The sequence below is a fragment of the Pseudomonas sp. YJ42 genome (assembly GCF_047225135.1).
Classification (GTDB): Bacteria; Pseudomonadota; Gammaproteobacteria; order Pseudomonadales; family Pseudomonadaceae; genus Stutzerimonas; species Stutzerimonas stutzeri_E.
On record NZ_CP178378.1, the window covers coordinates 4,571,984 to 4,628,161 of the forward strand.

The window sequence follows — 56,178 nt, forward strand, 5'->3', positions numbered from 1 at the left end:
CCCGTGACGCTGGCTCGGATGGGGCGGGACCCTGCGCTGGGGGCCAGTGTCATGATCACCGCAGTGACCGACAGTGGCGGTTTCTTTATTTTCCTCGGTTTGGCGACTGTTTTTCTGCTCTGATCCCTTCCAATTGCGGCGACTTGGCGTTTGCCTTGCGCCTGTTATTCGGGCTAATGTTCGCGGGTTTCGCTCCGGCGAAGCCCTGAACCCGATGCGAATAACAGGCGGCCCGAGCTGCTGATTGAAAGGGAAACCCGATGACCCCCAGCGAACTCCTGCTCGAAGGTGTCGAACTTATGCTGTTCGGCTTAGGTTCCGTCTTCATCTTCCTCGTTTTGTTGATTGTCTGCATTCGCCTGATGTCTTTGTTGATCAGCCGCTTTGATAGCGCGCCGACAACTCAGCCTGCCTCCATTAAGTCTGCCGCTGTCACGGCTGAAATGGACGCCGACCTTCTTGCAGCCATTCAGGCCGCCATTCATCAGCACCGCGCGCGTCGCGGTTGACTCAGAACAGGGAGTTCCGCTCATGACTTCTGCAAAACAGCCGCTCGGTATAACCGACGTGGTGCTACGTGATGCCCACCAATCCATTCTTGCCACCCGCGTGCGCCTCGAAGACATGTTGCCGATTGCCGGCAAACTCGATCAGGTTGGCTTTTGGTCGGTTGAATCCTGGGGCGGCGCGACCTTCGATGCCTGCATCCGCTATCTTGGTGAGGACCCGTGGGAGCGTATTCGCGAACTGAAGAAAGCGATGCCCAATACCCGCCAGCAGATGCTGTTGCGTGGTCAGAACCTGCTGGGCTATCGGCATTACGCCGATGACGTAGTGGAAAAATTCGTCGAGAGGGCGGCGATCAACGGGGTCGACGTGTTCCGTGTGTTCGACGCGATGAACGATCCGCGCAACCTGGAAACAGCACTACGCGCCGTCAAGCGACAGGGCAAGCATGCCCAGGGCACCATTTCCTATACCACCAGTCCTGTGCATACCCTGGAGATGTGGGTTGATCTGGCCAAGCAGATCGAAGATATGGGCGCGGATTCGGTGGCGATCAAGGATATGGCCGGCATTCTTACGCCGTATACGGCCTATGAGTTGGTCACGCGGCTGAAGGCGAGCCTATCCATTCCGATCCATATGCAATGCCATGCGACGGCGGGCCTGTCGACCGCGGCAATCCTCAAGGCCGTTGAGGCTGGAATCGATAACGTCGATACCGCCATCTCTTCGCTCTCGATGACCTATGGACACTCGCCGACCGAATCAGTGGTAGCGATTTTTCAGGGCACCGAGCGGGACACGGGACTCGATCTGCAGCTTTTGGAAGAGATCGCTGCGTATTTCCGCGAGGTGCGCAAGAAGTACGCCAAATTCGAAGGCACACTGAAGGGGGTCGATTCACGAATTCTTGTGGCGCAGGTGCCAGGTGGCATGCTGACCAACATGGAAGGCCAGTTGAAGGAGCAGGGCGCCCTCGATAAGTTCGATCAGGTCCTGGCGGAAATCCCTCGTGTTCGCGAAGACCTCGGTTTCATCCCGCTGGTAACGCCGACGTCGCAGATCGTCGGCACTCAGGCGGTGATCAACGTGCTGACCGGTGAGCGTTACAAGTCCATTACAAAGGAAACTGCAGGCATCCTAAAGGGCGAGTATGGCGCTGCTCCGGCCCCTTTCAATACCGAACTGCAGCAGCGCGTGCTAGATGGTTCCGAAGTCATCACATGCCGTCCTGCCGATCTACTGCAACCGGAAATGGACAAGCTGACTGCAGAGCTGAAAGGGTTGGCGAAGGACAAAGGCCTTACGCTGGCTAAGGATGAAATTGACGACGTTCTGACATATGCGCTGTTTCCTCAGATTGGTCTCAAGTTTCTCGAGAACCGGGGCAATGCTGCCGCTTTCGAGCCAATGCCAACTGGTAACGAGCAGGCGCCACGCGAGCCTGGCGCCCCCGAGGTCTATACCGTCGAGGTCAATGGCCGGTCGTTCGTCGTGCAGGTCAACGAAGGCGGCGACATCGAAGGGCTCAAGCCGCTCGGTGATATGCCGGGCGCGACGTCCGCATCCGTTTCCGCGCCTGCCCCTGGCGCTGGCGAGCCTCAACCCGCACCGCTGGCTGGCAATATCTTCAAGGTGCTCGTACAGCCCGGTCAGTTGGTGCAGGAGGGCGATCTCGTGATCATCCTCGAAGCCATGAAAATGGAAACTGAAATCCGTGCATTCAAGGCCGGCACCATCTCCGGTGTGAACGTCAAGGTCGGCGATGCGGTGTCCGTAGGCGACAGCCTGCTGACCATCGCTTAAGGAGTGCTGCATGGATAAGTTGCTCAAGCTATGGCACAGCACCGGCTTGTATCACCTGGAGCCCGGTCAGCTGCTGATGATCGTGGTGTGCCTGGCATTGATCTATCTGGCGATTCGCAAAGGGTTCGAGCCTTTGCTGCTGATCCCGATCGGGTTTGGTGGCGTGCTTGCCAACATTCCGGTCGCCAACATGGCCGAGGGTGCCGGCATTCTTCATCTGTTCTACGAAGTCGGTCTGCCGACCAGCGTGTTTCCGTTGTTGATTTTCATGGGTGTGGGAGCAATGACCGACTTCGGTCCGATGCTCGCCAATCCCAAGACCTTGTTGCTCGGTGCGGCGGCGCAGTTCGGTATCTTCGCCACCTTGCTCGGTGCCTTGGCGCTGGCGGCGATGGGGGTTCCGGGCATGGAGTTCACCCTGCGCGAGGCGGCTTCAATCGCTATCATCGGGGGGGCTGACGGCCCGACATCGATCTTCGTCACTGCGAAGCTCGCGCCGCATCTGTTGGGCCCAATCGCCGTGGCTGCCTACTCCTACATGGCGCTGGTCCCGTTGATTCAGCCGCCCATCATGCGTGCGCTGACAACTAAGGAGGAGCGCGCCATCGTCATGACGCAGCTGCGTCATGTCGGGCAGGCGGAAAAAATAGTCTTCCCGCTCATGCTTGCTTTGATGGTTGGCTTTTTGCTGCCCGATGCAGCTCCGCTAGTGGGCATGTTTGCCTTTGGTAACCTGTTGCGTGAGTGCGGCGTGGTCGATCGCCTGGCTGATACTTCGCGCAATGCCTTGATCAACATCGTTACCATCGCGCTGGGGCTGACGGTTGGGTCCAAGTTGTCGGCCGAAGCCTTTCTACAGCTAAAGACGCTTGGGATTCTATTGCTCGGAATGCTCGCCTTTTGCGGCGGCACTGCAGCAGGCGTGCTGATGGCCAAGATGATGAACATGTTCAGTACGAACAAGATCAATCCTCTGATTGGGTCGGCAGGCGTATCGGCCGTGCCGATGGCTGCACGGGTGTCGAATAAGGTAGGACTCGAGGCAAATCCTCAGAACTTCCTGCTCATGCATGCCATGGGGCCTAACGTGGCGGGCGTGATTGGCTCGGCAGTTGCGGCAGGAATATTGCTGAGTTTTGTAGGCTAGACAGCGGCCAGCTTCGCTGGTCGCGCTAAAGAATAAGGCCCTGTATCGATGAGATGCAGGGCATTTTTTTTGCGGATGCGTAGATGTCGCTCGGTCAGTATCGGATGGAACGAAGTAGCCAGAAAGTTGGATAGGATGATCACCGGCAAGAATGGCAAACGACAACGCCCCGGCTGAACCGAGGCGTTTGGACCCTTCCGCAGGCTACCGGTATTGTCAGCCTTCGTCTTTTGCGGCTTCGGTATCTTGTGCAATCAGGGAAATCAGGGCGTTCTGCTGTCGGTGGGCGAGTTGGCGGAAGCGCTGAAGTAGTTCACGCTCGTGAAGCGTCAGTTCCGGGCTATCTAGGCGCATAGCCGAATCATCGTCAAGTGCGCCTTCCTGGAGAAGGCTTTGCTCCAGACGGGCGATGATCTCAGAGTTCATGCTGCGATGATGATTGCGCGCAACCTCGGCGATACGCTCGCGCATCCCGTCTGGTAGCCGAACCACGAATTTGTCAGCCGTGCGGCTGGAATAAACTGCCTGCTTCATAGGGCGCATAGTAAACCGGTTAGTCAGGTGGGCGATGGTGGCTTATTGCCGTTCTAGTCACCGGTCTGACACCAAACAGCGGTTGCTGTTCCACGACCTAGGAAAAAGATGCTAGACGACTTAATGACGTCAATTATACGACGACAAAATGAACAGTAAAGGTTTTGGGTGGTGGCCAATAGCCTTTACTGTGATCTACCGCTGATCTGGCCCTTTAAAACCGTTCATCCTAGCGTAGGACGGGGTCGAACTTGATCCGCCGACCGAGGGCTAGGGATATGACGAAAAGCGTCCCGAAAAGGACGGTACCGCAGTCGACAAGCGTATCCCAAAGTCCCGGGAGGCTAGCCCCTATGCTCAAAACACCGCAAGCAACGCCGAGTAAAAGGAACAAGCAACCATAGACAGACATTTTTTATCTCCGTGTGGAACCTGTGGCGATTAAAACTTATCTCTTAAAAGACCCAGCGTTGCGGCTGCACAGGCTTGCTTACTTCCTGGCTGATGGTCTGCGCCGGGGCTGACAGCCTTGGTGTGGTTAGTGCGCTGGGTTGTGGTAGTGCGGCTGGAAAGCGATCCGGGCCTGGCATTTCTTGCATCGAAGTGATAGTAGCCAGAACCGCGGTGCTGAACAGAAAGGCTGGGCGTAGCATCGGCGTCTCCTTCGCATAAATGGTCTGGATGACTTAAGCATTCGCCGTGCCAGGATTTGCTCACAAAAAACTGTGTTATTTCAATGGCTTACGGTTCATCAATAAGCCGATCTCATGCGCTTTGCATGATGCGGTCAAATACTGTCGTGCAGATTGCAATGACCGAGTGGGGGTGAATTTGTATTCGGTATTTTGATGTCTGGTTGATGCCATGGGTGCCGCAGCAAGCATGACAAACGAGCCAAGGCCCGCTAACATGCTGCCGCCATGCGTCCCAGTAGCTCAATTGGATAGAGCATCCCCCTCCTAAGGGGAAGGTTGTGAGTTCGAACCTCGCCTGGGACGCCAGTTTTTTCGCATGCGTGAAACGACTGTCAGTGCCGTATGGCAGCCGCTAGGGCTGGAGAGGACAAGGTGCAAGGCGCCGAGGCTGTACGCCGGCTCGGCTTGTCGGGATAGCGAGGCGCTTGTTGCGGTTGTTTCGTTGTGCTGCATGTTCAGCGATAGCGCGCGTAAATCTACTTCAGCTAAAACGGTCGCTTGCCTGGTCTCGTCGTGCTTCGCGTTGGAGCTGGTAGACGAATCGCTCGATCTGTCGCTGCGTCAGGCCACTGATGCGATAGAAGCGCATCCCACAGAAGGTCAAGTCCAGCTTCTCATCAAAAATAACGTGGCGTAGCTCGGCTGCGGTTGTGATGGTGCCGAAGGGCAATTTGGCGGAAAGTTGCTCATATACCCGACCCGCTTGGAGACCGTGCTGTACGTCGCCCTGGAAGCTCAGCTTGCAGCCGGTGGCCGACATGTCCAGCACTTTGCCTTCCAGGGGTTTTTTGATTGATTTACCGCTTAGTTCGACGGCGATAGGCTGCCCGCTCAATTGGGCTCGGTAAGCGTTACGCCGCTGATGATAAATGATCTGGCCGGGCAGCGGAGTCCAGTAGCAGCGTGCGTCGTCCAGTTCGCCAAGGTGCACGGCGTGCTCGTTATTCCAGGCGACGCGTACACCCTCGTAGTAGCCCTCGATCTGGAACGGCTCTCCGGCGGTCATCATTCTCTCACCGTCGTTCGGAATGAGTTCGTCTAAGGCAATCCAACCCTTTTCGCGGTTTATCTCGATCAGATAGGTCTGATAGCGCTGATTGCGTTCGGTGAAGCGAACCAATAACGGGATGCGGTTTTCCAGCAGCAATCGCAGGTTCGCATGGACCTCAACTGCGGTCTTAAGTATTTGAGGAGGCTGGGGACCTTCATCCTCAGCGAAGGGATTAGACACTTAGCTCTGCTCTCCGGCATGTAACGACGTCGGCTGCATGATAGCACTTTGCCTTTATTGGGCTGCGTGTGTTTCAAGCCTGGCTGAGCGGACGATGATTGGCGCTCCTGGCAGCAGCGCCGCGACGGTCGTAAAGGTCGGGTGCCTGGTTGGTGCCCTGCAGCACCTTCAGCATGCTTCCCACTGCATTCTGATTGGCGCGGATCAGCTTACCGTTGCGCTCGTTGGCGTTTCGGCAGGCTTCAAGGATTCCGTCGAGTTGCTCTGCCTGATCGACAATGTCCTTGCCGAGTGCCGAACTTGCGGCAAATGCCAACAGACCGCTCCTGTCGGCGCTTAGCTGTGCCGTGGCTAGCGTCTGGCTGCGAAGGGCACCATGTTGATTCAGTAGCGCAAGCAGCGCTTGTTTCTGTGTGAGCAGCTGTTCGAGCCTTGAGAGGTCGCGTTCAGCGAGCGCCTGGTATTCTGCATCGGTGAGCTCAAGAAGCTTCCGGGCGGTGCCGATATCTTCGACGAGCTGCTGAAGCAATTCAGTGTCTTGCATAGTGGCCTCTAACGCGTTGACGCTTGGCTACCTTAACTGCCAAAACTCAACGCTGGCTTTCGAACGCCAGTAGCTTCGATGCTACTCGCTGACTATCTACCTGATAACTGCCATCGGCGATGGCCTGCTTGATCTGAGCTACACGTTCTTGGTCAACGACGGGCTGCTGATTCAGTTTCTCCGACGTCTGCTGAAGGCGCTGTGCTTCGGGACTCAGCTGGACGCTTTCGCCGGATACCGATGCGCTGCCAGTACTCTTCGCTGCATCGGTAGGCGTTTGCTGAACTCCGGGGCGTTCGGTGTTTTGGACGTTGGGGCTGCGTCCGCTAGTGGGTGAATTGACGGCGCTGTTGGGCCGGTTGAAATCGATAGCCATGATCGAAACCTCGAATAAGTCAGGACGCTTGCCTGCTTTTCGGCAATGCCTCAGAAAACTTTAGCTTTTTTTGCAGATGGCGGCGGCGTCGATCTCATCTCCGCTACATATCAACTTCCACCTGGCCGGGACCGACGACGCGGGCCTTGATCGTTCGCCCGGATCGCTGGTTTTTGACCCGAATCTGGGTACCGAGTGCGCCATCGGACAATGCTTCTCCAGGCATTCTCACATTTATCGTTGAATTTTTCGCGCTGATTACTACCTGATCGCCTTTACGAACGACCTCGGCAGCAGAAATGTACGTAGGGGCAAGCACCTGGTCCGGGAGGGCACTACGGGTGATCTTGTTGCCCAGCACCTGATCGAATGCTGTCAAGTAGCCTTGAGTCAGTACGCTGACGTCACGCTCGGCAAGTGCAACATCGGCCTGTTCCACAACGCTCTCACGGGCCAGCGGGCGCCGGGCGACAATAACCTCGCGGAACAAATGGACCTGTGCCGGGACGAAAACGGACCAGGGGGCAGCACCTTCGCAACTGACTCGCAATGTGGTGCGGCCGATCGGCTGCGCGGGGCTTTCGAGCTTGACCGTCAGAGGACGATCACAGGCCGCCAGGCGCAGGCGTGGATCGAGCCTGTTGATCTCGATTTCGTGGCGCGCTCGAATTTGGCTACGCTGCAAATAGTCGGTTACTTCCCGCTCAAGAAATTCGCGGGTCGCGTCGATAAGCTGTTCAGGTCGTGTCACGCTCGCTGAGACAGCAAACTGGCTCAGCCCGCATAAAACCGATAGCAGGATCGCTCGGAAAAGCGTATTGCATGGACGCCGGAAAAAAGTCATCTGTTTGCTCATGACATGAGAGAAGCAAGGGACGTGCCGTTAGTCCAAGCTTTCATGGCATCTGAACGTCCATTTTGCGCGCAAGAGGAAACTGGCATGGCCGGTGTATTGGATTCGGTTAACCAGCGTACCCAGCTGGTCGGGCAAAATCGCCTGGAGCTGCTGCTATTCCGTCTGGATGACAAGCAGCTCTATGGCATCAACGTATTCAAGGTCAAAGAGGTCCTGCAGTGCCCTCGGTTGACCGTCATGCCTCGGTCGAGTCCAGTCGTTCGCGGAGTCGCAAACATACGGGGCAATACGCTATCGATCCTCGATCTGTCCCTGGCCACCGGAAAACCGGCGCTACAGGATCTATCCAATAGCTTCGCCATCATTGTCGAGTACAACACCAAAGTGCTTGGCTTTCTGGTGCGTTCCGTCGAACGGATCGTCAACATGAACTGGGAGGCTATCCTGCCGCCTCCGAAGGGTGTTGGGCATGATCATTATTTGACAGCCGTGACCCACGTGGACGGTCAGATGGTCGAGATCATCGATGTCGAAAAGGTCCTGGCCGAGGTAGCGCCTGTATCCGAGCAACTGTCGGTAGGCATTGCGGATGAGGAAACCAGTAGCAAGGCGTCCGTTAGCCGGGTTCTGGTCGTCGATGACTCTTCTGTTGCGCGAAAACAGGTTATTCGTTGTCTACAGAATCTGGGAATCGAGGTAGTGGCGCAGAACGATGGTCGTCAGGCGTTGAACTATCTGAGAAAGCTCGTTGAGGGCGGTAAGAAGCCATCCAAGGAATTCGTGATGATGATTTCCGACATCGAGATGCCGGAGATGGATGGCTACACGCTGACGACCGAGGTGCGGCAGGATCCGTCTATGCGTGATATGCATATTCTGCTGCATACTTCGCTTTCCGGCGTGTTCAACCAGAGCATGGTCAAGCGAGTCGGTGCAGATGATTTTCTTGCCAAATTTCAGGCGGACGATCTGGCCAATCGAGTGATAGAACGGATCCGGACTACGGATAACAATTGAGGCATCGTCCTCTCAATACGACTGGTGGGCATTATTAGTGTCAGGTGATCCGGATTTTGATCAGTTCCGAGTATTCCTAGAGAAGACTTGCGGCATCCTGCTCGGCGGAAATAAGCAGTATCTAGTATCCAGCAGGCTGAATAAGTTGATGGAGCAGCAAGGGCTCAAGAGTCTGGGAGAGCTGGTCAGGAAGATTCAGGCCCAGCCACGTAGCGGTTTGCGCGAGCAGGTCGTGGATGCGATGACGACCAACGAAACGCTATGGTTTCGCGACACCTATCCGTTCGAGGTGCTCAAAAACCGTATTCTGTCGGAGTTGCTGAAAGGCGCTCCAGGTCAGCGCTTGCGGATATGGTCAGCGGCCTGTTCATCGGGGCAGGAGCCTTACTCGTTGTCGATGTCCATCGATGAATATGAGCGCAGCAGTCCTAGCCAACCGAAGCCTGCGGTACAAATAGTGGCCACCGAATTGTCGGGGGCCATGCTTGCCGCATCCAAAGCGGCAGAATATGACAGCCTTGCTATTGCTCGAGGCTTATCAAGCGAGCGGCTGCAGCGCTATTTTGATGTCAAGACGCCTGGGCGCTGGGTGGTCAAGCCTGCTATTCGCAGCCGCGTCGAGTTTCGTGTACAGAACCTGCTCGACAGTTACGCAGTTCTGGGAAAATTCGACGTGGTGTTCTGTCGCAACGTCCTCATTTATTTTTCCGCCGATGTGAAGAAGGACATTCTCAAGCGTATCCACGCGACTTTGAAACCAGGCGGCTACCTGTTCCTGGGGGCATCCGAGGCGCTGAACGGCTTGCCCGAGCTGTACCAGATGATTCAGTGCAGCCCAGGCATCATCTATAAAGCGAAGTAGTGCTCCAGTCGCCTAGCGACTGCGCGACGACGCGGCAGAAATCTGTCGGTTACGAGTGACTAAGCGGCAAAAGCCTGGAAAGGGCTTGCCGCTTTTGACGCATTGCTTGTAACGGTCTCAAGTAAACTTCTTATAAATCAATAGATTGAGTATGTGGCACGGCCTTTGCTGGTGGTTTGCTAGGCAGACTTGTATCCGGCAGAGGGCCAGATCATGAGCATCAGTTTCGATAAAGCACTGGGAATCCACGAAAAGGCGCTCGGCTTTCGCGCGCAGCGTGCCGAGGTGTTGGCCAACAATATCGCCAACGCCGATACGCCGAATTACAAAGCACGCGACCTAGACTTCAGCGCCGTCCTCGCCGCACAGAACAGTAAAAATCAGGGTGGGTTTGGGGTCGCCGTTACCAGCAGCAAGCATATCGCTGCCGAAGGTATGGAGATCGCTGATCCGGGGCTGCGATTCCGCACACCTGCTCACGCATCGCTGGACCAGAACACCGTCGATGCTCAGGTCGAGCAGGCCGCCTACGCCGAGAACGCCATCGACTTTCAAGCCAGCTTCACCTTGCTCAACGGTAAGTTCAGGGGGCTTATGAGCGCCCTGCGCGGCGAATAAAAGGAGCGAAACCTATGTCCCTTAGCAGCGTATTCAATATTGCCGGCAGCGGCATGAGCGCCCAGAGCACTCGCCTTAACACTATTTCCAGCAATATCGCCAACGCCGAGACGGTGTCGTCCAGTGTCGACCAGACCTATCGTGCGCGTCATCCGGTATTCGCCACCCTGTTGCAGCAGGCCAACGGCTCGCCAAGTGAGTCGTTGTTCTCCGAGCAGGACCAGGCAGGTGCCGGTGTTCAGGTGCTCGGTGTGGTGGAAGACCAGAGTGAGCTGCAGGCGCGCTACGAACCCAACCATCCGGCGGCGAACGAGGAAGGCTATGTCTACTACCCGAACGTCAACGTGGTGGAAGAAATGGCCGACATGATTTCGGCCAGTCGCTCGTTCCAGACCAATGCCGAGCTGATGAACACGGCCAAGACCATGCTGCAGAAAGTACTGACCCTGGGCCAGTAACCCTTACGAGAGATTGCCATGAGCACAACAGGCGGCGTTGGCGGTACCGGTTCGGTACTCGACCAATATCAGATCAAGGATCGCGAAGTAAAAAGCAACGATCTCGGCAAGAACGAGTTTCTCGAATTGCTGGTGACTCAGTTGAACAACCAGAACCCGCTGGAGCCGCAGGAAAATGGCGAGTTCATTGCTCAGTTGGCGCAATTCAGCACGGTAGAAGGGGTTGAGAAGCTGAACTCGAGCATGGAAACCATGTTGTCGGGATATCAGTCATCCCAGGCGCTACAGGCCTCCTCACTGGTTGGTCGCAAGGTGATCGTTCCGACAGACAAGGCGGTGGTCGACACCAGCGAAACCTTCAAGGCCAGCCTGGTATTGCCCACGACCAGCAGCAACGTATCGGTCAACGTTTATGACAGCTCCGGGACGGTAGTGAACCGGATCAACATGGGCCAGCAGGAAGCGGGCAACGTTTCGTTCATGTGGGACGGCAAGGATTCGAGCGGCAAAACCTTGCCGCCGGGAACCTACCGATTCGAAGCACAAGCCACCTATCAAGGCGAAACCAAGGGGCTGTACACCTTGCTTCCCGCCAACGTAGACAGCGTCACGCTCGGACAGAACGGAGGTGAGCTGATGCTCAACCTCGCCGGTATCGGCAGTATCGGCCTGTCTAAAGTTCAGGTTATCGGTCAGTAACTACCGGCGCGTCCGGTAACAGGAGCAATTCATGTCGTTCAATATCGGCCTCAGCGGCATGCGTGCCGCCAGCAAAGATCTTAATGTCACGGGTAACAACATCGCCAACGCCGGTACGGCGGGCTTCAAGCAATCGCGCGCCGAGTTCGCCGATGTCTATGCCTCGTCTGTGCTCGGCACAGGTAAAAATCCTCAGGGTAGCGGTGTTCTGCTGGCGAACGTTTCGCAGCAGTTCAATCAGGGCAATATCAACTACACGCAAAACGCGCTGGATCTGGCCATCAATGGCAACGGCTTCTTCCAGGTCAGCAACAACGGTGCATTGAGCTATACCCGCGCCGGCTATTTTGGTACCGACAAGGAAGGCAATCTGGTCGATAACTTCGGCTACAACTTGCAGGGCTATTCGGTTGATGGCAACGGTAATATCCAGACGGGTCAAGTGAGCGACTTGAAAATCCAGACCGCCAGTCAGGAGCCGAAGGCGACGACGAAGATCACCCAGGGGTTCAACCTCAATTCGACCAATACCGAGCCGGTTAACACCCCGTTCGATCCAGCCGACCCGCTGAGCTACAACTCATCGACGTCGACAAACATCTATGACGAGCAGGGTAATGCGCACGTCATGACGCAGTATTTTGTCAAAACCGGTACTGCCAACACCTGGCAGATGAACGTGCTAATAGATGGGCGGAATCCCGCTGATCCGGTGAACAGCACTGCACCTAGCACAACAACGCTTGCCTTCAGCCCTTCGGGAAGTCTTGTCAACCCGGCCAGCGGTAGCACCGCGATAGCTGGGTGGCAGCCTGCTGTCCAGAACACTGACGGGACATGGTCCTTGAATAACGCGGCGCCAGCTGCTGGGTTGGACATGGCGCTCGACATGCGGGGTTCGACCCAATACGCCAGCGCATTCGCAGTCAACAGCGTAAGCCAGGATGGTTACACCACCGGTGAGCTGGCCGGCCTAGAAATCAGCGAGAGTGGGGAGATTTTTGCTCGCTATACCAATGGTCAGTCCAAAGTGCAGGGGCAGATCATTCTGGCTAACTTCGCCAACGTTCAGGGTTTGACCCCGGTCGGCAAGACGCAATGGGTGCAGTCATTCGAATCTGGCGAGCCGGTACGCAATCCGCCTGGCAGCGGTACGCTGGGTTCGTTGCAGGCCGGTGCGCTGGAAGATTCCAACGTCGAACTGTCGGACCAGCTGGTCAACTTGATCGTTGCGCAGCGCAACTATCAGGCGAACGCCAAAACCATTGAAACCGAGAGTGCGATCACTCAGACGATCATCAATCTACGCTAACGGTTTTGCTATATGGGTCGAGGTGGCGGGAAACTGCCGCCTCGCTTTTCCAAGGTCCTTCGGGGCCTTTTTTTATATAGAAAATTTATTGTTTTTCAATTACTTACTTATCGTTCGTGCGGTTGGCATGTGTCTTGCTGAGTCTCTATGTGCAGATTCAATTAGCGTCAATTCGTGTGTTACGGAGGTTCCATGGACAAGATGCTTTATGTAGCAATGACGGGGGCGAGCCAGAACGCTCGCGCCCAACAGGCACATGCCAACAACCTGGCAAACATCTCGACTACGGGCTTCCGACGCGACTTCGAACAGGCGCGCTCGATGCAGGTTTTTGGTGACAGTTTTCCAGCGCGTGTTTATGCGATGTCGGAGCGTCCGGGAACGGACTTTAGTGCCGGCACGCTGCAAGAAACCGGTCGAGACCTTGATGTGGCGGTCGAAGGCGACGGCTGGATCGCGGTGCAGGCACCGGATGGTAGTGAGGCCTATGCCCGCACTGGCAGTCTGAATATCGACACCCTCGGCATGCTCAGGACCGGCGACGGTTTGCCGGTGCTCGGCAATGCTGGGCCGATTGCCGTGCCGCCGGAAGAGAAAGTGGAAATCGGCGCCGATGGGTCCATCAGTATCCGAGCGCTTGGCGAGGATCCGAACGTGGTGGTGACGGTCGACCGCCTCAAGCTGGTCAACCCCGATCCGAAGCAGTTGCAGAAGGGTACCGACGGGCTTATCCGGATGAAGGATGGCCAGCCCGTCGAGGCCGACGCTGCGGTCCGTGTGACTTCGGGCTTTCTCGAGGCCAGTAACGTCAATGCGGTGGCAGAGATGACGTCCATGCTGGCGTTGTCCCGGCAGTTCGAGCTTCACGTGAAAATGATGCGCACCGCCGAAGAAGATGGCGCCGCTGCGGCCCGAGTCTTGCAAATCAGCTAGTAACTAACGCGTCGCGCCCGAAAACCGGCGTACGAGGAGAAGAACATGCTTCCAGCACTGTGGGTGAGTAAGACGGGTTTGTCCGCCCAGGACATGAACCTGACCACCATTTCCAACAACCTGGCCAACGTATCCACCACGGGCTTCAAGAAAGACCGCGCCGAATTCCAGGACCTGCTGTACCAGATCCGCCGCCAGCCCGGCGGGCAATCCTCGCAGGACAGCGAGCTGCCTTCTGGTCTTCAGCTGGGTACCGGTGTGCGAATCGTCGGTACGCAGAAGCAGTTCACCGCTGGCAGCCTGCAGACCACCGAGCAGCCGCTCGACATGGCAATCAACGGCCGTGGCTTCTTTCAGGTGCTGCTGCCCGACGGCACCGTTTCTTATTCCCGTGACGGCAGTTTCCATCTGAACGCCGAAGGCCAGATCGTAACCTCCAACGGTTATGCCCTGGAGCCGGCCATCGTCGTGCCGCCGGAAACCCAGACATTCACCGTAGGCGAGGATGGCACCGTGTCGGTGACCACGCTCGGCAACCCGGCGCCGCAGATTATCGGCAATCTGCAGACCGCTGACTTCGTCAACCCGGCCGGCCTGCAGGCCATGGGCAGCAACCTGTTCCTGGAAACGGCTGCCAGTGGCGCGCCGCAGGTCAGCACGCCCGGTCTCAATGGATTGGGCACGGTCCTGCAAAACACATTGGAAAACTCCAACGTCAGCGTCGTCGAGGAGTTGGTGAACATGATCACCACTCAGCGCGCCTACGAGATGAATTCGAAAGTCATCTCCACGGCCGATCAGATGCTGTCTTTCGTTACCCAGCAGCTGTAACAGCTGTCAGCCGCTGGATTGAGGTGAATATGCGCCGCTTGTTGTCCGTCCTTCCCCTAGTGCCCGCCGTGATCCTGTCCGGCTGCATGGCGCCTGCGCCCAAGCCCAATGATCCTTACTACGCGCCGGTGCTGCCGCGCACGCCGCTGCCGGCCGCGCAGAACAATGGTGCGATCTATCAGGCGGGTTTCGAGACCAATCTCTACGACGATCGGAAGGCCTATCGGGTTGGCGACATCATCACCATCACGCTCAATGAAAGGACGCAGGCGAGCAAGAACTCCAACTCGAAGATATCCAAGGACAGCAGCGCCAATATCGGACTCGGATCGCTGTTCGGCGGCGCCGTTTCGATGGCCAATCCGTTGACAGGAAACAGCATGAGCCTCGGTGCCGAGTACGAAGCGGCGCGTGACACCTCCGGTTCCGGCCAGGCGGGGCAGAGCAATAGCCTGTCCGGCTCGATCACCGTGACTGTCTCGGACGTGCTGCCCAACGGCATCCTGGCGATCCGCGGCGAGAAATGGATGACGCTCAATACCGGCGATGAGCTGGTGCGCATTGCCGGCCTGGTGCGTTCGGACGATATCGCCACCGACAACACCGTACCTTCGACCCGTATAGCCGATGCGCGCATCACCTATTCCGGCACTGGCGCCTTCGCCGATGCCAGCCAGCCAGGTTGGTTGGATCGTTTCTTCATCAGCCCGTTGTGGCCGTTCTAAGCAGGTGCCGGCAATGAAACTGTTCAGCTCGATCGTAGTTGCCTTGCTGTGCCTGGTCGCCATTCCGGCGCAAGCCGAGCGGCTCAAGGACATCGCTACCATTCAGGGCGTGCGTAGCAACCAGTTGATCGGCTACGGCCTGGTGGTCGGCCTCAATGGCAGCGGCGACCAGACCACCCAGACGCCGTTCACGGTGCAGACCTTCAATAACATGATGGCGCAGTTCGGCATCAAGGTACCGGCGGGTGGCAACGTGCAGCTGAAGAACGTGGCGGCCGTGTCGATCCATGCCGATCTGCCACCCTTCGCCAAGCCTGGACAGACCATCGATATCACCGTTTCGTCGATCGGTAATGCCAAGAGCCTGCGTGGCGGTAGCCTGCTGATGGCGCCGCTGAAAGGTATCGACGGCAACGTTTACGCCATCGCCCAGGGCAACCTCGTGGTGGGCGGCTTCGATGCGGGCGGTGCGGACGGTTCGCGGATTACCGTCAATATTCCGTCTGCCGGCCGTATTCCCGGTGGCGCGACGGTCGAGCGGCCGGTGCCGAGCGCATTCAATCAGGGCACGACCCTGACAATGAACCTCAACCGCCCGGACTTCACCACGGCCAAGAACATCGTCGACCACATCAATGAGCTGCTTGGCCCGGGTGTGGCCCAGGCGCTGGATGGCGGCTCGATCAGCATTACCGCACCTCTGGACCCGAGCCAGCGCGTCGATTACCTGTCGATCCTGGAAAACCTCGAAGTCGACGTTGGTCAGGCGGTGGCCAAAGTGATCATCAACTCGCGTACCGGCACCATCGTGATCGGCCAGAACGTCCGTGTGCAGCCAGCCGCCGTAACCCATGGCAGCCTGACGGTAACCATTTCCGAAGATCCGCAAGTCAGCCAACCGAACCCGCTGTCGGACGGGCAGACGGTGGTCGTGCCCAACTCCAAGGTGAAGGCGGAGCAGGAAGCCAAGCCGATGTTCAAGTTCGGCCCGGGCACCACGCTGGATGAAATCGTTCGAGCGGTGAATCAGGTGGGCGCTGCGCCCAGTGACCTGATGGCTATCCTCGAAGCCCTCAAGCAAGCCGGCGCGTTGCAAGCCGACCTGATCGTGATCTGAGGACGAACCGATGGAAAATCGACTGGGACTCGGGCGGCGTACGCCTGACAGTGGCAGCTACTCCGACCTGAACCGCCTGAACCAGCTCAAGGTAGGTAAGGATCGTGACGGCGCAGAGAACGTGCGCAAGGTCGCGCAGGAGTTCGAGTCCCTGTTCATGAACGAGATGCTCAAGTCGATGCGTTCGGCCACCGAGGTCATGGCGCAAGACAATCCGCTCAACAGTCAGGCCAGCAAGCAGTACCAGGACATGCACGACCAACAGCTATCGGTCACGCTGTCCAAAGAGGGCGGTGGCATCGGGCTCGCCGACGTGCTGGTCCGCCAGTTGGCCAAGCAGCAGGCGCCGAGCGAGAAGCCGAATCCTTTCGCTCAGGTGGCACAGACCGAGGGTGCGAAGTGGTCGAGCAACCCCAACTCGAAGATTGCTGCGGTGGATCCGACGCGCAACGATTCCCAGCTGCTCAACCAGCGTCGTCTGGCGCTGCCGGGCCGTCTGGCCGAGCGTGCAGCGGTTGAAGTTGCAGCCACGAACTCCCAGGCCGAACAGCCCAACCAGAGCGGCGGCGTCCAGCCGCTGGTCAACCTCGACTGGAAGCCGGCCACTGCATTCGCCGCCCCCAAAGACGCGCCGTTGACCATCAACGGCGTTGAGACGACAGCCCCGAGCGCACCGAGCAAGACGCGTTTCAGCTCACCTGCCGAGTTCATCGCAACCATGCTGCCGATGGCGGAAAAGGCGGCCAAGCGTCTCGGTGTCGAGCCACGTTTTCTTGTTGCGCAAGCTGCGCTGGAAACCGGCTGGGGTAAGTCGATGATCAAGCAGACGGACGGCACCAACAGTCACAACCTGTTCGGTATCAAGGCTACGGGTTGGAAAGGTGAGTCCGCGACTGTAACTACGACCGAGTATGTCAACGGCAAGGCAACCAAGCAGGTAGCAGGCTTCCGTGCATATGACTCGTTCGAGCACAGCTTCAATGATTACGTCCGGCTGCTGGAAAGCAACGATCGTTACAAGCCAGCCATTCAGGTGGCTAGCGTGTCAGGTGATTCGGAGCGTTTCGTTAAAGAGTTACAGCGAGCCGGTTACGCGACCGACCCGCAATATGCGCGCAAGATCAACCAGATCGCCCGCAAAGTACAGACATACCAGACAATAGCCGACGCGAGTTCGGCCCCTGCGGTACGGACTAGAGGCTAACCATGGCTGACCTACTGAATATTGGCTTGTCGGGCCTGAGCGCGAGCAAGAGCCAGCTGTCGATTACCGGCCACAACATCAGCAACGTCAACACGCCCGGCTACAGCCGCCAGGATGCGTCCCAGGCAACCCGCACACCGCAATTCAGCGGTGCCGGGTACGTGGGCTCGGGTACGACACTGGTGGAAATTCGCCGGACATACAGCGAGTTTCTGACCAGCCAGCTGCGCAGCAGCACCTCCTTGAGCAGCGACGTCGAATCCTACAAGAGCCAGATCGATCAGCTCGACTCCTTGCTGGCGGGAAGCACCACCGGGATTACGCCTTCGCTACAGAAGTTTTTCTCCGCATTGCAAACGGCGGCGGAGGACCCTTCCAACATTCCCGCGCGCCAGTTGGTGCTGGCTGAAGCGGAAGGGTTGGCGCGCCGATTCAATACCGTTTCCGACCGTCTGACCGAGCAGAACAGCTTCACCAACAAGCAGATGTCGGCCGTCACCGATCAGATCAACCGGCTCGCGGGGAGCATCGGCAGCCTCAATCAGGCCATCGCGACCGCGTCCGCCAACGGCAAGCAACCCAACGACCTGCTCGATGCGCGGGACGAAGCCGTGCGCCAGCTCTCGACCTATATTGGCGTCACCGTAACGCCGCAGGACGACAACAGCTTCAATATCTCCGTTGGTACAGGCCAACCATTGGTCGTGGGAAACACGGTGAGCCGTTTGGAAGTGGTGCCGGGGCAAAGCGATCCCAACCGCTACGAAATCCAGTTTGTCAGCGGCAACTCGCGGCAGGGTATTACTTCGCAGATCTCCGGCGGTGAGCTCGGCGGGTTGATCCGTTATCGCGAGGAAGTGCTGGACTCGACGATGAACTCGCTCGGCAGGCTGGCGCTTGCGATAAGCGACCAGATCAATTCGCAGCAAACCCAAGGGCTCGATCTGAAAGGGCAGGTTGGAGCGGCCCTGTTCGGTGACTACAACGCACCCTCGCTGATGGGGTTGCGTGCTACAGCTTTCAGCAACAATACGTCGGCCGCCGACGCGTCATTGAGGATTACCGATACTGGTAACCTGGCGGTCAGTGATTATCGCCTGGAGTTCGACGGAACGAATTACTCGGCCAGGCGGCTGAGTGATAACGCGAGCATCAGCGTTACCCAGAATGCGGGCCCGCCTGCCTACCTGAGCTTTGCAGACAGCGCAGGTAAGGATCAGGGCTTTCAGGTCGCCATCAGCGGCACTCCCAATGCAGGCGACAAGTTCTCGCTACAACCGACCAGACGCGGCGCTACGGACATCAAAACGGTACTGGACCAGGCGGATCAGTTGGCATTCGCGGCGCCAGTGCGGGCGCAAAGCAATCTCCAGAACGCCGGTACAGGGCAAATCAGTCAGCCGGAGACTACCGAGACGGTAGACATGGCCGCGCTGAAAGCTGCGCTTCCGGGGGATATCACTTTGACCTATGCCGCCGGCAGTCCGCCGACCATCACCGGCACCGGCGTGACTCAGGTGAGCCCGGCCGTTTTCACTCCTGGGCAGACCAACGAGCTGGCGATTACCATCGACGGCCACAGTTTTACGTTCACGGTTAGCGGCCGCCCTCAGGACGGCGACACCTTTACGATCGGGTTCAACCAGAACGGCGTGTCGGATAACCGAAACGCCCTGAAAATGGTGGATCTTCAGACGAAGCAGACGATCGGGGTCGACCCGAGCGTGCCGGGTTCAGGGAAAAGTTTTACCGATGGCTATGGCGAACTCGTCGAGCGTGTCGGGACGCTGACGGCTCAGGCGCGAATGGACAGCGATGCGACCAGTGCGATTCTCAAGCAAGCCACCGATAATCGGGACTCGCTGTCGGCAGTCAATCTGGATGAAGAGGCGGCCAATCTGATCAAGTTCGAGCAGTACTACAACGCCTCTGCTCAGATCATTCAAGTTGCGCGCACCATGTTCGATACACTGATTAGCACCTTCAGGTAATAGGCCCGCCCATGCGCATCTCGACCTTGCAAGCCTTCAATAATGGCGTATCCGGCATCCAGCGAAACTATGCCAATGCGACGCGTACCCAGGAGCAGATCAGTACCGGGAACCGCATTCTTACTCCTGCGGACGATCCGGTTGCGTCAGTGCGCCTGCTTCAGCTCGAACAGCAGCAGAGTGTGCTGAGCCAGTACAACAGCAACCTGACGGCGGCGAAGAACAGCCTGACCCAGGAAGAAGTGACGCTGAACTCGGTCAACACCGTATTGCAGCGTGTTCGCGAGCTGGCCGTACAGGCGGGCAACGGCTCGCTCGATCCTCAGGATCGTAAGGCCATTGCGGCCGAGTTGGGTCAGCGCGAGGACGAGCTGCTGTCCTTGATGAATACGCGCAATGCGCGCGGTGAGTATCTATTCTCGGGCTTCCAAGGCAAAACCCAACCTTTCGTGCGGGCTGCCGACGGGTCCTATAGCTACGCGGGTGACGAAGGGCAGCGAAAGCTGCAGGTCGCCAGCTCGTTGAATATACCGATCAGTGATAACGGCAAGTCGATATTCGAGAACGTAACCAATGCGGGGCGTTTGCAGACAACATTCGATAGCACCCTCACACCAGGCTCGACACTGGGTGTCTCGGCTCCTTTGATTCAGGATGAAGTCGCTTTCGCCGGAAGCCCGTCGTTTCCTGCCGCAGGGGTGGGCATTCGATTCACCTCCGATACCGAATACGTCGTCTATGATCTCGCTGCTCCGCCGGCAGACCCGACCAATTTGTCCGATCCGCTGATTCTGGCGTCAGGCAGGATGGATAGTGATGCGGATCAGAGCGACAGCCTGGTGTTTCGTGGCGTCGCCTTGCAGCTAGATGGCGCTGCCGTTGGTGGTGAGAGCATCGAAGTCACCTTGACGCCCGACGCTAACAAGCAGGGCTTGCTTAACACCATTGCCAGTTTCAGAAAGGCGTTGGAAGATCCTGGAACAACCGGCGGCCAAGTGCGTGATGCTGTCGCCGTCACCTTGACCAATCTCGATCACGGCATGGTCAGCGTTGATGAGGCGCGCGGCAATATTGGGGCTCGTCTGAACGTCATCGAAACCACGCAAACCGACAACGAAGATGTGGCGCTGGTCAACAAGGGCGTTCAGGCCGAACTGCGTGAGCTGGACTACGCCGAGGCGCTGTCCCGACTGTCCATGCAGACGGTGGTGCTCGAAGCCGCGCAGCAGAGCTATGTGAAAATTGCCGGCCTGAGCTTGTTCAACGTTATGCGCTGAGCCGTCCAGCGGGGAATGGTTCACAGAACAGTGGTCCCGATTTGACTTGCCCTCGTTGCGGCTTAGAGTGTCCTGGCGGCGCATGGAGTACCGCGCTGTTGCTAATCCAACACTCATAGGGAAGTGAACAATGATTAAGTCTTTTGTCTCCGCAACAATCTTCGCATTGCTCGCCAGCGTTTCCGTTGGCAGCTATGCCGCTAAAGCCGAGCCTGTCGACTCAACACAGGTTGCAGTAGCTCAGGTTGAGGCAATCAACCTCAATTCAGCCGATGCTGAAACTCTGACTCGAGAACTCAAAGGAATCGGCGCCACGAAGGCCAAGGCTATCGTCGCGTACCGAGAAGCCCATGGCCCGTTCGCCTCGGTTGAAGATCTGCTGGAGATCAAAGGAATCGGTGCTGCAACCTTGGAAAAGAACCGAGCCAAATTGAGCTTGCATTGATCGGAGGATTGCGTTCAGGGAAGCCGGTCTTATGACCGGCTTTTTCGTTCCTACGATGGGCATTGTCTCGATAGCGAACTCACCATAGGGAGCCAATTTCCCCGCCTCGAGACTTTCAATCGGACCTAGCCTGACCTGAACGCCAAGGGGCCGGCTGTTGTCCTTGTTAGAACGATCAGTCGGCTTTGTCCATCCCTTTTGAAGTCGAAATTGCCTTAAAAAAGCGTTGACATGTTACGGTTATGCACATTCTTGGTGCCGGAACCTGAGTGTTTCTCTGTTAGCGCTAAGCAATTTGCTGGACATTCTTAAGTTACTGATTTCAAAAGGTTTATGTTTGCTGAGCAAAAACCCATCGATCTGTTTGTAGGCCGCGCCAGACGGGGGTTTGAGCCAGTCATCCAGAATCTGTTCACAAGGTTATCCACAGGATCTGTGGATAATTGCGCAGCTCTTCTACGGCGCGGCTTTGAGAGGAGATATTCGGTGAAAGCACCTTGGAAATTCTTCAAATACTTCCCAATGGCGCAACGAGTGCTCGCTCGGGGAAGGTTACCGATGGTGCTTCTCGCCGTCGCCCGCAAGCGTTCGGCACGAGGCGGGCTCGTCAAGGGGCTTCGAGAGGATCTCGGCCTGCTGCAGGCCTTGTGCGTGGCCTGGTGGCGGGGAGAGTACAGGGCCATCAGCAGGCCTGCCTTAGTCGCTGTCGTGGCTGGATTGCTGTACTTCCTGACACCGATGGACGCTATCCCCGACTGGATTCCTGGCCTTGGTTTCGTCGACGATCTGGCGGTGCTGGCCTGGGTAATGCGTAAGTGGTCAGGCGAGTTGCAGGCATTTCGCGCCTGGAAGGACAGCCAGTCGGCGGATGTGCAAGCCGATATTGATCGCCTACCCTCGGCGGAAGAGCCCATGGCGGAAGGCGTCAGCCGAGCCCGCAGCGGTCGAGTATGACAGGCGGGGGTGTTCGGGATTAATCCTTTGGTGTGTAAGTTCGCCTCAGCTTTCACTCTTTAGTGCGGCTTGTTACGGCAAAAAATCGCTGCCGTGCTGTTAAGATCCGGTTTTATTCACGGGACAAAGGGCGGGGTAGCGGATGAGTGTCCAGGTCATCATGCGCGATGGTGTGCCAGAGTATGCCGTGCTGCCGTGGGACGAATATCAGGCTCTGCTGCTGAGTACGCGTAACCAGAACATGACGGTCGCGGCGGAAGCCGGGGCTGCGGTTGCATTGCCCAGGTTCAGCGAGCTGTCCTCATTGCGGGAAGCCAAGGGAGTGAACCAGGAAGCGCTGGCGCGCTCTGCGGGCATCAGTCCGGCTTATCTGGCGCTCATCGAAAGCGGCGACCGTGATCCCGGAGAGGCTATACGCCGCGCGCTGGCCCGCGCAATGGAGATCGAAGGATGGCAGCCGGAAGCTTGAGAGACACCGCGGCGTCGATTCGCATCAGCCGTCCTCATTGGCAGGCGCTGCTGGATGAGTTGAGCGAAGCCCGACGCCAGCGGCATCTGGTGACCTACCGTGCCTTGGTCGAGCGACTTCAGCTCCCGGTGCCGGCCATGCAGACGTTGACGGCGGCGCTAGAGCATCTGGCAGCGCTGGATGCACGTGCTGATCGGCCGTTGCGTAGTGCATTGGTGATCAGTCAGGGCGCCAGTCGCTTGCCCAAAACGGGTTTTTTCGAATGCGCTACGCGTCTCGGGCGGTTTTCCGGTCCGGCAGACGGAGCTGCAGCCGCGTCCTGGCACGCTGGTGAGGTTGCGCGCGTATTCGAGTTCGATTACCCGGAGGCGCCGTGATGCTGCATAAGGTCCGAGCGCGAGGCGGTTATTGGATCGCCCGTAGACTGATGGGTACACGCTGGGCTGTACGGCAGCCGAAATTGTGGCGTTGGATGGAAGGCCAATTTTCTCGCATGGCCGCGATTGGGGACCCGAAGGCGCAGAGCTTTTACGGCCACATCCTACTGTTTCGAGGTCAGGGATTTGGCGCAAGGCAGGAAGGCATACGCTTGCTTCGCCTGGCTGCCCAGGGTGGCGACGCCAAGGCTGCATACCAGATGGGTATCGTCTGCCTTGGCGAGGACGCCACTCATGGTCCCGACGGCGCTCAGGCTGCTCATTGGTGGACGCTTGCAGTCGAGAGAGGGCATCCGCTCGCTGCGGCCCGTCTGGCCCAGCTGTATGCCGCTGGCGGCCATGGGCTGGCACCTGATAAGCAACAGGCTGAACGTTACAAGGCTCGCGCCGCCAAGCTCGGGCTCTGATTTCTCAGCCGCTGCCGTTGCGTGTCAATCGTGTACAGGCTGAACCCTGCTTCTTGCTTAGCTTGCCGCTTGGCTTCCGAGGCCAATGCGGCAAGACATGCCGCATCGAGTTCGGCGCCGCAACCTGGCTTCAGCTGGACGGCACCAACCGAGAGCGAAAGCAGGGGATAGCGTTGCTGACCACCTTGCCTTCCTTCAGCGATGAAGCATCCTTCAACAAGATGTTCATTGCGGTAGAACGATCGGCAACGCTGTTCGAATGCTTCGAACAATTGGCTAATTCTCGACGCCCACTCGTCTGATTTCATTACCAGCATGAAGTCGTCGCCGCCTATATGGCCGACGAAATCACAGCTCGAATCGATCTGCTCATCGAGGCAGTGGGCCAGACATAGCAGAACCTCATCTCCCTTGGCGTAACCGTAAAGATCATTGAAGGGCTTGAAATGATCGATATCCACGTAGCAGATCACAGCTTCCCGGCCCTGTCGTAACAGGCGTGTCAGGCATTGTTGAATCGGCACGTTGCCAGGCAGCAACGTCAGTGGGTTGGCATGGCGCGCTTGCTGGATCTTCATTTCAGTAATCAGTTTGAGCACGTCGATTACCCGGCCCAGCCCGTGATAGCGGCCATTGACGGTAATTACGAAGTCTTCGTCGATGCGCTGCCGGGCTCGACTGGTCAACAGTCGGCTGACTTGCTGCAAAGATTGGCCAAGCTCTACCGCGAGAAAGTCATCGCTCATCAACCTACTGATGGGTTTGCGCGCCAGCAGGTCGGTCGCAAACGGCTTGAGCAGGGCGTCGGACAGCAGGCTTCGATGAACGATGCCGACGGGTATATCCATCGCATCGAGCACCGCGACGGAGTTCAGATTCGCCTGCAGGCGGAACAGTTCCAGCACATGCCCAACCGGATGAGAGGCAATGACCGCGGATTGCTTCAGCACCAGCGGGGTCAGGTCGGGATGCTCCTCGTTGGGTGTTTCGTCGCGATTGCCGTTGCTTGGCAGAAGCACGGTTGCGTCGATGTTGGGTTCTTCTTCCGGGCGTCCCAGCAAATAGCCCTGAACAAGGTCGATGCCCATGTCCGAGAGGATTCGGAGTTCTTCGCTCAGCTCGATGCCTTCTGCGATGACCTGCGCTCGCGAGGCTCGTGCGATTTTCATGATCGACTCGACGAACTCACGTTTGATCGCGTCCCGGTGAATGCCGTCGATGAAGTAGCGGTCGATTTTCACATAGTCGGGGCGTAGCTCAGACCACATGCGCAGGCCGGAGTAGCCGGCGCCAAGGTCATCCAGCGCGATTGAAAAGCCCATGTCGCGATAGTGGTGCAAGGCGGCATCGAGTAGCTCGAAGTCATCCGTCGGGGTCTGTTCCGTCAGTTCGATCACGACCCGGTCGGCTGAGATTCGGTACTTGTGCAACAGCTCCAGCGTACGGCCCGGCTTGTGGGTTACGTCCAGCAAGGTTTCCGGCGAGACATTGAGAAAAAGTTTGCCTTGCAGCTGCTGCTGACTGTAGCGGCGGCAAGCACTTTCACGACAGGTCATCTCGAGCTCGTTGAGCCGCCCCGCGTGTCGGGCGGCGGCGAGCAGGTTGATAGGGGAGTGCAGCGGGGTATTGGAGGGGCCGCGTGTCAGTGCTTCGTAGCCAAGTATGCGCCGTTCGGAAAGCGAAAGGATGGGCTGAAAGAGGCTGGTGATGTCGCCGTGAGCGAGGATGTTATCCAGCGTGCTCAACTGCTCGGTGACGGTCATGGTGATCCCGTGATGGCCAAAAATGCGAAGGGCCGCACAAGTGGCGGCCCTTCGCATTTCACGACTCTATGATGTCATTTTGATGACATTCGGACGGCTAGCGCTCGACGGAGTTATTCTTGGCCATCACGTCCTGCAGGCCCAGGTAGTCCAGCAGGATTCTGCCGCTTTCAGACAGGTAGGCATCATCCTCGGGTTTGATCTTCTTGTCTTCGATATGCGGCGTCGTTTCGTCTTCCCTTTCGAGCTTAGTCAGCGGTTCCTCGCCCTTGGCCTTTCGCAGCGTATTCTCCAGCGCTAGCTGGCGGTTCTCGATACGTTCCTGCTGCGCCCGGCGCTTCTCCTCGTTGAGGCTGATGGTCGTCTCGTGAGTAAGCTCCTGGGCCAGGGCGAGGCGATCTCGGGTGAAAACGAAATCGGGATTTTCGCTGGTTCGCCCTTCGTGACGGGCTTTGAGTTCGGCGAGGAATGGCTTGAATGGGTTCATGTCAGGGTTGATCGCAGCACGAATGCTGTCCCAGGGCATGGCTTCAGGCAGCGCGCTCTCGCCGATTTCCTTGGTGTCGACTTCGGCTGGATAGGAGATATCCGGAATCACACCCTGGTGCTGAGTACTCTGGCCGGACACCCGGTAGAACTTCGCCAGTGTGAGTTTGAGCTCGCCATGATTGAGCGGCTGGACGGTCTGCACGGTGCCCTTGCCGAAGGTTTGGCCGCCGACGATGAGCGCTCGGTGGTAATCCTGCATCGCGCCGGCGAAGATCTCCGACGCCGATGCCGATAGACGATTGACCAGCACGGCCAGCGGTCCTTTATAGAACGCCCCCACCTGTTCGTCGGCAAGCACGTCGACGCGCCCGTCGCTGTTGCGAACCAGTACCGTCGGGCCCTGATCGATGAACAGGCCAGTCAGCTCCGTAGCTTCCTGAAGCGAACCACCACCGTTGTTGCGCAGGTCGATGACGACGCCATCGACCTTCTCCTGCTGCAGCTCCGTCAGCAGCTTCTTCACGTCCCGGGTGGTGCTCTTGTAGTTCTTGTCGCCGGCGCGAAGGGCCTTGAAGTCCAGGTAGAAGGCAGGCACCTCGATGACCCCGAGCTTGTAGTCGCGACCGTTCTGATTGAGGTGGAGCACGGATTTCTTGGCTGCCTGCTCCTCAAGCTTGACCGCTTCACGAGTAATGGCGACGACCTTGCTGCTCTGGTCGTTGGGCGCGTTGCTTGCTGGTACGACCTCGAGGCGAACGACTGAACCTTTCGGACCGCGGATCAGTTTGACGACCTCGTCGAGGCGCCAGCCGATCACGTCGACCATTTCCTCGTCGCCTTGGCCTACGCCGACGATTTTGTCCGCGGGGGCGATCTGCTTGCTCTTCTCGGCGGGGCCGGCGGGAACCAGTCGTACCACCTTGACGTACTCATTGTCGCTTTGCAGCACGGCACCAATGCCTTCCAGGGAAAGGCTCATGTTGATGTCGAAGTTTTCCGCATTGTCGGGCGACAGGTATTGGGTGTGCGGATCGTAGGATTGCGCGAAGGCATTGATATAGGCCTGGAAGACGTCTTCGCCACGGGTCTGCTCAAGACGCGACAGCTGGTTCTTGTAGCGCTTGGTCAGCAGCTCCGTGATCGCCTTTGGCTCCTTACCGGCTATCTTCAGTCGCAACACCTCATCCTTGACGCGTTTACGCCAGAGATCATCCAGCTCTTTCTCGTCCTTGGGCCAGGCGGCGTTCTCGCGATCGACCAGCAATTCTTCGTCGAGTGTGAAGTCGAAGCTGTCCACCCCTTTTTCCAGCAGGCTCAGCGCGTATTGAAGCCGGCTCTGCAGGCGCTCAAGGTGAACCTTGTAGATCGCGAAGCCGGGCTCGAGGTTGCCGTTTTTAAGGAAGTTGTCGAATTCGTTGCGCCAGGGTTCGAACTCGGCCAGATCGCCTGCGGTGAAATAGCTGCGCGACGGATCGAGCATCTTGATGTAGCTGTCGAAAATCTTCGACGAGCGGGCGTCATTGAGGGGTGGCTTATTGTAATGATGGCGCTTGAGCAACTCGACGATGTTGAGGCTGGCAATTACCTGATCGCGGTCGGGCTGCAGGTAGTCCCAGTCGTGTCCGGCTGCCGGTTTGGCCTGGGCGATGCTGGCCTGAAGGCCGAGCAACAGGGCTAGAAAGCCCGTAGTCAATGATCGTTTCATTTCGAAGGAGCGACACGAGGCTGGGTAATAACGCATATTAGGCCATCAAATCAGGCGCCGGGGGCGGGATCCGCCCGGCGGAAAATAACAACAGCCCGGTGGAATCTGACGGGCTAGTACGCCGTGACAAAGAATCACATCAGGATGCCAGGGCGAGTCCCGCACAACACCACCATACCGATTTGGTTATCGATGGTTGGGGCGGGTGTATCGCTATGTGACCTGAACAGAGAATTATCAGCGGCCTGCATTGCCAGAATAGCGGCCGAGCGGGCACAGGTCTGACCCACTATGGAGGCAGCAAGAAGGCATTGCAAGGCGTTGAGGGCCTGGGGGTGGATGAAGCGCACCGCTCCAAGCCGTGGCGATGGCAGGTAAGGGTCCGGGTCACGGCTGCAGTCCCTTGCGCCTGGGTTCCAGGCGCACACCACGACTGCTTCATGCAATCAAGGCAGCTCGGCGCTTGAATAGAACGCAGTGAGTACCTTGACCAGATGCGCCAGGTCCTGGCTGCCCGCTAACTCGCGAATCGAGTGCATACCAAAGGTCGGCAGGCCAATATCCACTGTGCGCACGCCAAGCTGACTGGCGGTGATAGGCCCGATGGTCGAACCGCACCCCATGTCGCTTCGGGTAACAAAGCTCTGAACCGACACCTCATTTTCCAAACAGAGATGACGGAAGAAACCAGCGGTTTCGCTGCTAGTGGCATAACGCTGATTGCTGTTGACCTTGATGACCGGCCCGGCATTGAGTTTCGGGCCGTGATTGCCGTCGTGTTTGTCGGCATAGTTGGGATGCACGGCGTGTGCATTGTCGGCAGAAATCAGCAATGAGCGGTTGATGCTGCGCTGGAAGGCCTCGCTTTCAGGCAGCACCCGACGCAATACCTGCTCGAGGAATGGCCCATCAGCACCGCACATCGACGCGGAGCCGACTTCTTCATGATCGGTACAGACCAGGATGCAAGTTTCTTCCGGGGCGGCCCGTAGCAGGGCCTGCAGCCCGGCGAAGCACGACAGCAGGTTGTCCAAACGGGCACCTGCGATGAAGTCGCCGTTCAGGCCGATGACGGCCGCGCTCTGGGTGTCGTAAAAACTCAGCTCGAAATCCAGTACCACGTCCGCTACCAGCCCATGCTCGCGGCTTAGCTGGTCGGCCAGCAAAGCACGAAAGTCCGGGCGGTCTTCGCTGGCGATCTGCGCCAGAATCGGTGGCAGCTCGTTCTGGGGGTTGATTGCCCAGCCTTGATTGGCGTCCCGGTTGAGGTGGATGGCGAGGCTGGGGATGATCGCGATCGGCAGTTTGAAATCGATCAGCTGGCTTTCGATTCGGCCGTCACGGCTATAGGTCACGCGTCCGGCCAGCGACAGGTCCCGATCGAACCAGGGCGCCAGCAGCGCACCCCCATACACTTCCACACCCAGCTGCCAGAAGCCCTGGCGCTGCAGCTCCGGCTGGGGTTTGACCCGCAGGCAGGGGCTGTCGGTGTGGGCACCGACCATGCGCATGCCGTGCTCGATGACCGATTTGCTGCCGAGTTGAAAGGCGATGATCGCGGAGTCGTTACGGGTCACGTAGTAGCGGCCACCTGGCTCGGTATGCCACGTCTCGCTTTCGTCCAACGACTTGTAACCGGCAGCCTGAAGGCCCCGCGCTAGGCTGCGGGTGGCATGAAACGGCGTTGGAGAAGCCTTGAGGTAATCGATCAGACCCTGGTTGAGTTCTTCGCGCATGACGAGCTCCTGACTGCAAGGCCAAGGAGTTTACCGTATTGACGGGGACTGACTCGATGGTCACTCACAACCGGGCGCGCGAGTGCAGCATTTAAAAGGGAGCCGGGCAGTCGAAGCGCATGCGCTTACCCGTCTGGGGGTGGGTCAGGGCGAGCATGCTGGCGTGCAGGCAAAGCCGGTCATGGGCCGCCAACGCCTGCTCATGGGCGTACAGTCGATCGCCGAGCAGCGGATGGCCAATCGAAAGCATATGTACACGCAGCTGATGCGAGCGCCCAGTGATCGGTGTCAGTTCGACTCGGCTGTAGTGGCCGCAACGCTCGAGCACGCGCCAGTAAGTCAGGGCATGCTTACCCAGCTCATGGTCGACCACATGCCGCGGTTTGGTCGGCGGGTCGTAGCGCAGCGGCAGGTCGACGCTGCCGCTCTGCTGTTCGGGCTCGCCCCAGCACAGCGCGGTGTAGGTCTTTTCGGTTTCGCGGTCGTGAAATTGCCGCGACAGCTCGCGGTGACTATCGGCATCGCGCGCGAGCACGATCAGGCCGGAGGTTTCCCAGTCCAGGCGATGGACGATACGTGCCTCGGGGTAGCCGTTTTCCTGCAGGCGCGTCACCAGGCAGTCCTTGTTGTCATCGGCGCGACCGGGCACGGACAACAACAGGGTGGGTTTATTGATCACCAGCAGGGCGGCGTCCTGGTGGATCATCTGGATGTTGCTTAGGGGCATCTTGGGATTCCGCAAACGCAATCGGCGACCGAAGTCGCCGATGATTCTGCCGTGGCAAGCGAGCGGGCCGCTGCCCGCTCGATCAACGATCCGGCAGGGTGATGTTCAGCTCGAGGATCGAGCAGCTGCCCTGGTCTTCCAAGGCGACCTGGACCTGGTCGCTGTCGATGTTGACGTACTTGCGGATCACCTCGACCAACTCTTTCTGCAGGGCGGGAAGGTAGTCCGGCTGAGTCCTCTGGCCGCGCTCGTGGGCGACGATGATCTGCAGACGTTCCTTGGCGATGTTGGCGGGCGTTTCCTTCTTCTTGCGCTCACGAAAGAAGTCGAGAAGGTTCATTCGCGGCCTCCGAACAGTCGTTGCAGGAAGCCCTGCTTCTTCACGTCGAGGAAGCGATGATTCACTTCCTTGCCCAGCAGGCGATCTACCGCATCGCTGTAGGCCTGGCCAGCATCGCTTTGGTCGTCGAGGATCACCGGTACGCCCTGGTTGGATGCCTTCAGCACCGCCTGGGATTCCGGAATGACGCCGAGCAGACGGATCGACAGGATTTCCTCGACGTCTTCAACGCCGAGCATCTCGCCCTTGACTACGCGTTCGGGGTTGTAGCGGGTCAGCAGCAGGTGTTCCTTGATCGACTCTTCGCCGTTCTCGGCACGGCGGGACTTGCTGGCCAGTAGGCCCAGCATGCGGTCCGAGTCGCGAACCGAGGAAACTTCCGGGTTGGTCACGACAATGGCTTCGTCGGCGAAGTACATCGCCAGGTGTGCGCCTTTCTCGATGCCGGCCGGAGAGTCGCAGATGACGAATTCAAAGGTTTTGGCCAGCTCGTCGATCACTTTGCCAACGCCTTCGAGCGTCAGGGCGTCCTTGTCACGGGTCTGGCTGGCGGCCAGCACGTAGAGGTTTTCGAGGCGCTTGTCCTTGATCAGCGCCTGGGTCAGGGTGGCGTCGCCCTGAATGACGTTAACGAAGTCATACACCACACGGCGCTCGCAGCCCATGATCAGGTCCAGATTACGCAGGCCAACGTCGAAGTCGACGATGACGGTCTTGTGGCCGCGCAGAGCGAGGCCGGTACCGATGGCGGCGCTGGTAGTGGTTTTACCGACGCCACCCTTGCCGGAAGTGACTACGAGGATCTTGGCCAAGGTGATTCACCCTAAATATGGAAGTCGGGACCTTCAGCCGAGTCGGCGTCAGGAGGCCCGTTTTGGTGCTTGAAAATTCGCGGCAGTATCCGTTAAAGGCGGGTGATGTTCAACACGTCGCCGGATAGCTTCATCTGTACGGCTTCGGTCCACAGCGGATCGCGACGCAAGTCTTCGGCAACCTTGTAATGACCAGCAATGGAGACCATTTCAGCGGCGAGCTGCTGACAGAATATTCGCGCATTGGTGTCGCCCTTGATGCCGGCCAGGGCACGCCCGCGTAGCGGACCGTACACATGGATGTTTCCATCGGCGAGAAGTTCCGCGCCCGGGCTGACGGCGGCCAGCACAATGAGATCGCCACCCTGGGCATAGACTTGCTGACCGCCGCGAATCGGTGTGGTCACCACGCGAGTGGGTCGATAAGTCGGTTCAGCCGGCTTGGATGGTTCGGCCGGGCTCTTGTTGGAGAGGTCGAGCTTACGTTCCTTGGCTCCGGACGGCGGCAGTATCGGCAGATCCAGCGCCGAAGCCGCCTCGACCACCTGCGGGTCGGCAGCTCGCAGCGCCAGCGTGCGCAGGCCGTGCTTGCGGCACAGTGCAATAAGCGCCGGAAGGTCGAGACCACACTCGGCGGGCAGCTTGTCCAGTGCGAGCACTAGAGGCGTGTTGTTAAAAAAATCCGGGGCCTGCGCGACCTTCACGGCCAATTGCCGATCGAGACGCTCCAGGTCGTTCTGCGTCAGCTCCAGGACGGTAATGGCAAGCATGCTGCCCTTGAGCTGGAATACGGGGGGCTGGTCAGGAGAATCGGCTTGGCTCATGGTCTGCCTGCTGCGGTAAATGGCGAGGACTTATAGCGGGGCAAACCGCTGCCTGCAAGTCTCGCCGGGCCGATCGGGTGGGCGCCATGCATCGAGACGCCGCCGCATACAGAGGCGATTTATCGCTAGAATGCGCGCTTTTACCGGTTCGAGCTTGCCAATGGATCGATCTCTTTTCCACGCATCCTTTCTCCATCCACGGTTTTGGTTGTTATGGCTAGGCCTGGGTCTGCTGTGGCTGGTGGTGCAGCTGCCGTATCGGGTTTTGCTGCTCCTGGGGCGTGGGCTCGGTGTCGTTATGTACCGAACTGCGCGCTCGAGACGGCATATCGCTCGGCGCAACCTGCAGCTGTGTTTTCCCGAGTTGAGCGACAAGGACCGGGAGCGGCTGCTACGCGAAAACTTCGCCTCGATGGGCATCGCCTTCTTCGAAATGGCCATGAGCTGGTGGTGGTCCAAGAATCGCTTGCAGAAGCTGGCGCAGGTAAAGGGTCTCGAACACTTGCAGCAGGCCCAGGCCGAGGGTCAGGGGGTGATTCTCATGGCGCTTCACTTCACTACGCTGGAGATCGGTGCGGCCTTGCTGAGCCAGCTGCACACGATCGATGGCATGTACCGTGAGCACAAGAATCCGGTATTCGATTTCGTGCAGCGGCGCGGGCGAGAGCGGCATAACCTGGACGCCAGCGCGATCGAGCGTGAGGACGTACGGGCGATGCTCAAGGTGTTACGGGCCGGCCGGGCGATCTGGTACGCGCCGGATCAGGATTACGGCCGCAAACAGAGCCTTTTCGTGCCCTGGTTCGGCATCAGCGCGGCAACCGTGACAGCGACGACCAAGTTCGCCCGCTTGGGTAAAGCGAGGGTCATTCCCTACACGCAGGAACGTCTTGCCGATGGCTCAGGCTACCGGCTGGTGATCCATCCGCCGCTGGTGGATTTTCCTGGTGAAAGCGAGGAAGCCGATTGCCTTCGCATCAACGAGTGGGTGGAAGACGCGGTACGGCACCATCCTGAGCAGTATCTCTGGGCGCATCGGCGCTTCAAGACCCGTCCCGCTGGCGAGCCGAGCCTTTACCGCAAACTGCCCAAAAAGCCGATTAGTCCGTAAGAACGCCGTCGCGAAAGTCACGCAGGGCCTGCTCGATCTCCTCGCGGCTGTTCATCACGAACGGGCCGTACTGAACGATCGGCTCGCCAAGGGGGCGTCCCGCCAGCAAGAGAACCCGGGCGCCAGCGCTGGACGCCAATTGCAGCTCGCCTTGATCGGATAGACGGGCCAGCTGGTTTTTGCCGAGCCGCTTCCCGGCCACCGAAATCTCACCGTCGAATACGTACAGCATCAACCGGTGGCCGTCGGGCAGCTGCGGCTCGATGCTGCTGCCGGCGGGGAGCCGCAAATCGAACAGCTGCGGTTCGGTATCGGGTCGTTGCACGGCGCCTGCCTGGTCGATGCCTTCGGCTCGAGCCTGCCCGGCGATGATCACCGCTTCGATGCCGCTAGGCAGTGTTATGCGCGGAATTTCCGCAGGTGCGAAGTCGCGGTAATCCGGATCGCCCAGCTTGCTTTTCGACGGTAGGTTCAGCCACAGCTGGAAACCACGCATTGCGCCGCGCTCCTGCTGCGGCATCTCACTGTGGATTACGCCGCGTGCGGCCGTCATCCATTGCACGCCACCGCTTTCCAGCAGGCCGACATTGCCAAGGTGATCCTCGTGGCGCATGCGGCCTTCGATCATGTAGGTGATGGTTTCGAAACCTCGATGCGGATGCGGTGGGAATCCGGCGATGTATTCGTCGGGATTGTCCGAGCCGAATTCGTCGAGCATCAGAAAAGGATCGAATCGCTCTGGAGCGGCGCCGCCGAACAGACGGGTCAGACGGACACCGGCTCCGTCGGACGTCGCGCGGCCGCTGCTGATGGCAAGAATTTCACGTGTGGACATGGCAGGTCGCCCTCGTTGCGTATCGAGAGAAGCGTACTGCTGGCTGTTCGATCAAAGGGTGAGAATTTCCTGTGTTTGCTATCGAATAATCGGATCATTCCGTGATCTGCAGTTCCCGCGCGCGGGTATAGACGTAACGGACCTTTTCATACTCGAACGGAGAATTGAGCTGGCCGTAGCGAAGACTGGTGCTGTCGCGGAGATCGATCAGCCGCAGCGCGGTGAGGCCGAACTCGCCACCGCTGGCTTCGGCGTAGCTGAAATAGTCGACCTGCCGTTCGACGCCGAAGTCCATCGCCTGCCCGGCGGTATCGCGAAGATTGGACGGACCCAGCGCCGGTAGGATGAGGTAGGGCCCATGCGGAACGCCATAGAAGCCCAGTGTCTGGCCGAAATCCTCTTTGTAGCGGGGCAGTCCCATGCGGGTGGCCGGGTCCCAGATCCCCCCAACGCCAATGATCGTGTTGAACAGCAAGCGAGCGGTGGTGTTCATAGCACGCTTGCCCTTGAACTGCGCGACGCTGTTGAACAGCGTCGGTATCTCGCCGAGATTCCTGAAAAAGTTGTTGACTCCGGTGCGGACGACCCGCGGTGTGACATAGCGGTAGCCGCGCACCACCGGCAGCATCACCCACTGATCCAGGCGGTAGTTGAAGTAGTACATGCGTCGGTTCAGTGACTCCCAGGGGTCGTAGATGTCCAGGGCGTCGAAAGTGGCGCGCTCGAACTCGCGCTGATCCAGGCCGGGATTGAACTTCAGATTGCGCAGCGGATAGGTGAAACCGTCTGCGTCGGGAATCGGCGTCTGGGCGCAGGCGATACCGCTGAACAGCAACAACAGCGTGAGCAGATAACGTCTAGCCACGGAAAAACTCCAGCATATCTTGAGCATTGACCCGGTAATTGAGATTGCCGCAATGGCCTCCACGCGGATAAAGCGTCATCCGCTCACCGAAGGTCCTGCGCAGGAAGCCCAGATCGCCCGCGCCGAGAATGATGTCGTCCGCGTTGTGCATGACCGCGATTTTCGGGCTGTTATGCAGGTATTCCTCCAGTGCGTAGAGACTGACCTGCTGCACCAGCTGCGTCAGGCTGCCGCCATCCTGCTGAGCACGCCACATGGGGATCAGTTGCTCGGTGATGTAACAGTCGAAATCGCACAGCAGGGCGCGCCGGAAGAAGGGCTCCAGGCTGGTGCCTTCGTCTATTGGATAGCCGGGTGGCACGATCAGGCCGCGGCGGTTGATCAGGTCGGAAGTGAACACGATGTCAGCGGCGGAGAAGCGGAATACCGAACCGACCAGCATCGCCATCTGTTCGTCGGTCAGCCGCAACGCCGACTGCTGAAAATCGAACAGCATGGCCTCGTCGAGATTGATTGCGCCTTTCTGACGGTAGTAGCGGGTGAGCTTGTCCAGGATGACCTGATAGAAGGTCGTGGTGCTGTCGATCGCCTCGACTTGGGTCTGTACCAACTTGTCCAGGTTGTTGATCGAGGTGTACAGATTCACAGGCGGATTGATCATCAGCACGCGTTTGAAGTTGAAGCTCTGGCGTGTCTCGTCCAGCTTGCTGACGAAGGCGGCGTTGAGCGCGCCGAGGCTGTAGCCGATGAGATGAAATTCGGTCACGGGCAGGTTGTGCTGCTGGGCTCGGACCGCTTGCATTACCCGATACAGGTCCTTGGCATCGTCAGGGCTGTAGCCGGGGGTGGCGTAGCGCGAGGCGGCGGCAATGAAGTCGAAACTGGTGGGTGAGGACAGTTGCACCACATGGTACCCGGCCCCGTAGAACAGCCGCTTCAGCGATTCGGTCTTCTCCGCCGAATAGCTCGCGCCGGTGCCGGAAATGATGAACATCAGCGGGGCAGGGCCGGGCTGCCGCGCCAGGCGATAGGTCAGGCGTTTCACGGCCCAGAAGTTATCGGGCAAGGTGAATTCGCGCTCGGGCCGCAGCCGCAATTGATAGTCGGCCTGATCGATATCGTCGTCACTAGGCACGACGGCGCGCAACGCGGCCGGAGTCGTGGCGATCGTTGCCTCGAACGGGTTGTTCAAGGGATAGCCATATTGTTCGACACTGACATTCGCGGCCTGGGCAGGCGCTACGACCAGAGTGAACAGTGCGCTCAGGCACAGCAGCAATCGCATGTAAGGGGCACTCCTGGGACTGGCTTGGACGATCAGCGAACTCATGATAACTGCAGCTCGCTGCTGATCGATGCTGGCATGGAATACGGCTGTCGCGCCCGGTGCTGTCTTCGTGCCGAAGCTGCGGATGTGGTCATGACCGGGAAGGTGGAGCTGGCGCTGCGATGAAGGCTCGATTCCGTGGCGATGGCATTGTTATGAGGGAACATCCTTATCAGGCCTCTGCGACCGGTGGCTGGGTGTTGAAACGTGCGATTGCCGATCTGGCGCTCAGCTTTGTCGTTGCGTGTCCTGCATCTCCTAGCGGACGCTGATGACAAGATGCCACCGAAGCGCAGCGCGTCAAACATTGACCACAAAGGGACCAGCTGGTTGCGTCGTGCCCGTTCGGCGACAACCTGCAGGCTCGGGATGGTGAGCCCTGAGGATATGCACCGGCACCCGGCGGGCTTTTGCTAGCCGCTGCATCGCTATGGGCGAGGCGGGACACTGCCGGCGAGTCTGCCTGTGAGCGGCCAACTTCAGGCCTGATGATGTAGCCAGGCGTGAGCGGGAATCTTTTCATGCACGGTTTGGCGCTTTTCCAGCCGCTGCCAGACCTTCTCGTGGAAGTAGAAACCAACCGAATTGCAAAGCGGTTCGATTGCAGCCACCAGACCGCCGGCAGCCACACTTCCCGTCAGGGCGTAGGTCACCGTAAAGGCGATGCAGAAGTGCATCAGGGTGAATGTGATTGTCTTGGTCATGAAGCCCCCTTCAGAACAGAGTTGAGAATTGTTCTCTGCTGGTTGGGAGTCTCGCTTCGTCATGCCTCTATTGGAAATCGTCGCGCTTGATGGTCGGGATAAATCCGCTCTATCTCTGTTGAACTGATTGGAAAGGCTCTAGCCCGGCGGTTCTACAAAATAAAAACCAGACTATGGTCGAGTGGTGTTCGGTCTGGCGGGCCCTAAAGTAGCCGCCTGCCCTCATCAGTGGGCGGAGATACGGTGGAGACAGAAATGCAAAATGAAGATGTTTACCGGCAGATCTATGCCAACCCGCGCTTCCAGGAACTGGTTGCAAAACGTGGTCGCTTCGCCTGGCTGCTGTCGGCCGTCATGCTCGGCGCTTATCTCGCCTTTATTCTGTTGATTGCATTCGAGCCAGCAGTCCTGGGTATCCCGCTTGCCGCCGATACCGTGACCACCTGGGGCATTCCGGTGGGTGTCGGCGTGATCTTCATGGCGTTCATTTTGACTGGCGTCTACGTCCAGCGTGCCAACGGCGAATTCGATCGTATCAACCAGGAAATCCTCAACGAGGCTCAGCAATAATGATTGTGCGTTTATTGATGGCAGTGGCGCTAATGGTTGCCTCGCCTTTGCTACTGGCCGACGCCCTCACTGGCGACGTGCAGAAACAGGCGGTCAACTACACGGCCATTGCCATGTTCGTTGCCTTCATCGCGTTCACGATGGGCATCACCAAATGGGCGGCCAAGCGCAACACGTCGACATCCGACTATTACACCGCCGGCGGTAGCATCACCGGTTTTCAGAACGGCCTGGCAATCGCCGGCGATTTCATGTCCGCAGCATCATTCCTGGGTATTTCAGCACTGGTCTATACCAGCGGCTACGACGGCTTGATCTATTCCATCGGTTTCCTGGTCGGTTGGCCGGTCATCCTGTTTCTGATGGCTGAGCGCCTGCGCAACCTGGGCAAATTCACCTTCTCCGACGTGGCGTCTTATCGTCTCGGTCAGACGCAGATCCGCATCCTCTCGGCCTTCGGCTCGCTGATCGTGGTGGCTTTCTACCTGATCGCCCAAATGGTCGGTGCCGGCAAGCTGATCCAGCTGTTGTTCGGTCTCGATTATTACGTCGCCGTGGTGCTGGTTGGCGTACTGATGGTGATGTACGTGCTGTTCGGCGGCATGCTGGCAACCACCTGGGTGCAGATCATCAAGGCGGTCCTGCTGCTGTCCGGCGCCAGCTTCATGGCGATCATGGTGATGAAGGCGGTCGACTTCGACTTTGGCAGTCTGTTCGCCGAAGCGGTGAACATACACGAGAAGGGCGCTGCGATCATGAGTCCGGGCGGCCTGGTGTCTGACCCGATTTCTGCGATCTCTCTCGGTCTGGCCCTGATGTTTGGCACTGCCGGTCTGCCGCATATTCTGATGCGCTTCTTCACCGTGGCCGATGCCAAGGAAGCCCGCAAGAGCGTGTTCTACGCCACTGGCTTCATCGGATATTTCTACATCCTGACCTTCATCATCGGTTTCGGCGCCATCCTGCTGGTCAGCACCAACCCCCAATTCAAGGACGCAGCGGGCGCCATCATTGGTGGCACCAACATGGTCGCCATCCACCTGGCGAGCGCCGTCGGCGGCAACCTGTTCCTCGGCTTCATCTCCGCGGTGGCCTTCGCGACCATTCTTGCCGTTGTGGCCGGCCTGACCCTGGCGGGCGCCTCGGCGGTTTCCCATGACCTGTATGCCTGCGTGATCAAGAAGGGCAAGGCCAAGGAAGAGGACGAGATGCGCGTCACCAAAATCACCACCCTGACGCTCGGCGTCGTGGCGATCCTGCTGGGCATCATCTTCGAGAAGCAGAACATCGCCTTCATGGTGGGGCTGGCCTTCTCGATCGCGGCCAGTTGCAACTTCCCGGTGCTGTTCCTTTCCATGTACTGGAAGGGCTTGAGCACGCGGGGCGCACTGGTCGGGGGCTCGTTGGGCCTGGCCACTGCGCTGATCCTGACCATCATCAGCCCAACCGTATGGGTCGATGTGTTCGGCTATGCCGAGGCCATCTTCCCCTACAAGTACCCGGCGCTGTTCTCGATGGTCGTCGCGTTCGTGGGCATCTGGTTCTTCTCGGTCACCGACAAGTCCAAGTCGGCGGGTCTCGAGCGCGAACGTTTCTTCTCGCAGTTCGTTCGCTCGCAGACCGGACTGGGTTCCAGCGGAGCGGTTGCTCACTGATCGCGAACTCGCAGTACCGAAAGGCAGCCTCAGGGCTGCCTTTTTTGTGTCTGGCGATGGCCATGCTGGCTGCCAATCGGGCTCGGGACATGGCCGTCATTCAGCATTTCGATAGAGGCCGGAGCCCAGGCCGGCTTTCGCTAGACTCGTGGCAACTCAACGAACAAAAGGTTACAAACGATGCAAAACCGCATGATGGTCACTGGCGCCGGTTCAGGTCTGGGTCGCGAAATCGCTTTACGCTGGGCTCGCGAGGGCTGGCAATTGGCGCTCTCGGATGTCAACGAGGCCGGTCTGGCTGAAACGCTGAAAATGGTTCGTGAGGCCGGCGGCGACGGTTTCACCCAGCGCTGCGACGTGCGTGACTACAGCCAGCTGACGGCGCTGGCGCAGGCCTGTGAAACCAAGCTCGGCGGTATCGACGTGGTAGTCAACAATGCCGGCGTCGCGTCCGGTGGCTTCTTCGATGAGCTGTCGCTGGAAGACTGGGACTGGCAGATCGCGATCAACCTCATGGGCGTGGTCAAAGGCTGCAAGGCCTTCCTGCCGCTGGTGCAGAAGAGCCGCGGCAAGATCATCAACATCGCCTCCATGGCCGCGCTGATGCAAGCACCGGGCATGAGTAATTACAACGTGGCCAAAGCCGGCGTAGTGGCGCTGTCGGAGAGCCTGCTGGTCGAACTCAGACAGCAGGAAGTCGGCGTTCACGTGGTCTGCCCCTCGTTCTTTCAGACCAACCTGATGGATTCCTATCGTGGTCCGACGCCCAACATGAAGGCGCAAATCAGCAAGTTGCTCGAGGCATCGCCCATCACTGCCGCCGATATCGCCGATTACATCTATCGGCAGGTGGCCGAAGGCGCATTCATGATCCTGCCGCACGAGGAAGGCCGCATGGCCTGGAAGATCAAACAGCAGAACCCGCAGGCCATCTACGACGAGATGGCCGCGCTGGCGGTGAAGAAGCGCAACAAGAGCAAAACCTGACTGTTCGGTCCGTTTTGCTTGCCGTGACCTGGGGTCGGGAGTAGGGTTGCCTGTCCGATCCTAGTCCGACTCGTGGATTCACTGTGAAAAACCCATCTCGCTGGCTGCTCATGCTGGCTCTGGTGCTCGCCGCCATCAATCTTCGTCCCGGTATCACTTCTTTTGCGCCCCTGATCGAACGCATCGCGGCGGAACTTGACCTCAGCCGAAGCCTGATCAGCCTGACCACGGCGTTGCCTGTGCTGCTGATGGGCTTGCTGGCACCGCTGGCACCGCGGCTGGCCGTGCGTTTCGGTCTGGAGCGGACCATAAGCCTGTGCCTGGGCCTTATCGGTGTGGCGCTGGTGCTGCGACTGTGGGGCGAAAGTGCGGCGGTGCTGATCGGCACGGCCGCCATGGTTGGTGCCGGGATCGCGGTCGCAGGGCCGCTGCTGTCGGGCTTCATCAAGCGCTATTTTCTCGATCGCATGGGCAAAACCGCTGCTTTCTATTCGTTGAGCATGGCCGTTGGCGGCACCATCGGTGTGGTGCTGACGGCACCCGCGACGCAATGGTTGGATGAGCGCTGGACCTGGGGGCTTGCGCTCTGGGCAATACCGGCGCTCCTGGCGCTGACGTTCTGGTGGCAATTACCCAATCAGCCGGAGGCCGCTGTAGAGCGGCGCGCCGGGCTACCCTGGGGCGAGCCGCGCGCCTGGCTGGTGAGCATCTACTTCGCCCTTCAGGCCGGGTTGTTCTACGCCTTGGCGACCTGGTTGGTTGCGCGTTACCACGAGGTCGGCTTCAGCCTGTTGCAGAGCAACGCCTTCTTCAGCGGCTTCATGCTGATCGGTCTGCCCAGCGCATTCGCCATGCCCTGGTTGGCCCAGCGCTTCGGTAAACGGCACCTGCTGATGGCTTGCTGCGGAGTGCTGGCTACGGCCTGTCTGCTGGTCATCGCCTGGGTTCCGCAGGTCCAGCCGCTAGGGGTCTGCATGCTGTTGGGCGTGGCCTTGAACGGCACTTTCTCCATGTCGCTGGTGCTGCCGATGTATGAAGCAAGCACACCGCTGGCAGTGAGTCGCCTTACCGCAATGATGCTCTGCACCGGCTATTGCCTGGCGTGCTTCACGCCGGTACTGACCGGTCTGGGTCGTGATATTGCGGGCGACTATCGCGGGCCGTTCCTGGTGCTCGCGAGCATGGCGGCAGTAATGTCGGTGCTCGCCTTGCGTCTGGCTCCGCGGCGTGACCAAACGGCAGCAGCTGCCGCCTGAAGTCATCGAGACGAGGTGTGGCCTGCGTCACCGCCTGGATAACGCGAAGTCGCGAGAGCCGCAGTAGACCCTGGAACGCCAAGCGGATTTGGTTGAACATGTCGGGCTTTCTTCTGGAGTGTCCCTGTGGAGCCGGAATCCATCGTTTACGGCAGCATCCGCGACTGGCCCTCGGCCGATGTCGAGCAATGCCGGCTGCGCCGTACGGTCAATCGCCGTGCACTGAACAGTCTGCCGCAAGGCGAGGGTTGGCCCTTCATCGGCCGTGAGATGTTCTCCTGCTGTGCCGGCGATGGGTTGTATCAGACGCAGGTGATTCATTTCGGCGCCAGCTACCGCGCAGTCGAATACGAATGGGCGCTCTGGGTGCGCAACTTCGAAGCCCTGCTCGACGAGCTCTACTGGACCAGTGCGGTGGTCCATCTGGAAACCGAGCTCAACGGCACGCACACGTTTCGCTGGGAAACCGAAAGCGGTTCGCACAGCCCGCATCAGCGTGATCTGCGCATGCGCTGCGCCTGGGAGCGTGACGGCGGCGTGCTGGGTTGAGGCTCAGTCCAGCAGCCATTCCTTCGGCACGTCGCGCCTGAGCGCCAGCTGACATTGCTGGTGATCCGCATCGAAGACGATCACCGCCGTACCCTTGCTCAACGCCTGACGTACCCGTTCGACACGGGTTTGCAGCGGCGTCTCGTCGCCGTTGTCGGTGCCCTCGCGAGTCACGAAATCCTCGATAAGGCGGGTGAGGGTATCGGGTTCGAGCTGGTCATGGGGAATGAGCATGGAGTCGGCTCAGGTGGGATGGTTGGGTTCGGTAATCGGGGAGCTTAAAAAGCGATCCAGACAAGCATACAGCTGCTCGGTGTCCAATGGCTTGCCGATGAAGTCGTCCATACCGGCCTCGCGGCCCTGCTCGCGATGATCGTCGAGGACATGCGCTGTGAGCGCAATGATTGGCACCGGTGCGAGACCCTGTTCAGCTTCAATGCGGCGAATCTGCCGGCTTGCCTCAAAGCCGTCGAGCTCCGGCATCTCGCAGTCCATCAGGATCAACTGCGCGGCGGAGGGATCATCGCGATAGGCCGTCACGGCACGGCGACCATTCTCGGCGATCATCACTTCGTAGCCACGCTTGCGCAACAGGCTGGTGACCACCATCTGACTGACCGGATTGTCTTCGGCCACGAGAATGCGTGAACGTGATGTCGCCGCGTTGTGGTCTAGCCTGGCCGCATCGACTGGTGTACGGCCCATCGGCTGATAGAGCCGATGTAGCGCATCACGCAGTGGGCCAAGCAAAAGCGGTAGTGGCAGATTGACCAGCCGCAGCGTTGGCGCCAGGACCAATGATTCGGTTTGCGGGGGGCACAGTAGCAGCACGCGCTGATTCGGCTGGAGCTGGTTGCTCAGCGATGCCAGCCAGTCCTGAGGCCTTCCGGGCCACGGCGACATCAGAACCAGCAAGGGTGTCGTGGCGTGATCGTCCAGGTAGCGCGGCAGTCGTTGTGGCTCTTCGCAGCGCACCACCCGCATGCCCCAGCGCATCAGCAGATTACCCATGGCGTCGAGCGCATGGACGTCTTGAGAGGCCATCACCGCAGTACGGCCTTCGAGCAGTGCGGTGAGCGGATCATGGTTGCCGCACGCGTCGTGCAGCGGAATGGAGAAACTGAAGCGGCTGCCCTGGCCCGGTGTGCTCTGGACGTCAATCTGGCCGCCCATCATTTCCACCAGTTCCTTGCTGATCACGAGTCCCAGGCCACTGCCGCCGTAGCGGCGATTGGTACTGGAGTCGCCTTGGGCGAAGGAGACGAACAACTGTGCGAGCACCTCGGCGCGCATGCCGATGCCGCTATCGGTTACCGAGAAGGCCAGCCTCCGGGCATCGGCCGGCCCTTGAGTCGTGACTTCCAGCATGACGCAGCCGCGCTCGGTGAACTTCAGGGCATTGCTCAGCAGGTTCAGCAGCACCTGCTTGAGTCGGGTCGGATCGCCCCGTTGTCGCCGTGGCACGCCCGTCGCGAGGCTCACATGCAGGCGGAGCTCCTTTTCCAGCGCCTGGGCGGTGAACAGACTGATGGTCTCGGAAACCAGTGCTTCGAGGTCATATTCGATATCTTCCAGAACCAGTTTGCCGGCACCGATTCGGGCGTAGTCAAGGATGTCATTGATCACCGACATCAACGAGGCGCTGGAGCTGGAAATGGTGTCGAGATAGAAGCGCTGGTTGCGGTCCAGCGAAGTTTCGCGCAGCAACTGAAGCATTCCGAGCACACCGTTGAGCGGCGTGCGGATCTCATGGCTCATTTTCGCCAGGAAGCGGCTTTTGGCCTGGTTCTCGCTTTCCGCTCGCTCGGCGGCCTGGCGCGAGCGGAAACCTTCCTCCTTGAGCAGGTTGATACGGTCGGCAAGGCCAATGGAAAGCGTGATCAGCTCAAACGCGATACCGACTTTGACGATCGACGAGCCGTACAGACCGAGCAGGTTGAAGCCCAAGGAGCCAGCAGTGACGACGACGAAGGTTATCAACAGCACACCCCACGCCAGGGTGTAGTAGAGGCCGTACCGAACACCACGGCGCCAGACGAACGCACCGGTTAGCAATAGGCCGATGGACGTGCTGATCACCATGACGCTGGCCAGAATGCTCCAGGTTTGCAGATCGAGGACCAATCCGGACAGCAGTGCGCCAAACGACACAAGGAATGCCACCAGCAACGCGAAATCGAGCCGTGGAAAATGCTCGCGAGTGTGTAGAAAGTGGCGACTGAACTGGATCGAGACCAGGCAGTGGCTGAGCATCAGGGCATAAATGCCCAACGCGACAAAGCCGCCGTCATCGTTCAGCCATTTGACCAGCAGACCATCGAAGCTCAGCGCAAACAGGCCCACGTTGAGGTTGTAGACCAGATACCAGAAATAGGCCGGCTCGCGCAGCGATACAAACAGGAACAGGTTGTAGCAGAACATCGCGAACAGCACGCCGTAGAAGGCGCCAACGAAGCCCATCGACTCTTCGGCCGCCGCCGCGTTCGCAGCGTAGCTACTGAAATACAAGGGCACGTACAGCGTGCTGGTGCTTTGTACGCGCAGGAGCAGTGTCGAGTTGCCAGGTTCCAGGTCGATCGGAAACCAGAGATTACTGACTTTGACCGAGCGTTCGCTGAACGGTTGGCTGTCGCCTGACTCCTGTCGGCTTATACGGCCGTCCGGATGGCGCACATACAGTTCGATGTGGTCGAGCAGTGGGTAGTTGATCTCGACGAAACCGCCGATGGCCTTGCTCAGCTGGTTGTCCAGGTCGACGCGAAACCACCATGTGTCGCTGTTCTTGCCCTTATTGACGTGCTTGTCGGTAACCGGCTCGAACGTCTTCTCCGGCAGGTCGAACACCTCGGTTACGCCCAGTTCGGCGGCGGGGTCGCGCAGAAAATAGGTCCAGCTGCCCAGTGATTGACGGAAATCCTCCGAGTCCACCGGGACGGGAGCAAATGCCCAGCTCTGAACAGACAGGCAAAGGAGGAAGAAGGCCAGGCAAAGACGCGGCAACATGTTGAGACCCGGAATCGTGCAAAAGTCGCAGGCGGATCAGGCGCGGTAGCCAGATCACGCGACTGCGCGCAGTTTTCAGTAACGCGAATGGCAAGCCAGGTTCGCCTGAGGCAATCCATATATTTCAGACACTTGCGACTTTGCCCGGATCGAAGCCGCCTCGCAATCGGCAATTGCCTCAACTTGGCGGCGCATCATGAAACACGAAGCTCAATCGGACGAATCGTCAGATCGCTTGTCGAAGATCGAATCGACTGGTGGCACGCGGGTGTCGTTCTCCATCTGAGCGTCGTGCTCGAGCTGATGACTGAAGTTTTCCAGGGAATCCTGGCCCGTGTGTGCGTCGCTGGCGAATACTGGCGGACTGAGCAGGTAGCTGCAGACCAGGCGGCTCATCGCGGCAAGGCTGTCGATATGGGTGCGCTCATAGCCATGGGTTGCGTCGCAACCGAACGCGACCAGGGCGGTGCGGATATCGTGCCCGGCGGCGATCGCCGACTGGGCATCGCTGTGGTAGTAGCGGAACAGGTCGCGGCGCACTGGGATGTCGTGGCCTTCGGCCAACTTGATCAGGTGTCGCGACAGATGGAAATCGTATGGGCCGCCGGAATCCTGCATGGCAACCGTGACGGCGTGTTCACTGGATTCCTGGCCTTTGGCGGTCGGCGCGATATCGATGCCGACGAACTCGCTCACATCCCATGGCAGCGCGCCCGCTGCACCGGAGCCGGTTTCTTCGGTGATGGTGAACAACGGGTGGCAGTCGATCGGCAGCTCCTGGCCGCTCTCGACCACGGCCTTCAGGGCCGCCAGCAGCGCAGCCACGCCAGCCTTGTCGTCCAGGTGACGGGCGCTGATGTAGCCGCTGTCGGTGAACTCCGGCATCGGATCGAACGCGACGAAGTCGCCGACGTGGACACCCAGCGCAACGGTGTCGGCACGGCAGGTAGTAAGGGCATCCAGGCGTAGCTCGACATGGTCCCAGCTGATCGGCATTTCATCGATTGCGGTATTGAACGCGTGCCCAGAGGCGAGCAACGGCAGCACGCTGCCGCGAATCACTCCGGTGTCGGTGAACACGCTGACGCGGCTGCCTTCGGCAAAACGGCTGGACCAGCAGCCGACCGGCGACAGCCCCAGTCGGCCGGTTTCGTGGATTTCACGAACGCTGGCGCCGATGGTATCCAGGTGCGCGGCGATCGCTCGATCGGGGCTGTCCCGACGGCCTTTCAGCGTTGCGCGGATCGTGCCGCGGCGGGTTAGCTCGAAGGGGATACCCAATTCCTTCAAGCGTTCGGCAACGTAACGCACGATGGTGTCGGTGAAGCCGGTAGGGCTGGGGATCGCCAGCGTTTCCAACAACACGCGTTGCAGGTAATTGAGATCGGGTTCGGGAAGCTTTGCAGTCATGATCGATCCTTGTGGGGCAATGGATGGATGCCGCCATGCGGTTGAATGAATGCGAGTGAGGCCTGTCACGAAGGAGGCGGCGATGGCCGCCAAGTCCTTACTGCCTTCTGTCTAGAGGGTGTTGTGGCTTAGCGGAAACAGCAAATCGATGAATCGCTCCGCGGTTGGCTGAGGGTGATGGTTGGCCAGACCGACACGCTCGTTGGCCTCGATGAATACATAGTCCGGTTGATCCGCGGCGGGCACCAGCAGGTCCAGCCCGACCACTGGGATGTCCAACGCCCGCGCCGCGCGAACGGCGGCGTCGATCAGTTCGGGGTGCAACTGGTCAGTGACGTCCTCGAGGATGCCACCGGTATGCAGGTTCGCCGTGCGACGCACCACGAGATGCTGCCCGCGCGGCAGGACGCTTTCGTAGTCGAAACCGGCATCTTCGATGCAACGCTGGGTTTCCTTGTCGAGCGGGATGCGGCTTTCGCCACTGGTGGCGGCCTGGCGGCGGCGGCTCTGGGCTTCGATCAGCTCACGGATGCTATGGCTGCCGTCGCCCACCACTTCGGCGGGGCGGCGGATGGCGGCCGCGACCACTTCGTAGCCGATAACCACGATGCGCAGATCGAGCCCCGCGTGGTAGCTCTCGATCAGCACCCGTTGATCGAACTGTCGTGCCTGGGTAATCGCGTCCTCCAGATCCTCGACGTTGCGCAGGTCCACCGATACGCCGTGGCCCTGTTCGCCGTCGACCGGCTTGACCACCACGCTGCCGTGCTCCTCGAGAAACGCCGCGTTGCTTTCTGCCGACCCCGCCAGCTGCTGGGCCGGAAGCTTGAGCCCAGCCCTTGCCAGGGTACGGTGGGTGAGGCATTTGTCCTGGCACAGCGTCATGCTGACGGCAGAGGTCAGGTCAGACAGCGACTCGCGACAGCGCACCTTTCGCCCCCCCTGGGTGAGGGTGAACAGGCCGGCCTCGGCGTCATCGACACTGATCTCGATGCCACGCCGGCGTGCCTCGTCGACGATGATTCTGGCGTAGGGGTTCAGCTCCGCTTCCGGGCCGGGACCTAGAAACAAGGACTGGTTGAAGGTGTTCTTGCGCTTGACGGTGAAGGTTTGCAGGTCACGGAAGCCGAGCTTGGCGTACAGCGCCTTGGCCTGCTTGTTGTCGTGCAACACCGACAGGTCCAGATATGCCAATCCCCGTCCCTTGTAGTGCTCGATCAGATGGCGAACCAGCGCCTCGCCCACGCCTGGGCGGGTACAACTGGGTGCGACCGCCAGGCACCAGAGACTGGAGCCATTCTCGGGATCGTTGAACGCCTTGTGGTGGTTGATGCCCATGACGCTGCCGATGACTTGCCCGGAGTCGTCGTCCTCGGCCAGCCAGTACACCGGACCGCCCTGTTCACGCGGTGTGCACAGCTCAGGGTTGACCGGCAGCATGCCGCGCGACTGGTACAGGCAGTTGATCGCGTTCCAGTCCGCTTCGCTCTGCGCGCGGCGGATCGCGAAACCACGGAAACTGCGGCGGGCGGGGCGGTAGTCGGTGAACCAGATACGCGAGGTGTCGGACGGGTCGAGAAACAGCTGCTGCGGCGCGTGGGCCAGCACCTGGTGCGGTGCCGCCACATACAGTGCGATGTCGCGTTCGCCGGCCTGCTCATGAAGCAGGTCGGCGGCCAGGTCCGCTGGGTCCGAATAGGTGTTGCCGATCAGGATCCGCCCCCAACCACAGTGCAGCGTGACGGGCGCCTGTGGCTCTTCCTGGCCGTCCTCGGCGAGGCGTTGCTGCAAGCGCTCATAGGTCGGCGTCTGGCCGCGTAACAGCCGCTGTCCGTAGGCTTGAGACTTCTGCATGGTGCTTTCCTTGAAGCTGCCGTGACGTCGCGCAACGCAGGCGAAACAATAAAAACCTGCACAGGACGCGCGCCGTCACGATTGGGAATTTATAAGCCTTGCTCGGTCAACCATAGGTTGACTGCCGCCAGTTGCCACAGTTTCGATCCGCGTAGCGGAGTCAACTGACCCTCGGGATCGCTGAACAGCTTTTCGAGCATCGCCGGGTTGTACAGGCCGCGATCCTGGCTCGGATCGGTCAGCAGCTCGCGCACCCAGTTCAGGGTTTCGCCCTGCAGATGCTTGAGCCCGGGCACCGGGAAATAGCCCTTCGGTCGATCAATTACGGCGGCTGGGATGACCTTGCGTGCCGCCTCCTTGAGCACATATTTGCCGCCGTCGGGCAGCTTGTACTTGGCAGGAATGCGCGCCGACAGCTCCGCGACGTTGTGATCGAGGAACGGCACCCGCGCCTCCAGGCCCCAGGCCATGGTCATGTTGTCGACGCGCTTGACCGGATCGTCCACCAGCATCACGGTGCTGTCGATCCGCAGGGCTTTGTCGACCGCGGCGTCGGCGCCCGGTTGTGCAAAGTGTTGGCGCACGAAATCGCCGGAGAAGTCGCCCTTGACCCATTTTTCCTGCATGGTCTCGGCGTATTCCTCGTAACTGCGATCGCGAAACGCTTCCAGATAGGCGGCGACCGGGTCCTGCGCGCCGTCGACCTGCGGATACCAGTGATAACCAGCGAACAGCTCATCGGCACCCTGGCCGCTCTGCACCACCTTGCAATGCTTGGAGACCTCACGCGACAGCAAGTAGAAGGCGATGCAATCGTGGCTGACCATGGGCTCGCTCATCGCCTGGAAGGCGGCAGGCAGGCGTTCGAGAATCTCTTTCTCCTGGATGCGCAGTTGATGATGGCGCGTCTGGTAATGCTCGGCGATCAGATCGGAATATTTGAATTCGTCGCCGCGCTCGCCGCCGGCATCCTCGAAGCCGATGGAGAATGTCAGCAGATTGTCCGCCGCGCCCGCCTCACGCAGCAGGCCGACCAGCAGGCTGGAGTCGACGCCACCGGACAGCAGCACACCGACGTCGACGGCGGCCCGCTGGCGAAGCGCCACGGACTGGCGCAATGTCGTCAGCGTCCGCTCCTGCCAGTCCTCGAAACTGTATTGCTGTTCCTCCTCCGTCGCGCCGAACTGCAACTGCCACCAGCGATGCTGGCTGGTTTTGCCAGTGGCATCGACGCGCATGAAGGTGCCCGGAGGCAGCTTCTCGATGCCGGCGATCAGCGTGTCCGGCGCCGGCACCACCGCGTGAAAACTCATGTAGTGGTTGAGCGCCACCGGATTCAGCACACCGGCGATATCGCCGCCTTTGAGCAATGCCGGCAAGGCGGAGGCGAAACGCAGGCGGTCGCCGGTTTTCGACAAATAGAGCGGCTTGATGCCCAGGCGGTCGCGGGCGATGAAGAGTTCTTGCTTGTCGCGTTGCCAGATGGCGAAGGCGAACATGCCATTGAGCCGCGGCAGCAGAGCGTCCCCCCAGGCATGGAAGCCCTTGAGCAGCACCTCGGTATCGCCTTCGGAAAAGAAGCTGTAACCCAGCGCCTCGAGCTCGGCGCGCAATTCGGGGTAGTTGTAGATGGCGCCGTTGAAGACCATCGAAAGGCCCAGCGCCGAATCGATCATTGGTTGGCCAGACGCCTCGCACAGATCCATGATTTTCAGACGGCGATGGCCGAGCGCCAGAGGGCCCTGGCTGTTGAAACCGCACGCGTCGGGTCCACGTGACGTCAGGTGATGGGTGATACGTTCAACCGCGGCCAGATCGGCCGGTTGATTGTCGAAGCGAAGTTCGCCAGCTATGCCGCACATAAGGTCCTTACCGGTTTTGCCGTTGGGGAGTGTGACTGACGCACGGAACCTGAAGTTCAGGTTTTCAGACCAGCGCGTACCGCTCTGGATCGCTGTCTGCAGCACAACAGGTGCGCTGCAGACGCCGCCTGAATCGAGTTCTGTCCGGTCAGTTTGGCTTTACACCAAAACAAACAAATGCGGTGAGGTCAAACCCCGAAGCTTGCGCAAACCGCGGCTTAGGAGAGAAAACATGCCGTGATGACAATCGATCAGGCCGAGACAGCGATGCCCGTTGCTCGCGATCCAGGCCCGTTTGCGCTTCGATGTCGCGGCGGTGCGACTAGAGACGGAAACCTTCAACGATATGCTCGGCCAATGTTTCACTGACCTGCGACTGGCTACGATCGTTGCGCAGCAGCACCGTGCTGCTGATCGGCAGTTCCGGAAACCCTTCGGCCGGGCCCAGCAGGCGCATATCCGGAGTCAGCAGGCTCTGCATCTGCGCGGTGACGGCCAGGCCTGCGCCGACCACTGCCATCAATGCCGATAGGCTCGGGCTGGTGTAGGCGATTCGGAACGGAATACGCAGGCTGTCCAGCGCATTGCAGGCCCAGGCGCGGCAGAAACACTCGCTATTGAACACCGCGAGCGGAATCGGCCGTTGCTCGTGGGCGTTGAAGCCGGCTGCCTCGGCCCAGACCACCCGTTCGCGCCGCAGCAACTGACCGATCTCGGACCCTGGCTCGCGGGTGACGATGGTCAGATCCAGATCGCTGCGTTGCAGCAACTGGAACGACGGTTCGCAGTGCACCTCCACTTGGACCAGCGGATAGGCCTGCGCGAAGCGCGAAAGGATGCCGGGCAAAAAACGCATCACGTAGTCGTCCGGGGTGCCGATGCGCACCGACCCAACCATATGCGGCTCACGAAAAGTGGTCAGTACTTCGCCGTGCAGCTTGAGTATCTGCCGGGCGTAACCGAGCAGAACCTGGCCCTCGGCAGTCAACCGAACCTGTCGACCATCGCGCTCGAAAAGCGCGCGTTGCAGGACATCCTCTTCGAGCCGTTTCATCTGCATGCTGATGGCCGACTGGGTGCGATTGACAGCGTCGGCCGCGCGGGTGAACCCCCCGTGATCAGCGATGGCGACGAAGCTGCGCAACAGCTCGGCGTCGATACTGGGATAGTTGGCCATTCATCAATCTCCGAGATGGATGTCATCATCAACATTCGTTGGATTGATCATAACGCTGGCTGGACACTGATGCCATCCACCAGGAGGTGCATCATGAAAAGCCATGTCGAGTTCGATAAAACCGCTCATCTATCTGCCAGCCGCAGCGTATCGCTTACCGCGCTGCTGCGTGCGGTCTGGCAGCGAGTAAGCCGCTGGCATGCGCTGTATCGGCAGCGGCAGCAACTCGCCGCGCTCAGCGACGATATGCTCAAGGACATCGGGCTGAGCCGTGCCGACATCGAAACGGAAGCGAACCGTCCGTTTTGGGACGAACCCTATCAGCGGTGATGCAGCTGGTCCCTCGACTGTTGATCGCATGCTCGAGCGCGCGCCCGCTCAGGCCTGTTCACTCCGTCCGGCGGATGAGTTTGCGCAGCAGAAATCGGTTCGGATGGCAGGCCTCGGCGATGGTGCGTGGCACGGGCAGTGGTTCGCCATCGAGCCAGGCGGCCAGCAGTTCGCCGGCCAGCGGCGTGGTGATCACGCCGCGGGAGCCATGGGCGGTGTTGACGTAAAGGCCGTCCAGCCAAGGACAAGGCGTGTCGGGCACCTGGCGAGCATCCTTGCCCAGTACGGCGTAGGCATCGGCGAATGGTGCGGCATCGGCCAAAGGGCCGACGATCGGCAGATAGTCCGGGCTGGTGCAGCGGAAGGCTACGCGGCCGTGCAACTGATCGATCGGCCTGGTACCGGCCTGCAGGCGCTGACACAGATCGGCTGAAATTTCCTCGAGCATCTCCAGATTGGCGCGATGTTCCGCTTCGCTTGGCGCGGGATCGCTGTCGGCGAAATTGAAGCTCGCGCCCAGGGTGTGCATGCCGTTGCGCGGCGGGGCGACATAGCCCTTGGCGCAGAGCACAGTTTGCAATTCAGCGCTTTGCTCGGTCGCCGGCAGTCCGGTGATCTGACCGCGAATGCGCTTGAGCGGTAGCCAGGCGCTCTGGCTGAAGCGCGCCACGTCAGCTGCGCCGGCCAGCACCACCACCGGCGCTTCGGCCAGTATCTGTTCGCCGTCCAATGCCTGCCAGCAACCCTCTGCGCGGCGTAGTTCGACGGGGTGTCGATGCCGCAGCAGTTCGATGGTGGGTTGATCGAGCATCCACCTGCACAATGCCGGCGGGTGCGCCCAGCCAGCTTCGGGGTAGAACAGGCCGCCATGGTCCAGTGCCACTCCGGCCAGCCGCTCGGCTTCCGAGCGCTCGACGGCGTGCAGCAGGCTGGGCGAAAAGGCGTCGGAGAGTGCGGTTTGTCGCGCGGCTTCCTTGTCGTCGAAAGCGATTTGCAATACGCCACAGGCGTCCCAATCCTGCCCTCGTTGCAGGTTGCGTAATAGCCGGCGTGTATAGCCGAAACCGCTGACCACCAATTGCGAAAGCGCCGTGCCGTGAGCCGATAGCTTGAGATAGAGCACCCCCTGAGGATTGCCAGAACCCTCCTGGGCGATATCGCCGTGTCGCTCCAGCACCGTGACCTGCCAACCCCGGGCCGCCAGACTGGCGGCGCTCGCGCAGCCAGCCAGTCCGGCACCGATGACCAGAGCCCTGCGTTGTGCCGGTTTGTACGAGGGGCGTGCGAACCAGGGCTTGTCCGATTCTTGCGATACCGCGATGACGTGGCCTTGCAGGCTTTCCCATTTTTGGCCGAAACCGGGGATTCGCTCGATCTCGAAGCCGGCATCCTTCAACGCCCGACGCACGCTACCGGCGCTGGTGAAGGTCGCTAAGGTCGCGCCCGGGGCCGACAGCCGCGCCAGTTGGGTAAATAGTGGGGGTTGCCACATGTCCGGGTTTTTGGCCGGGGCGAAGCCATCGAGAAACCAGGCGTCGATCTGCGCATCCAACGCGCTCAGGCACTCGAGTGCATCGCCCACCAGCAAGGTCAGCACCACCCGGCCGAAGCGAAACTGCTGAAAGCCCGGGTTGATCGCCACGTACTGATCCAGTAGTTGCCGCGCCTGCGTCTGCAGCTCGGGCCACAGGCCCAGGGCGCGCTGAAGGTCGTCGGGTGCGAGAGGGTGCTTTTCGGCGCTGACGAAATGCAGCTTGGTTCCCGCTGGCGCGGTACGCTCGAACAGCGCCCAGGCACAGAGAAAATTCAGTCCTGTGCCAAAACCTGTTTCGCCGATGACGAATCCTTCCCCGGCCTGCAGCGCGGCGAAACGCTCGGCAAGTCGGTTTGGCTGCAGGAATACATGGGTGGTTTCTGCCATGCCGGAGGTGCGTGAAAAGTACACATCGCCATACAGGCGCGATTGCGGCTGGCCGTTCTCATCCCAATCGAGCTCGGCGGGCTGGAAGCCGGGAGTGTCAGGGGCGGGCATCAGGCGGTTCCTAGGAAGGATGCGAAAGGCGCGATTCTAGCAGTGGCGGGAAACCCATTGCGGGTACGCTTTGTCGCATCGATATACGATGCTTTATTGGATGACGGGCTGTAAGTCGCTTGGCTGCGTCTTCCGAACGGAGCCCTTCGGGGTTGCTGCAGTCATTTTGGAGAACACGATGTTCGAGTCCGCGGAAATCGGCCACACCATCGACAAGGCGACCTATAACGCGGAAGTGCCCGCCCTGCGCGAAGCATTGCTCGAAGCCCAATATCGGCTGCGGGAGCAGGCGCGCTTTCCAGTGCTGATCCTGATCAACGGCATCGAAGGGGCGGGCAAGGGTGAGACGATCAAGCTGCTCAATGAATGGATGGACCCGCGCTTGATCCGCGTCGACAGCTTCGACGTGCCGACCGATGAAGAACTCTCGCATCCGCCAGCTTGGCGTTATTGGCGCCGTTTGCCGCCGAAGGGACAAACCGGCATTTTCTTCGGTAACTGGTACAGCAAGATGATCGAGGATCGGGTTCACGGTCGGATCAAGAAGCCCGATCTCGAACTGGCGATCGACCGGGCCCAGCGTTTTGAACGCATGCTCTGCAAAGAGGGCATGCTGATCTTCAAGTTCTGGTTTCACCTGTCCAAGGACCGCATGCGTCAGCGCCTCGACTCGCTCAAGGACGACCCCTTGCATAGCTGGCGAATCAGCCCGTTGGATTGGCAACAATCGAAGACCTACGACCGGTTCGTCAAATACGGTGAGCTGATCCTGCGCCGTAGCAGTCGGGACTTTGCGCCCTGGTACGTCATCGAGGGCAGCGACGAGCGTTATCGTAGCCTGACCGCGGGGCGGTTGCTGCTCGAAGGCCTCAATGCCGCGCTGGATGCGGCCGCTCAGCAGCCCGTGCAGCCACACACCGCGCCGGTCGAGCTGAACATCGATCGGTTGGGCCTGCTCCGTAGTCTCGATCTCGATCAGAAGCTCGACAAGGAGGCGTACAAGGAACAGCTGGTAGAAGAACAGGCACGCCTTTCCCGGCTGCTACGCGATCATCGCCTGCGCAAGCGCGGCGTGCTGGCACTGTTCGAGGGCCACGATGCTGCGGGCAAGGGCAGCGCCATCCGGCGTGTCACCGGCGCGTTGGATCCGCGCCTGTATCGCACGGTGCAGATCGCGGCGCCCAGCGAGGACGAGCGTGCCCAGCCGTGGTTGTGGCGATTCTGGCGTAACGTGCCGGCGCGCGGGCAATTCACCATCTTCGACCGGTCCTGGTACGGCAGGGTATTGGTCGAGCGGGTCGAAGGCTTTTGCTCGCCGGACGAATGGTTGCGTGCCTACAGCGAAATCAACGATTTCGAAGAGCAACTGGTGGAGGCTGGCGTGGTGGTGGTGAAGTTCTGGCTGTCGATCGACAAGGAGACGCAGCTGGAGCGTTTCAAGGCGCGCGAGAAGACCCCGCACAAACGCTTCAAGATCACCGAGGAGGACTGGCGCAATCGGGACAAATGGGACGACTACGGCCATGCGGTGGCGGACATGGTCGACCGCACCAGTACCGAAATCGCGCCTTGGACCCTGGTGGAGGCCAACGACAAGCGCTTCGCCCGGGTCAAGGTATTGCGCACCCTCAATGACGCGCTGGAAGCCGCGATCCGCTGAGCGGGCGGCGAGCGGGGCGCACGATGGTCGACCATATCCCCGCTGAATGGTCGTCGCCTTCGGCAAATGGCTGGAACTATGCTCGGGCCATCGTCAACAGGCCGGCCGCCGTCGTCGCGGTCCGCCCAACCATTCGAGGTATGCCATGCGTGAAGTAGTGATCGTCGACAGCGTACGGACCGGCCTGGCCAAGTCCTTCCGCGGCAAGTTCAACATGACCCGCCCTGATGACATGGCGGCGCATTGCGTCAACGCGCTGCTGTCGCGCAACGGCCTGGATCCCAAGCTGGTCGAGGACTGCATCGTCGGGGCCGGCTCCAACGAAGGTGCACAGGGCTACAACATCGGTCGCAACGTCGCGGTGCTGTCGAACCTGGGCATTCAGTGCGCCGGCATGACGCTCAACCGGTTCTGCTCGTCCGGCCTGCAATCGATCGCCATCGCCGCCAACCAGATCGCCTCAGGCTGCAGCGACATCATCGTTGCCGGCGGGGTCGAATCGATCACCATGACGGCCAAGAGCAAGAACACCGACAACCTGTACAACCCTATCCTGCAGGAGCGGGTACCTGGCCTGTATCACAGCATGGGCCAGACCGCGGAACTGGTGGCGCGCCGCTACAACGTGACCCGCGAGCAGCAAGACCTCTATTCGCTGCAGAGCCAGCAGCGCACTGCACGCGCTCAGGCCGAAGGGCTGTTCCAGGACGAAATCGTGCCGATGAACGTCCGTTACTACACCGAAGACAAGAACACAGGCGAGCGCACCGAGCATGAGGGTGTGGTCGATCGCGATGACTGCAACCGCCCGGATACCACATTGGAAAGCCTGTCAGGCCTCAAGCCGGTGTTTGCTGACGACGGATCGGTGACGGCTGGCAACGCCTCGCAACTGTCGGATGGCGCATCGATGACGCTGGTGATGAGCCTGGACAAGGCCCTCGAACTCGGCCTCAAACCCCGCGCGTTCTTCCGCGGCTTCACCGTGGCCGGCTGCGAGCCGGAAGAAATGGGCATCGGCCCGGTCTTCTCGGTGCCGCGTCTGCTCAAGGCGCGCGGCCTGCAAGTCAGCGATATCGACCTTTGGGAGCTCAACGAAGCCTTCGCCTCGCAGTGCCTGTATTGCCGCGACACGCTGGAAAT

55 protein-coding genes and 1 tRNA gene (2 of these 56 only partly in view) are annotated in these 56,178 nt (G+C 59.6%); 32 read left to right on the forward strand and 24 right to left on the reverse strand.

Translation table 11 applies throughout. The annotated features are described in order from the left end of the window. From mgtE to ACL0K2_RS21235, 4 genes are all read left to right on the forward strand, one after another. Positions 1-123: the 3' end of a magnesium transporter gene (gene mgtE / locus ACL0K2_RS21220; protein WP_045161329.1), read on the forward strand. 1,326 nt of this gene lie to the left of the window's left edge; 123 of the gene's 1,449 nt are visible here — the last part of the coding sequence; its start codon lies off the left edge, out of view; it ends in the stop codon at positions 121-123. 137 nt (positions 124-260) lie between these two features. After that, the gene (locus ACL0K2_RS21225) at positions 261-509 is read left to right on the forward strand and encodes an OadG family protein (protein WP_045161331.1); all 249 of its coding nucleotides are present in this window, start codon (positions 261-263) and stop codon (positions 507-509) included. Between the two features lie 22 nt (positions 510-531). After that, positions 532-2,313 carry a sodium-extruding oxaloacetate decarboxylase subunit alpha gene (gene oadA, locus ACL0K2_RS21230; protein ID WP_413043382.1) on the forward strand — a complete coding sequence of 594 codons (1,782 nt, stop codon included), beginning with the start codon at positions 532-534 and terminating at the stop codon, positions 2,311-2,313. Positions 2,314-2,323: 10 nt separating this feature from the next. Further along, a complete protein-coding gene (locus ACL0K2_RS21235) occupies positions 2,324-3,460 on the forward strand; it encodes a sodium ion-translocating decarboxylase subunit beta (protein WP_045161333.1) in 1,137 nt (378 codons plus the stop codon). Between the two features lie 216 nt (positions 3,461-3,676). On the opposite strand, the gene ACL0K2_RS21240 is transcribed toward ACL0K2_RS21235, so the two are convergent. Together ACL0K2_RS21240 and ACL0K2_RS21245 are read right to left on the reverse strand one after the other, a co-directional pair. Beyond that, a complete protein-coding gene (locus ACL0K2_RS21240) occupies positions 3,677-4,003 on the reverse strand; it encodes an Arc family DNA-binding protein (protein ID WP_045161334.1) in 327 nt (108 codons plus the stop codon). Between the two features lie 220 nt (positions 4,004-4,223). After that, complete coding sequence (locus ACL0K2_RS21245; protein WP_045161335.1) at positions 4,224-4,406, reverse strand: PA3371 family protein; 183 nt, start codon at positions 4,404-4,406, stop codon at positions 4,224-4,226. Between the two features lie 512 nt (positions 4,407-4,918). Here ACL0K2_RS21245 and ACL0K2_RS21250 point away from each other — a divergent pair. Continuing rightward, positions 4,919-4,995: transfer RNA gene (locus ACL0K2_RS21250), tRNA-Arg, on the forward strand. Between the two features lie 175 nt (positions 4,996-5,170). Here the strand turns inward: ACL0K2_RS21250 and ACL0K2_RS21255 are convergent. The 4 genes from ACL0K2_RS21255 to flgA all read right to left on the reverse strand — a co-directional run bounded on the left by ACL0K2_RS21255 (position 5,171) and on the right by flgA (position 7,684). Beyond that, on the reverse strand, positions 5,171-5,920 hold the full coding sequence (locus ACL0K2_RS21255) for a flagellar brake protein (RefSeq protein ID WP_045161337.1): 750 nt from the start codon (positions 5,918-5,920) through the stop codon (positions 5,171-5,173). Between the two features lie 73 nt (positions 5,921-5,993). After that, the gene (locus ACL0K2_RS21260; RefSeq protein ID WP_413043383.1) at positions 5,994-6,464 is read right to left on the reverse strand and encodes a flagella synthesis protein FlgN; all 471 of its coding nucleotides are present in this window, start codon (positions 6,462-6,464) and stop codon (positions 5,994-5,996) included. Between the two features lie 46 nt (positions 6,465-6,510). Further along, positions 6,511-6,840: a flagellar biosynthesis anti-sigma factor FlgM gene (gene flgM / locus ACL0K2_RS21265; RefSeq protein ID WP_045161339.1), complete on the reverse strand. Its 330-nt coding sequence runs from the start codon at positions 6,838-6,840 to the stop codon at positions 6,511-6,513. 103 nt (positions 6,841-6,943) lie between these two features. Further along, entirely contained in the window at positions 6,944-7,684 is a 741-nt protein-coding gene (gene flgA / locus ACL0K2_RS21270) for a flagellar basal body P-ring formation chaperone FlgA (RefSeq protein WP_045161340.1), read from the reverse strand. 96 nt (positions 7,685-7,780) lie between these two features. Here flgA and ACL0K2_RS21275 point away from each other — a divergent pair, with 96 nt between their 5' ends. The 18 genes from ACL0K2_RS21275 (at position 7,781) to ACL0K2_RS21360 (ending at position 23,452) form a co-directional block, all read left to right on the forward strand. After that, positions 7,781-8,713 carry a chemotaxis protein CheV gene (locus tag ACL0K2_RS21275; protein WP_045161341.1) on the forward strand — a complete coding sequence of 311 codons (933 nt, stop codon included), beginning with the start codon at positions 7,781-7,783 and terminating at the stop codon, positions 8,711-8,713. Between the two features lie 37 nt (positions 8,714-8,750). Then, positions 8,751-9,575, forward strand: a complete 825-nt coding sequence (cheR, locus tag ACL0K2_RS21280; protein WP_045161342.1) for a protein-glutamate O-methyltransferase CheR — start codon at positions 8,751-8,753, stop codon at positions 9,573-9,575. A gap of 213 nt (positions 9,576-9,788) precedes the next feature. Continuing rightward, positions 9,789-10,193 (forward strand): flagellar basal body rod protein FlgB, encoded by a 405-nt coding sequence (flgB, locus tag ACL0K2_RS21285; protein WP_045161343.1) that lies wholly within the window; start codon positions 9,789-9,791, stop codon positions 10,191-10,193. Between the two features lie 14 nt (positions 10,194-10,207). Then, entirely contained in the window at positions 10,208-10,651 is a 444-nt protein-coding gene (gene flgC / locus ACL0K2_RS21290) for a flagellar basal body rod protein FlgC (protein ID WP_045161344.1), read from the forward strand. 18 nt (positions 10,652-10,669) lie between these two features. Further along, positions 10,670-11,350: a flagellar hook assembly protein FlgD gene (flgD, locus tag ACL0K2_RS21295; protein ID WP_045161346.1), complete on the forward strand. Its 681-nt coding sequence runs from the start codon at positions 10,670-10,672 to the stop codon at positions 11,348-11,350. Between the two features lie 31 nt (positions 11,351-11,381). Beyond that, positions 11,382-12,662, forward strand: a complete 1,281-nt coding sequence (flgE, locus tag ACL0K2_RS21300; protein WP_045161347.1) for a flagellar hook protein FlgE — start codon at positions 11,382-11,384, stop codon at positions 12,660-12,662. 192 nt (positions 12,663-12,854) lie between these two features. Beyond that, complete coding sequence (gene flgF, locus ACL0K2_RS21305; RefSeq protein ID WP_045161348.1) at positions 12,855-13,595, forward strand: flagellar basal-body rod protein FlgF; 741 nt, start codon at positions 12,855-12,857, stop codon at positions 13,593-13,595. Positions 13,596-13,640: 45 nt separating this feature from the next. Then, the gene (gene flgG, locus ACL0K2_RS21310) at positions 13,641-14,426 is read left to right on the forward strand and encodes a flagellar basal-body rod protein FlgG (RefSeq protein ID WP_045161349.1); all 786 of its coding nucleotides are present in this window, start codon (positions 13,641-13,643) and stop codon (positions 14,424-14,426) included. Between the two features lie 29 nt (positions 14,427-14,455). Next, a complete protein-coding gene (gene flgH, locus ACL0K2_RS21315) occupies positions 14,456-15,151 on the forward strand; it encodes a flagellar basal body L-ring protein FlgH (protein ID WP_045161350.1) in 696 nt (231 codons plus the stop codon). 13 nt (positions 15,152-15,164) lie between these two features. Continuing rightward, positions 15,165-16,268: a flagellar basal body P-ring protein FlgI gene (locus tag ACL0K2_RS21320; RefSeq protein ID WP_045161351.1), complete on the forward strand. Its 1,104-nt coding sequence runs from the start codon at positions 15,165-15,167 to the stop codon at positions 16,266-16,268. Positions 16,269-16,278: 10 nt separating this feature from the next. After that, positions 16,279-17,472, forward strand: a complete 1,194-nt coding sequence (flgJ, locus tag ACL0K2_RS21325) for a flagellar assembly peptidoglycan hydrolase FlgJ (protein ID WP_045161352.1) — start codon at positions 16,279-16,281, stop codon at positions 17,470-17,472. Between the two features lie 2 nt (positions 17,473-17,474). After that, positions 17,475-19,463 (forward strand): flagellar hook-associated protein FlgK, encoded by a 1,989-nt coding sequence (gene flgK, locus ACL0K2_RS21330; protein ID WP_045161353.1) that lies wholly within the window; start codon positions 17,475-17,477, stop codon positions 19,461-19,463. 11 nt (positions 19,464-19,474) lie between these two features. Continuing rightward, the gene (flgL, locus tag ACL0K2_RS21335) at positions 19,475-20,740 is read left to right on the forward strand and encodes a flagellar hook-associated protein FlgL (RefSeq protein ID WP_239611975.1); all 1,266 of its coding nucleotides are present in this window, start codon (positions 19,475-19,477) and stop codon (positions 20,738-20,740) included. A gap of 130 nt (positions 20,741-20,870) precedes the next feature. Beyond that, positions 20,871-21,185 (forward strand): ComEA family DNA-binding protein, encoded by a 315-nt coding sequence (locus ACL0K2_RS21340; protein WP_045161355.1) that lies wholly within the window; start codon positions 20,871-20,873, stop codon positions 21,183-21,185. Positions 21,186-21,671: 486 nt separating this feature from the next. Then, the gene (locus ACL0K2_RS21345; RefSeq protein WP_045161727.1) at positions 21,672-22,139 is read left to right on the forward strand and encodes a YkvA family protein; all 468 of its coding nucleotides are present in this window, start codon (positions 21,672-21,674) and stop codon (positions 22,137-22,139) included. Positions 22,140-22,281: 142 nt separating this feature from the next. Next, on the forward strand, positions 22,282-22,608 hold the full coding sequence (locus tag ACL0K2_RS21350) for a helix-turn-helix domain-containing protein (RefSeq protein WP_045161357.1): 327 nt from the start codon (positions 22,282-22,284) through the stop codon (positions 22,606-22,608). After that, entirely contained in the window at positions 22,590-22,985 is a 396-nt protein-coding gene (locus tag ACL0K2_RS21355; RefSeq protein WP_045161358.1) for a hypothetical protein, read from the forward strand. Before ACL0K2_RS21350 ends, ACL0K2_RS21355 begins: the two co-directional genes overlap by 19 nt. Further along, on the forward strand, positions 22,985-23,452 hold the full coding sequence (locus ACL0K2_RS21360) for a tetratricopeptide repeat protein (protein ID WP_045161359.1): 468 nt from the start codon (positions 22,985-22,987) through the stop codon (positions 23,450-23,452). The genes ACL0K2_RS21355 and ACL0K2_RS21360 overlap by 1 nt, the downstream gene beginning before the upstream one ends. Here ACL0K2_RS21360 and ACL0K2_RS21365 read toward each other — a convergent pair. The 7 genes from ACL0K2_RS21365 to minC all read right to left on the reverse strand — a co-directional run bounded on the left by ACL0K2_RS21365 (position 23,419) and on the right by minC (position 31,848). Next, on the reverse strand, positions 23,419-25,215 hold the full coding sequence (locus ACL0K2_RS21365; RefSeq protein ID WP_045161728.1) for a bifunctional diguanylate cyclase/phosphodiesterase: 1,797 nt from the start codon (positions 25,213-25,215) through the stop codon (positions 23,419-23,421). The two genes, ACL0K2_RS21360 and ACL0K2_RS21365, sit on opposite strands and share 34 nt — an antisense overlap. Before the next feature lie 97 nt (positions 25,216-25,312). Beyond that, positions 25,313-27,409 (reverse strand): carboxy terminal-processing peptidase, encoded by a 2,097-nt coding sequence (locus ACL0K2_RS21370; RefSeq protein WP_045161729.1) that lies wholly within the window; start codon positions 27,407-27,409, stop codon positions 25,313-25,315. A gap of 446 nt (positions 27,410-27,855) precedes the next feature. Further along, positions 27,856-29,145, reverse strand: a complete 1,290-nt coding sequence (locus tag ACL0K2_RS21375; RefSeq protein WP_045161360.1) for a M18 family aminopeptidase — start codon at positions 29,143-29,145, stop codon at positions 27,856-27,858. Positions 29,146-29,236: 91 nt separating this feature from the next. Continuing rightward, positions 29,237-29,872, reverse strand: coding sequence for an RluA family pseudouridine synthase (locus tag ACL0K2_RS21380; protein ID WP_045161361.1), 636 nt, complete (start codon positions 29,870-29,872; stop codon positions 29,237-29,239). A gap of 82 nt (positions 29,873-29,954) precedes the next feature. Then, positions 29,955-30,212 carry a cell division topological specificity factor MinE gene (minE, locus tag ACL0K2_RS21385; protein ID WP_019341568.1) on the reverse strand — a complete coding sequence of 86 codons (258 nt, stop codon included), beginning with the start codon at positions 30,210-30,212 and terminating at the stop codon, positions 29,955-29,957. Further along, entirely contained in the window at positions 30,209-31,024 is an 816-nt protein-coding gene (gene minD, locus ACL0K2_RS21390; protein ID WP_045161362.1) for a septum site-determining protein MinD, read from the reverse strand. The genes minE and minD overlap by 4 nt, the downstream gene beginning before the upstream one ends. 92 nt (positions 31,025-31,116) lie before the next feature. Further along, complete coding sequence (minC, locus tag ACL0K2_RS21395) at positions 31,117-31,848, reverse strand: septum site-determining protein MinC (RefSeq protein ID WP_045161363.1); 732 nt, start codon at positions 31,846-31,848, stop codon at positions 31,117-31,119. Positions 31,849-32,008: 160 nt separating this feature from the next. On the opposite strand from minC, the gene ACL0K2_RS21400 reads away from it, so the two are divergent. Further along, entirely contained in the window at positions 32,009-32,959 is a 951-nt protein-coding gene (locus ACL0K2_RS21400; protein ID WP_413043384.1) for a lipid A biosynthesis lauroyl acyltransferase, read from the forward strand. Here ACL0K2_RS21400 and ACL0K2_RS21405 read toward each other — a convergent pair. The 4 genes from ACL0K2_RS21405 to ACL0K2_RS21420 form a co-directional block, all read right to left on the reverse strand. Continuing rightward, complete coding sequence (locus ACL0K2_RS21405; RefSeq protein WP_413043385.1) at positions 32,949-33,794, reverse strand: pirin family protein; 846 nt, start codon at positions 33,792-33,794, stop codon at positions 32,949-32,951. The genes ACL0K2_RS21400 and ACL0K2_RS21405 overlap by 11 nt on opposite strands. 94 nt (positions 33,795-33,888) lie before the next feature. Continuing rightward, positions 33,889-34,644, reverse strand: a complete 756-nt coding sequence (locus tag ACL0K2_RS21410; RefSeq protein ID WP_045161730.1) for a VacJ family lipoprotein — start codon at positions 34,642-34,644, stop codon at positions 33,889-33,891. A gap of 7 nt (positions 34,645-34,651) precedes the next feature. Continuing rightward, positions 34,652-35,944 (reverse strand): serine/threonine protein kinase, encoded by a 1,293-nt coding sequence (locus ACL0K2_RS21415; protein ID WP_045161366.1) that lies wholly within the window; start codon positions 35,942-35,944, stop codon positions 34,652-34,654. A 521-nt stretch (positions 35,945-36,465) separates the two neighbouring features. Then, positions 36,466-36,690 (reverse strand): DUF2061 domain-containing protein, encoded by a 225-nt coding sequence (locus ACL0K2_RS21420; RefSeq protein ID WP_045161367.1) that lies wholly within the window; start codon positions 36,688-36,690, stop codon positions 36,466-36,468. A 255-nt stretch (positions 36,691-36,945) separates the two neighbouring features. On the opposite strand from ACL0K2_RS21420, the gene ACL0K2_RS21425 reads away from it, so the two are divergent. The 5 genes from ACL0K2_RS21425 (at position 36,946) to ACL0K2_RS21445 (ending at position 41,707) form a co-directional block, all read left to right on the forward strand. Next, positions 36,946-37,260: a DUF485 domain-containing protein gene (locus tag ACL0K2_RS21425; protein WP_045161368.1), complete on the forward strand. Its 315-nt coding sequence runs from the start codon at positions 36,946-36,948 to the stop codon at positions 37,258-37,260. Further along, positions 37,260-38,915 (forward strand): cation acetate symporter, encoded by a 1,656-nt coding sequence (locus ACL0K2_RS21430; RefSeq protein ID WP_045161369.1) that lies wholly within the window; start codon positions 37,260-37,262, stop codon positions 38,913-38,915. Before ACL0K2_RS21425 ends, ACL0K2_RS21430 begins: the two co-directional genes overlap by 1 nt. Positions 38,916-39,095: 180 nt before the next feature. Then, positions 39,096-39,902, forward strand: coding sequence for an SDR family oxidoreductase (locus ACL0K2_RS21435; RefSeq protein WP_045161370.1), 807 nt, complete (start codon positions 39,096-39,098; stop codon positions 39,900-39,902). Between the two features lie 110 nt (positions 39,903-40,012). Further along, the gene (locus ACL0K2_RS21440; protein WP_045161372.1) at positions 40,013-41,158 is read left to right on the forward strand and encodes an MFS transporter; all 1,146 of its coding nucleotides are present in this window, start codon (positions 40,013-40,015) and stop codon (positions 41,156-41,158) included. A gap of 126 nt (positions 41,159-41,284) precedes the next feature. Further along, on the forward strand, positions 41,285-41,707 hold the full coding sequence (locus ACL0K2_RS21445) for a hypothetical protein (protein WP_045161373.1): 423 nt from the start codon (positions 41,285-41,287) through the stop codon (positions 41,705-41,707). Between the two features lie 3 nt (positions 41,708-41,710). Here the strand turns inward: ACL0K2_RS21445 and ACL0K2_RS21450 are convergent, their stop codons facing one another. The 6 genes from ACL0K2_RS21450 to ACL0K2_RS21475 form a co-directional block, all read right to left on the reverse strand. Beyond that, a complete protein-coding gene (locus tag ACL0K2_RS21450) occupies positions 41,711-41,941 on the reverse strand; it encodes a YheU family protein (RefSeq protein WP_045161374.1) in 231 nt (76 codons plus the stop codon). A 9-nt stretch (positions 41,942-41,950) separates the two neighbouring features. Continuing rightward, complete coding sequence (locus ACL0K2_RS21455) at positions 41,951-44,710, reverse strand: 7TM diverse intracellular signaling domain-containing protein (RefSeq protein ID WP_413043386.1); 2,760 nt, start codon at positions 44,708-44,710, stop codon at positions 41,951-41,953. 210 nt (positions 44,711-44,920) lie between these two features. After that, a complete protein-coding gene (locus tag ACL0K2_RS21460) occupies positions 44,921-46,120 on the reverse strand; it encodes an osmoprotectant NAGGN system M42 family peptidase (RefSeq protein WP_045161378.1) in 1,200 nt (399 codons plus the stop codon). 111 nt (positions 46,121-46,231) lie between these two features. Next, positions 46,232-47,974 carry an N-acetylglutaminylglutamine synthetase gene (ngg, locus tag ACL0K2_RS21465; protein WP_045161379.1) on the reverse strand — a complete coding sequence of 581 codons (1,743 nt, stop codon included), beginning with the start codon at positions 47,972-47,974 and terminating at the stop codon, positions 46,232-46,234. Positions 47,975-48,063: 89 nt separating this feature from the next. Beyond that, on the reverse strand, positions 48,064-49,836 hold the full coding sequence (locus ACL0K2_RS21470; protein ID WP_045161380.1) for an N-acetylglutaminylglutamine amidotransferase: 1,773 nt from the start codon (positions 49,834-49,836) through the stop codon (positions 48,064-48,066). Between the two features lie 322 nt (positions 49,837-50,158). Next, the gene (locus ACL0K2_RS21475) at positions 50,159-51,013 is read right to left on the reverse strand and encodes a LysR substrate-binding domain-containing protein (protein ID WP_045161381.1); all 855 of its coding nucleotides are present in this window, start codon (positions 51,011-51,013) and stop codon (positions 50,159-50,161) included. Between the two features lie 93 nt (positions 51,014-51,106). Here ACL0K2_RS21475 and ACL0K2_RS21480 point away from each other — a divergent pair, with 93 nt between their 5' ends. Then, entirely contained in the window at positions 51,107-51,343 is a 237-nt protein-coding gene (locus ACL0K2_RS21480; protein WP_045161382.1) for a DUF1127 domain-containing protein, read from the forward strand. Between the two features lie 58 nt (positions 51,344-51,401). On the opposite strand, the gene mnmC is transcribed toward ACL0K2_RS21480, so the two are convergent. After that, positions 51,402-53,375 carry a bifunctional tRNA (5-methylaminomethyl-2-thiouridine)(34)-methyltransferase MnmD/FAD-dependent 5-carboxymethylaminomethyl-2-thiouridine(34) oxidoreductase MnmC gene (gene mnmC, locus ACL0K2_RS21485; protein WP_413043387.1) on the reverse strand — a complete coding sequence of 658 codons (1,974 nt, stop codon included), beginning with the start codon at positions 53,373-53,375 and terminating at the stop codon, positions 51,402-51,404. 178 nt (positions 53,376-53,553) lie between these two features. Here mnmC and pap point away from each other — a divergent pair, with 178 nt between their 5' ends. Both pap and ACL0K2_RS21495 read left to right on the forward strand, forming a co-directional pair. Continuing rightward, positions 53,554-55,035, forward strand: a complete 1,482-nt coding sequence (gene pap / locus ACL0K2_RS21490) for a polyphosphate:AMP phosphotransferase (protein ID WP_413043388.1) — start codon at positions 53,554-53,556, stop codon at positions 55,033-55,035. 145 nt (positions 55,036-55,180) lie between these two features. After that, positions 55,181-56,178, forward strand: partial view of a thiolase family protein gene (locus tag ACL0K2_RS21495; protein WP_413043389.1) — the 5' portion only. The gene runs 187 nt beyond the window's last position; only the first 998 of its 1,185 coding nucleotides appear in the window; the start codon lies at positions 55,181-55,183; its stop codon lies off the right edge, out of view.

Excerpts from the sequence above, each read along its gene's own strand:
- flgE (WP_045161347.1), top strand. The coding sequence starts at position 11,382 with ATGTCGTTCAATATCGGCCTCAGCGGCATGCGTGCCGCCAGCAAAGAT.
- ACL0K2_RS21430 (WP_045161369.1), top strand. The coding sequence starts at position 37,260 with ATGATTGTGCGTTTATTGATGGCAGTGGCGCTAATGGTTGCCTCGCCT.
- ACL0K2_RS21235 (WP_045161333.1), top strand. The coding sequence starts at position 2,324 with ATGGATAAGTTGCTCAAGCTATGGCACAGCACCGGCTTGTATCACCTG.
- ACL0K2_RS21415 (WP_045161366.1), bottom strand. The coding sequence starts at position 35,944 with ATGCGATTGCTGCTGTGCCTGAGCGCACTGTTCACTCTGGTCGTAGCG.
- ACL0K2_RS21320 (WP_045161351.1), top strand. The coding sequence starts at position 15,165 with ATGAAACTGTTCAGCTCGATCGTAGTTGCCTTGCTGTGCCTGGTCGCC.
- ACL0K2_RS21440 (WP_045161372.1), top strand. The coding sequence starts at position 40,013 with ATGCTGGCTCTGGTGCTCGCCGCCATCAATCTTCGTCCCGGTATCACT.
- ACL0K2_RS21370 (WP_045161729.1), bottom strand. The coding sequence starts at position 27,409 with ATGAAACGATCATTGACTACGGGCTTTCTAGCCCTGTTGCTCGGCCTT.
- minE (WP_019341568.1), bottom strand. The coding sequence starts at position 30,212 with ATGAACCTTCTCGACTTCTTTCGTGAGCGCAAGAAGAAGGAAACGCCC.
- ACL0K2_RS21475 (WP_045161381.1), bottom strand. The coding sequence starts at position 51,013 with ATGGCCAACTATCCCAGTATCGACGCCGAGCTGTTGCGCAGCTTCGTC.
- oadA (WP_413043382.1), top strand. The coding sequence starts at position 532 with ATGACTTCTGCAAAACAGCCGCTCGGTATAACCGACGTGGTGCTACGT.
- ACL0K2_RS21365 (WP_045161728.1), bottom strand. The coding sequence starts at position 25,215 with ATGACCGTCACCGAGCAGTTGAGCACGCTGGATAACATCCTCGCTCAC.
- pap (WP_413043388.1), top strand. The coding sequence starts at position 53,554 with ATGTTCGAGTCCGCGGAAATCGGCCACACCATCGACAAGGCGACCTAT.
- flgG (WP_045161349.1), top strand. The coding sequence starts at position 13,641 with ATGCTTCCAGCACTGTGGGTGAGTAAGACGGGTTTGTCCGCCCAGGAC.
- ACL0K2_RS21425 (WP_045161368.1), top strand. The coding sequence starts at position 36,946 with ATGCAAAATGAAGATGTTTACCGGCAGATCTATGCCAACCCGCGCTTC.
- ACL0K2_RS21350 (WP_045161357.1), top strand. The coding sequence starts at position 22,282 with ATGAGTGTCCAGGTCATCATGCGCGATGGTGTGCCAGAGTATGCCGTG.
- ACL0K2_RS21355 (WP_045161358.1), top strand. The coding sequence starts at position 22,590 with ATGGCAGCCGGAAGCTTGAGAGACACCGCGGCGTCGATTCGCATCAGC.
- flgD (WP_045161346.1), top strand. The coding sequence starts at position 10,670 with ATGAGCACAACAGGCGGCGTTGGCGGTACCGGTTCGGTACTCGACCAA.
- ACL0K2_RS21435 (WP_045161370.1), top strand. The coding sequence starts at position 39,096 with ATGCAAAACCGCATGATGGTCACTGGCGCCGGTTCAGGTCTGGGTCGC.
- ngg (WP_045161379.1), bottom strand. The coding sequence starts at position 47,974 with ATGCAGAAGTCTCAAGCCTACGGACAGCGGCTGTTACGCGGCCAGACG.
- flgM (WP_045161339.1), bottom strand. The coding sequence starts at position 6,840 with ATGGCTATCGATTTCAACCGGCCCAACAGCGCCGTCAATTCACCCACT.
- flgB (WP_045161343.1), top strand. The coding sequence starts at position 9,789 with ATGAGCATCAGTTTCGATAAAGCACTGGGAATCCACGAAAAGGCGCTC.
- flgC (WP_045161344.1), top strand. The coding sequence starts at position 10,208 with ATGTCCCTTAGCAGCGTATTCAATATTGCCGGCAGCGGCATGAGCGCC.
- ACL0K2_RS21340 (WP_045161355.1), top strand. The coding sequence starts at position 20,871 with ATGATTAAGTCTTTTGTCTCCGCAACAATCTTCGCATTGCTCGCCAGC.
- ACL0K2_RS21420 (WP_045161367.1), bottom strand. The coding sequence starts at position 36,690 with ATGACCAAGACAATCACATTCACCCTGATGCACTTCTGCATCGCCTTT.
- ACL0K2_RS21375 (WP_045161360.1), bottom strand. The coding sequence starts at position 29,145 with ATGCGCGAAGAACTCAACCAGGGTCTGATCGATTACCTCAAGGCTTCT.
- mnmC (WP_413043387.1), bottom strand. The coding sequence starts at position 53,375 with ATGCCCGCCCCTGACACTCCCGGCTTCCAGCCCGCCGAGCTCGATTGG.
- flgJ (WP_045161352.1), top strand. The coding sequence starts at position 16,279 with ATGGAAAATCGACTGGGACTCGGGCGGCGTACGCCTGACAGTGGCAGC.
- ACL0K2_RS21225 (WP_045161331.1), top strand. The coding sequence starts at position 261 with ATGACCCCCAGCGAACTCCTGCTCGAAGGTGTCGAACTTATGCTGTTC.
- ACL0K2_RS21275 (WP_045161341.1), top strand. The coding sequence starts at position 7,781 with ATGGCCGGTGTATTGGATTCGGTTAACCAGCGTACCCAGCTGGTCGGG.
- ACL0K2_RS21455 (WP_413043386.1), bottom strand. The coding sequence starts at position 44,710 with ATGTTGCCGCGTCTTTGCCTGGCCTTCTTCCTCCTTTGCCTGTCTGTT.
- ACL0K2_RS21360 (WP_045161359.1), top strand. The coding sequence starts at position 22,985 with ATGCTGCATAAGGTCCGAGCGCGAGGCGGTTATTGGATCGCCCGTAGA.
- flgK (WP_045161353.1), top strand. The coding sequence starts at position 17,475 with ATGGCTGACCTACTGAATATTGGCTTGTCGGGCCTGAGCGCGAGCAAG.
- flgF (WP_045161348.1), top strand. The coding sequence starts at position 12,855 with ATGGACAAGATGCTTTATGTAGCAATGACGGGGGCGAGCCAGAACGCT.
- ACL0K2_RS21400 (WP_413043384.1), top strand. The coding sequence starts at position 32,009 with ATGGATCGATCTCTTTTCCACGCATCCTTTCTCCATCCACGGTTTTGG.
- ACL0K2_RS21245 (WP_045161335.1), bottom strand. The coding sequence starts at position 4,406 with ATGTCTGTCTATGGTTGCTTGTTCCTTTTACTCGGCGTTGCTTGCGGT.
- ACL0K2_RS21380 (WP_045161361.1), bottom strand. The coding sequence starts at position 29,872 with ATGCCCCTAAGCAACATCCAGATGATCCACCAGGACGCCGCCCTGCTG.
- ACL0K2_RS21450 (WP_045161374.1), bottom strand. The coding sequence starts at position 41,941 with ATGCTCATTCCCCATGACCAGCTCGAACCCGATACCCTCACCCGCCTT.
- ACL0K2_RS21240 (WP_045161334.1), bottom strand. The coding sequence starts at position 4,003 with ATGCGCCCTATGAAGCAGGCAGTTTATTCCAGCCGCACGGCTGACAAA.
- ACL0K2_RS21260 (WP_413043383.1), bottom strand. The coding sequence starts at position 6,464 with ATGCAAGACACTGAATTGCTTCAGCAGCTCGTCGAAGATATCGGCACC.
- flgL (WP_239611975.1), top strand. The coding sequence starts at position 19,475 with ATGCGCATCTCGACCTTGCAAGCCTTCAATAATGGCGTATCCGGCATC.
- flgH (WP_045161350.1), top strand. The coding sequence starts at position 14,456 with ATGCGCCGCTTGTTGTCCGTCCTTCCCCTAGTGCCCGCCGTGATCCTG.
- minC (WP_045161363.1), bottom strand. The coding sequence starts at position 31,848 with ATGAGCCAAGCCGATTCTCCTGACCAGCCCCCCGTATTCCAGCTCAAG.
- ACL0K2_RS21470 (WP_045161380.1), bottom strand. The coding sequence starts at position 49,836 with ATGTGCGGCATAGCTGGCGAACTTCGCTTCGACAATCAACCGGCCGAT.
- ACL0K2_RS21480 (WP_045161382.1), top strand. The coding sequence starts at position 51,107 with ATGAAAAGCCATGTCGAGTTCGATAAAACCGCTCATCTATCTGCCAGC.
- ACL0K2_RS21460 (WP_045161378.1), bottom strand. The coding sequence starts at position 46,120 with ATGACTGCAAAGCTTCCCGAACCCGATCTCAATTACCTGCAACGCGTG.
- ACL0K2_RS21405 (WP_413043385.1), bottom strand. The coding sequence starts at position 33,794 with ATGTCCACACGTGAAATTCTTGCCATCAGCAGCGGCCGCGCGACGTCC.
- flgA (WP_045161340.1), bottom strand. The coding sequence starts at position 7,684 with ATGACTTTTTTCCGGCGTCCATGCAATACGCTTTTCCGAGCGATCCTG.